This is a genomic window from Thermosporothrix hazakensis, from assembly GCF_003253565.1.
GTDB classification, from domain to species: Bacteria; Chloroflexota; Ktedonobacteria; order Ktedonobacterales; family Ktedonobacteraceae; genus Thermosporothrix; species Thermosporothrix hazakensis.
Genome location: NZ_QKUF01000001.1, coordinates 115,343 through 173,013 on the forward strand (window position 1 = coordinate 115,343; position 57,671 = coordinate 173,013).

Annotated in this window: 45 protein-coding genes and 1 tRNA gene (2 of these 46 running past the window's edge); 27 read left to right on the forward strand and 19 right to left on the reverse strand. The window is 54.8% G+C overall.

Going from position 1 to position 57,671, the window contains the following annotated elements:
* Positions 1-495 carry the 5' portion of a phosphatase PAP2 family protein gene (locus EI42_RS00460; protein ID WP_111317565.1) on the reverse strand. 336 nt of this gene lie to the left of the window's left edge, so 495 of the gene's 831 nt are visible here — the first part of the coding sequence; it begins with the start codon at positions 493-495; the stop codon falls past the left edge of the window.
* A 258-nt stretch (positions 496-753) separates the two neighbouring features.
* On the opposite strand from EI42_RS00460, the gene EI42_RS00465 reads away from it, so the two are divergent.
* Entirely contained in the window at positions 754-3,567 is a 2,814-nt protein-coding gene (locus EI42_RS00465; protein WP_137686082.1) for an ABC transporter transmembrane domain-containing protein, read from the forward strand.
* Between the two features lie 18 nt (positions 3,568-3,585).
* Here EI42_RS00465 and tmk read toward each other — a convergent pair whose 3' ends face one another.
* Genes tmk through EI42_RS00480 form a run of 3 tightly spaced genes read right to left on the reverse strand, consistent with a single transcriptional unit; the run spans position 3,586 to position 6,936 of the window.
* On the reverse strand, positions 3,586-4,230 hold the full coding sequence (tmk, locus tag EI42_RS00470; RefSeq protein WP_111317569.1) for a dTMP kinase: 645 nt from the start codon (positions 4,228-4,230) through the stop codon (positions 3,586-3,588).
* Positions 4,231-4,232: 2 nt separating this feature from the next.
* Positions 4,233-4,835 carry a dCTP deaminase gene (gene dcd, locus EI42_RS00475; protein WP_111317571.1) on the reverse strand — a complete coding sequence of 201 codons (603 nt, stop codon included), beginning with the start codon at positions 4,833-4,835 and terminating at the stop codon, positions 4,233-4,235.
* A 55-nt stretch (positions 4,836-4,890) separates the two neighbouring features.
* Positions 4,891-6,936: an exonuclease domain-containing protein gene (locus EI42_RS00480; RefSeq protein ID WP_111317573.1), complete on the reverse strand. Its 2,046-nt coding sequence runs from the start codon at positions 6,934-6,936 to the stop codon at positions 4,891-4,893.
* 214 nt (positions 6,937-7,150) lie between these two features.
* On the opposite strand from EI42_RS00480, the gene rnhC reads away from it, so the two are divergent.
* From rnhC to prfB, 7 genes are all read left to right on the forward strand, one after another.
* Entirely contained in the window at positions 7,151-8,104 is a 954-nt protein-coding gene (gene rnhC / locus EI42_RS00485; protein ID WP_111317575.1) for a ribonuclease HIII, read from the forward strand.
* A 310-nt stretch (positions 8,105-8,414) separates the two neighbouring features.
* Positions 8,415-9,167: a hypothetical protein gene (locus tag EI42_RS00490; RefSeq protein ID WP_211325979.1), complete on the forward strand. Its 753-nt coding sequence runs from the start codon at positions 8,415-8,417 to the stop codon at positions 9,165-9,167.
* Between the two features lie 272 nt (positions 9,168-9,439).
* A complete protein-coding gene (locus tag EI42_RS00500; protein WP_111317581.1) occupies positions 9,440-10,312 on the forward strand; it encodes an SDR family NAD(P)-dependent oxidoreductase in 873 nt (290 codons plus the stop codon).
* 14 nt (positions 10,313-10,326) lie between these two features.
* A complete protein-coding gene (locus tag EI42_RS00505) occupies positions 10,327-10,845 on the forward strand; it encodes a GNAT family N-acetyltransferase (protein WP_111317583.1) in 519 nt (172 codons plus the stop codon).
* Positions 10,846-11,054: 209 nt separating this feature from the next.
* The gene (locus EI42_RS32235; RefSeq protein ID WP_170142252.1) at positions 11,055-11,642 is read left to right on the forward strand and encodes a zinc ribbon domain-containing protein; all 588 of its coding nucleotides are present in this window, start codon (positions 11,055-11,057) and stop codon (positions 11,640-11,642) included.
* 109 nt (positions 11,643-11,751) lie between these two features.
* Positions 11,752-12,591 carry an HNH endonuclease gene (locus EI42_RS00510; RefSeq protein WP_170142253.1) on the forward strand — a complete coding sequence of 280 codons (840 nt, stop codon included), beginning with the start codon at positions 11,752-11,754 and terminating at the stop codon, positions 12,589-12,591.
* A 217-nt stretch (positions 12,592-12,808) separates the two neighbouring features.
* Positions 12,809-13,925, forward strand: a protein-coding gene (prfB, locus tag EI42_RS00515; RefSeq protein WP_111317587.1) for a peptide chain release factor 2 whose coding sequence is annotated in 2 segments (ribosomal slippage) — positions 12,809-12,874 and positions 12,876-13,925 — 1,116 coding nt in all. Because the reading frame shifts where the segments join, the coding sequence is not laid out codon by codon here.
* Between the two features lie 103 nt (positions 13,926-14,028).
* Here prfB and EI42_RS00520 read toward each other — a convergent pair.
* Positions 14,029-15,033 carry a sigma-70 family RNA polymerase sigma factor gene (locus tag EI42_RS00520; RefSeq protein WP_111317589.1) on the reverse strand — a complete coding sequence of 335 codons (1,005 nt, stop codon included), beginning with the start codon at positions 15,031-15,033 and terminating at the stop codon, positions 14,029-14,031.
* Positions 15,034-15,807: 774 nt separating this feature from the next.
* On the opposite strand from EI42_RS00520, the gene EI42_RS00530 reads away from it, so the two are divergent.
* The 8 genes from EI42_RS00530 (at position 15,808) to EI42_RS00570 (ending at position 24,763) form a co-directional block, all read left to right on the forward strand.
* Positions 15,808-16,020 (forward strand): hypothetical protein, encoded by a 213-nt coding sequence (locus EI42_RS00530; protein ID WP_111317593.1) that lies wholly within the window; start codon positions 15,808-15,810, stop codon positions 16,018-16,020.
* Positions 16,021-16,385: 365 nt separating this feature from the next.
* A complete protein-coding gene (ftsY, locus tag EI42_RS00535; protein ID WP_111317595.1) occupies positions 16,386-17,381 on the forward strand; it encodes a signal recognition particle-docking protein FtsY in 996 nt (331 codons plus the stop codon).
* Positions 17,382-17,396: 15 nt separating this feature from the next.
* On the forward strand, positions 17,397-18,320 hold the full coding sequence (gene accD, locus EI42_RS00540) for an acetyl-CoA carboxylase, carboxyltransferase subunit beta (protein ID WP_111317597.1): 924 nt from the start codon (positions 17,397-17,399) through the stop codon (positions 18,318-18,320).
* Positions 18,310-19,296, forward strand: a complete 987-nt coding sequence (locus EI42_RS00545) for an acetyl-CoA carboxylase carboxyltransferase subunit alpha (RefSeq protein ID WP_111317599.1) — start codon at positions 18,310-18,312, stop codon at positions 19,294-19,296. Before accD ends, EI42_RS00545 begins: the two co-directional genes overlap by 11 nt.
* Before the next feature lie 71 nt (positions 19,297-19,367).
* Positions 19,368-19,451, forward strand: a tRNA-Leu gene (locus EI42_RS00550).
* 714 nt (positions 19,452-20,165) lie between these two features.
* Positions 20,166-23,099, forward strand: coding sequence for an ATP-binding protein (locus tag EI42_RS34190; protein ID WP_111317603.1), 2,934 nt, complete (start codon positions 20,166-20,168; stop codon positions 23,097-23,099).
* A 558-nt stretch (positions 23,100-23,657) separates the two neighbouring features.
* The gene (locus EI42_RS00565; RefSeq protein ID WP_111317608.1) at positions 23,658-23,972 is read left to right on the forward strand and encodes an antibiotic biosynthesis monooxygenase; all 315 of its coding nucleotides are present in this window, start codon (positions 23,658-23,660) and stop codon (positions 23,970-23,972) included.
* Between the two features lie 35 nt (positions 23,973-24,007).
* Positions 24,008-24,763, forward strand: coding sequence for a response regulator transcription factor (locus EI42_RS00570; RefSeq protein ID WP_111317610.1), 756 nt, complete (start codon positions 24,008-24,010; stop codon positions 24,761-24,763).
* A 69-nt stretch (positions 24,764-24,832) separates the two neighbouring features.
* Here the strand turns inward: EI42_RS00570 and EI42_RS00575 are convergent, their stop codons facing one another.
* Positions 24,833-25,867: a lipid II:glycine glycyltransferase FemX gene (locus EI42_RS00575; protein WP_170142254.1), complete on the reverse strand. Its 1,035-nt coding sequence runs from the start codon at positions 25,865-25,867 to the stop codon at positions 24,833-24,835.
* A gap of 274 nt (positions 25,868-26,141) precedes the next feature.
* On the opposite strand from EI42_RS00575, the gene EI42_RS00580 reads away from it, so the two are divergent.
* On the forward strand, positions 26,142-27,203 hold the full coding sequence (locus EI42_RS00580) for a GH39 family glycosyl hydrolase (RefSeq protein WP_111317614.1): 1,062 nt from the start codon (positions 26,142-26,144) through the stop codon (positions 27,201-27,203).
* Here the strand turns inward: EI42_RS00580 and EI42_RS00585 are convergent.
* The 5 genes from EI42_RS00585 to EI42_RS00605 are packed head-to-tail and all read right to left on the reverse strand — an operon-like array spanning position 27,198 to position 32,534.
* Positions 27,198-28,046, reverse strand: coding sequence for a PIG-L deacetylase family protein (locus tag EI42_RS00585; RefSeq protein ID WP_170142255.1), 849 nt, complete (start codon positions 28,044-28,046; stop codon positions 27,198-27,200). The genes EI42_RS00580 and EI42_RS00585 overlap by 6 nt on opposite strands.
* Positions 28,047-28,070: 24 nt before the next feature.
* Positions 28,071-28,628 carry an acyltransferase gene (locus tag EI42_RS34195; RefSeq protein WP_111317619.1) on the reverse strand — a complete coding sequence of 186 codons (558 nt, stop codon included), beginning with the start codon at positions 28,626-28,628 and terminating at the stop codon, positions 28,071-28,073.
* 9 nt (positions 28,629-28,637) lie between these two features.
* Complete coding sequence (locus EI42_RS00595; RefSeq protein ID WP_111317622.1) at positions 28,638-30,134, reverse strand: flippase; 1,497 nt, start codon at positions 30,132-30,134, stop codon at positions 28,638-28,640.
* On the reverse strand, positions 30,118-31,344 hold the full coding sequence (locus EI42_RS00600; protein ID WP_111317625.1) for a carboxylate--amine ligase: 1,227 nt from the start codon (positions 31,342-31,344) through the stop codon (positions 30,118-30,120). The genes EI42_RS00595 and EI42_RS00600 overlap by 17 nt, the downstream gene beginning before the upstream one ends.
* Before the next feature lie 26 nt (positions 31,345-31,370).
* Entirely contained in the window at positions 31,371-32,534 is a 1,164-nt protein-coding gene (locus EI42_RS00605; protein ID WP_111317627.1) for an FAD-dependent oxidoreductase, read from the reverse strand.
* Between the two features lie 447 nt (positions 32,535-32,981).
* Between EI42_RS00605 and EI42_RS00610 the strand changes: the two genes are divergently transcribed.
* From EI42_RS00610 to EI42_RS00635, 7 genes are read left to right on the forward strand one after another with little or no spacing between them, the layout of a single operon-like run.
* Positions 32,982-34,007: a hypothetical protein gene (locus EI42_RS00610; RefSeq protein ID WP_111317630.1), complete on the forward strand. Its 1,026-nt coding sequence runs from the start codon at positions 32,982-32,984 to the stop codon at positions 34,005-34,007.
* A gap of 28 nt (positions 34,008-34,035) precedes the next feature.
* Positions 34,036-34,764 (forward strand): CpsD/CapB family tyrosine-protein kinase, encoded by a 729-nt coding sequence (locus EI42_RS00615; protein ID WP_111317633.1) that lies wholly within the window; start codon positions 34,036-34,038, stop codon positions 34,762-34,764.
* A 27-nt stretch (positions 34,765-34,791) separates the two neighbouring features.
* On the forward strand, positions 34,792-34,923 hold the full coding sequence (locus EI42_RS34200) for a hypothetical protein (protein WP_281278861.1): 132 nt from the start codon (positions 34,792-34,794) through the stop codon (positions 34,921-34,923).
* Positions 34,924-34,934: 11 nt separating this feature from the next.
* Positions 34,935-36,518, forward strand: coding sequence for an O-antigen ligase family protein (locus EI42_RS00620; RefSeq protein WP_111317635.1), 1,584 nt, complete (start codon positions 34,935-34,937; stop codon positions 36,516-36,518).
* The gene (locus tag EI42_RS00625) at positions 36,466-37,656 is read left to right on the forward strand and encodes a glycosyltransferase (RefSeq protein WP_111317638.1); all 1,191 of its coding nucleotides are present in this window, start codon (positions 36,466-36,468) and stop codon (positions 37,654-37,656) included. The genes EI42_RS00620 and EI42_RS00625 overlap by 53 nt, the downstream gene beginning before the upstream one ends.
* A gap of 18 nt (positions 37,657-37,674) precedes the next feature.
* Positions 37,675-38,886, forward strand: coding sequence for a glycosyltransferase family 2 protein (locus EI42_RS00630; protein WP_111317641.1), 1,212 nt, complete (start codon positions 37,675-37,677; stop codon positions 38,884-38,886).
* Between the two features lie 30 nt (positions 38,887-38,916).
* Positions 38,917-40,143 (forward strand): glycosyltransferase family 4 protein, encoded by a 1,227-nt coding sequence (locus EI42_RS00635; protein ID WP_111317643.1) that lies wholly within the window; start codon positions 38,917-38,919, stop codon positions 40,141-40,143.
* A gap of 6 nt (positions 40,144-40,149) precedes the next feature.
* Here the strand turns inward: EI42_RS00635 and EI42_RS00640 are convergent, their stop codons facing one another.
* Complete coding sequence (locus EI42_RS00640) at positions 40,150-41,505, reverse strand: polysaccharide deacetylase family protein (protein WP_170142256.1); 1,356 nt, start codon at positions 41,503-41,505, stop codon at positions 40,150-40,152.
* A gap of 322 nt (positions 41,506-41,827) precedes the next feature.
* Positions 41,828-42,043 carry a hypothetical protein gene (locus tag EI42_RS00645; RefSeq protein ID WP_111317649.1) on the reverse strand — a complete coding sequence of 72 codons (216 nt, stop codon included), beginning with the start codon at positions 42,041-42,043 and terminating at the stop codon, positions 41,828-41,830.
* Between the two features lie 652 nt (positions 42,044-42,695).
* On the opposite strand from EI42_RS00645, the gene EI42_RS00650 reads away from it, so the two are divergent.
* Positions 42,696-46,019, forward strand: a complete 3,324-nt coding sequence (locus EI42_RS00650; RefSeq protein ID WP_111317652.1) for a S41 family peptidase — start codon at positions 42,696-42,698, stop codon at positions 46,017-46,019.
* 8 nt (positions 46,020-46,027) lie between these two features.
* On the opposite strand, the gene EI42_RS00655 is transcribed toward EI42_RS00650, so the two are convergent.
* The 6 genes from EI42_RS00655 to deoC all read right to left on the reverse strand — a co-directional run bounded on the left by EI42_RS00655 (position 46,028) and on the right by deoC (position 55,838).
* Entirely contained in the window at positions 46,028-47,338 is a 1,311-nt protein-coding gene (locus tag EI42_RS00655) for a formimidoylglutamate deiminase (RefSeq protein WP_111317654.1), read from the reverse strand.
* Positions 47,339-47,382: 44 nt separating this feature from the next.
* Complete coding sequence (locus EI42_RS00660; protein WP_137686083.1) at positions 47,383-50,331, reverse strand: CHAT domain-containing protein; 2,949 nt, start codon at positions 50,329-50,331, stop codon at positions 47,383-47,385.
* A 5-nt stretch (positions 50,332-50,336) separates the two neighbouring features.
* Complete coding sequence (locus EI42_RS00665; protein WP_111317658.1) at positions 50,337-51,116, reverse strand: zf-HC2 domain-containing protein; 780 nt, start codon at positions 51,114-51,116, stop codon at positions 50,337-50,339.
* Between the two features lie 169 nt (positions 51,117-51,285).
* Entirely contained in the window at positions 51,286-52,050 is a 765-nt protein-coding gene (locus tag EI42_RS00670) for an RNA polymerase sigma factor (RefSeq protein WP_111317661.1), read from the reverse strand.
* A gap of 405 nt (positions 52,051-52,455) precedes the next feature.
* A complete protein-coding gene (locus EI42_RS00675) occupies positions 52,456-54,840 on the reverse strand; it encodes an aldehyde dehydrogenase family protein (protein WP_111317664.1) in 2,385 nt (794 codons plus the stop codon).
* Between the two features lie 14 nt (positions 54,841-54,854).
* On the reverse strand, positions 54,855-55,838 hold the full coding sequence (deoC, locus tag EI42_RS00680) for a deoxyribose-phosphate aldolase (RefSeq protein ID WP_111317667.1): 984 nt from the start codon (positions 55,836-55,838) through the stop codon (positions 54,855-54,857).
* Positions 55,839-56,027: 189 nt separating this feature from the next.
* Here deoC and EI42_RS00685 point away from each other — a divergent pair, with 189 nt between their 5' ends.
* Both EI42_RS00685 and EI42_RS00690 read left to right on the forward strand, forming a co-directional pair.
* A complete protein-coding gene (locus EI42_RS00685; RefSeq protein ID WP_111317670.1) occupies positions 56,028-56,867 on the forward strand; it encodes an LLM class flavin-dependent oxidoreductase in 840 nt (279 codons plus the stop codon).
* 136 nt (positions 56,868-57,003) lie between these two features.
* Positions 57,004-57,671, forward strand: partial view of a hypothetical protein gene (locus EI42_RS00690; RefSeq protein WP_111317672.1) — the 5' portion only. Its footprint extends 598 nt past the window's final position; the window shows 668 of its 1,266 coding nt (coding positions 1-668); it begins with the start codon at positions 57,004-57,006; its stop codon lies beyond the right edge, outside the window.

Here is a 57,671-nt window from a genome sequence, read left to right on the forward strand (position 1 = left end):
GCGGGCCCAACTGGCCTTCTCAGCGATTGGCGCGGGAATCTCGTTCCAGAAACCAAGCGCGGTCTTCACCTCGACGATCTTCGGCTGACCATACATCTGGGGACAGGCCAGCGTGGTAAGGCCGGAACGGAGGGCTGATGGCATAGTAAATTCAAAGGCCAGCTTCCCGGCAACCTCAAAACCCATAGCCACGGCCAGCAAAAAGACCAGCAGAATCACAACGCGCTTACGATACCCGAGGAGCCAGCACAGCCCGCCAAGCAGCACTGTGAACAGGAGGCTGACCGGAAAAACCCCGGCCCGCCGCCACTCCCAGAAGAGGCAGTCAATCCGCGTCGCCGGGCGAAGCAGCCATTGCTGTTCCAGCCGCAGCACCGGCGTGTGAAAGACCCCCGCAGCATACAGAGCGGTACAGAGGAGGAAAAGCAGAAAGAGGATCACTGCCGCCAGAAACCATCTATATGCAGGGACGCGTGCTTTTTGTGCTCTATTCATTCACCTGTTTACCTGTTTCAATGGAATTGTCGCTCATCTCTCGATGACGCATCCCTTCAGATTCACGTTTTCCCGAAAGGACGCATGGAACTCTCTGATATCTACGAACAAGTACAGACAGAAAGCACACAAAAGTAGCAAAAATATCCCATTTGCCGGTAGCGTCAGACAACCATTCTGGCATCTGGAATCGTACACTGTTAAAGGGAGCACTCCCTTTTATGTGGCTGTTTCACCAACTCATTGGAGATCATTGAAATGTTGGACAGTAACAGGAAGCGAAAAACGCCGGAAAGCAAACCGGGTCGCCATAGTTTTACGCATCTCCTGAGCTTTGCAAAACCGTACTGGTGGCAACTGGTCATTGTCCTGTTTGCGACCTTCCTGATCAGCGGCTTACAAATGCTCTACCCCGCCATTCTGGGTAAGGTGATTGATAGCGTGCTGGCCCGAGATTTAACCGGGCTCAAGCATCTGATCTATCTGCTGCTCGGGCTGACCGCTATTGTCACCGTGATAAGCCTCGGACAAGTCCTGCTCAGCCTGACGTTGAGCGAAAAAGTGGTCATCGATCTGCGCACCACGCTCTATGAACACCTGCTCAAGCTGCCGCTTCGCTTCTTTCATGAGCACCATAGCGGCGAGTTGATCAGCAGGTTGACCAACGATGTCAGCACGATTCGTACCGCGATTACATCCAATATAACGGGTATGCTGCGGAACCTGATTACCGTGCTTTTCGGCGTGGCATTGCTCCTGATCGGCCCTGACCTTATTCTCACCCAGGTCAGGCGCTTCAATCTGACCATCCCGACAACCGATACCAGTAACCTGCTCCCGGTTCTGGGGATGGTCGCGCTGTTCTTTGTGCCCGGGCTGCTGCTCGCACTGCTGACCGGCGGCTTTCAGCGCAGGCAGAGTAAACGTGAATATGAGCTACTCGCTACCACCATCGAGGCCGCAAAGGAAGCCATCAGCAACGCAAAGATCGTGAAGGCCTTTACCCGCGAGGAACACGAGCTGCGGCGCTATCATCGCCTGACCGAGCTCCAGTTTGCGCAGACCAAAAAGCGCATCTATTTGAGCTCGTTTGTGCAAACCCTCTCCGGGGCTCTGGTGTGGGCCGGTCTGATCGCGTTTCTCTGGTACAGTGGTATTGCCATTCTTCACGGCACGCTGACCCTGGGGGCGCTGCTGATGGTCATCTTCTATTTCATGACGCTGATCTCGCCTCTGATCGGCATTTTTACAAACTATAATCAGCTTCAGGTCGCGCTAGGCGCCAGTGAACGTGCCTTCGAGCTCCTTGAACAGCCCATCAGTATCGCCGACGCCCCCAATGCGGCCCCGCTGCCTCCAGTTCAAGGCGAGATTCGCTTCGAGAAGGTGACATTTGGCTATATCCCGGAGCAGCCGGTACTGCAAGAACTCACCTTTGAGGTCCAGCCGGGCAAGATGGTCGCCCTGGTCGGCCCCAGTGGCGCAGGCAAAACAACCATCACGAATCTGATTCCGCGCTTCTTCGATATCCAGAGCGGACGCATTACCATTGACGGGCATGATATCCGTGATGTTCAGCTCAAGACGCTGCGCGAACAGATCAGCATGGTACAGCAAGAACCGGTCCTCTTTAACACAACCATCCGGGACAATATCGCCTATGGGCGCCTCAACGCCACGCAGGAGGAGATCGAGGCCGCCGCGCAGGCCGCCAACGCCGCTGAATTTATCGAGCAATTGCCAGATGCCTACTATACGGTGGTTGGGGAAGATGGCGTGAAGCTCTCAGCCGGGCAGCGCCAGCGTATCGCGATTGCCAGGGCTATTCTGCGCAACACGCCCATCCTGATTCTGGATGAGGCCACCAGCGCCCTCGACAACGAGAGCGAGCGTCTGGTACAGGAAGCGCTGGCCCGCCTGATGAAGGAACGCACCACACTTGTTATTGCCCATCGCCTCAGCACGGTAATGCACGCTGATACCATTCTGGTGATCGACAAGGGCCAGATCGTCGAACAGGGGACCCATCAAGAACTGATTGCACGGAGCGGGTTGTACTATCGACTCTACACGACGAATCTGGAAGGTGATCTCTACAATATCCCAACAACGCCCATCCCGGAGCGCAATGAAAGTATTTTCGATCAGCCGGATAAGTATCTTCCCTTGAGCATCGAAGGCTGTACCACCTTGATACAGAACCGCTTCCCGGAGCTGGAAATTCATCATGTTACGCCGGTTCCCCTCGGGACCGACAACACCACCATCGAGATTAATGATGAACTGATCTTCCGTGTGCCCAGAAGCCCGGACACGATCGAGCAGTTGTTAATCGAGATGCGTCTGTTGCCAGCATTAGAAACGGCGCTCAGCGTGCAGGTGCCCCATTTTGAATACGTCTGGCCGGGCAATCCGCTTGCCTGCGGTGGCTATCGCAAGATTCGGGGCGTTCCGCTTTCCGAGAAAAAGATCACACCAGAGCTGCTGGCATCGCTGGTTCCCGACCTGACCACATTCTTTAACCAGTTGCACAGTTTCTCGCCAGAGCGTGCAATGGAGCTCGGGGTACTGGGCGGCGATCCGCAATGGTGGCGACAGCTCTATCAGCAGCGCTACCAGCCCATTCGCGAGTGTGTTTTTCCCTTGCTGCCGCCCGAGATTCGCCAGCGTGCCCGCCAGCTCTGGGAGCGCTTCCTGACCGATGATGAGAACTTCCTGTTCGAGCCGGTCTTGCTGCACTGTGACGTGCGGAAGGAACATATCATTTATGATGATATCAAGCAGCGCGTCGCGGGGGTCATTGATTGGGGAGATGTCATTATTGGCGATCCCGCACGCGACTTTATGGACCTTGCCACCCAGTTTGGCTACAACTTTGTGGCGGCCTTGCTGGAAGAGTACAGCGGGATCATTGACAACCGCTTCTGGCAACGCCTGCACTTCTATCAACAGTACGATCCCTATTCGGCAGCTCTCTGGGCGCTACAAGACCAGAATGAAGCGCGCCTGATGGAATGTCTGGCTCAGATCGAAGCGGCCATCTCTGATGTCACGATCGAGAGCGTCAACTAAGGGTAGCCTGCAAAACGGCTACCCCTCATTCTGTTGTAGCAGCGGCTCGATCAGCGCAATGATATGCGCATGAACCACGTCGGGAGGCAACGAGGCATCAATCACCTTGATACGCTCGGGATGCGCCTGTGCCAGCGCGAGGAAGGCAGAGCGCAACGTCCGGTGAAATGCCTCCTCCGCCTGATCGAAATGCGTGCGATGCGCCCGGTCTTTGCCCTCGGCAGTGCGACTGTGTACCTTTGCCGGATCAAGATCGAGCAGAATCGTGAGATCAGGTACACGGCCTCCCATCGCCAGCAACGAAAGCCGCCTGATCAGATCTGTTCCCAGGCCACGTGCAGCCCCCTGATAGACCATACTGGAATCAAAGCAGCGATCAGTCAGAACGAGCTTCCCGGCGTCCAGGGCAGGCACAATCACCGTGGCGAAATGCTGTGCCCGGTCGGCCTGAAAGAGAAAGGCTTCTGCAAGCGGGGTAACATGCAGATCGGCCCGTTCCAGCAGCAAACGCCGGATCTCGACCCCGAGCGGCGTTCCTCCCGGTTCCCGGGTACGCAGAAAATCAACTCCGCGCTGCTCAAGCCAGTGATGGAGAAGCTGCAACTGGGTTGTTTTGCCAGCGCCATCAAGGCCCTCAAAAGAGATGAACAGCCCTTTTCTCACCCTTATTTCCCTCTATCGGTGCGATAAATATCGTAGTCCCAGTCAAAATAGGGTTTCGGCAGCATATCTTCCGGGGTCCATTCGGCAAGCTCGCGACCGGCCTTGCCATATTTTCCCCTATACTCTTTGAGCGTCTCGCCGACATACTCAAATGTCAACTGACAGATACGAAAACCAACCGGAACATAGATTGTGGTCTGGGTGTGGTTGCTGATTTCCATCGTCCAGCGCCCGATATAGCCCACATCACCCACACCAGCACAGCGACAGACGGACAGCCCCGAGCGAGCCACGGTGCTGCGCGAGTACATTTTCGCCAGGAAACCATTGTGCCCGCCGATAATCTCCTGTGTGTGGGCCAGAATCGTCGTGCCCGGCCGAATGGCAATCTTTCCATTTTGAGCCTTGCGCGGCTCGCCCCAGTAGCGGCGAATCTCTTCGGGGTTATCGAGATGCATGACCTCCACGTTTGCATCTCCTTGAAAATACCACTCACCCAGGCGACAATCATACGAGTTTGTGCCTAGATGCCGTTCGTTAAAAGGCTCTATCACAATATTCCCGTTCTTCATTTCTTCGAGAATACGCTTATCAGATAATAACATAGTGTCTCCAAGCTTTGTATCAGTTGTCAAGGCAGCGCTCAGATGAAGCTGTATTTCACCCCTGCAACTCCTCCCATTCCGCAGCAGGAGCAGCGCGCGCTAGCTCCACCTCACGCCAGATATGGTCAAGCAACGCCTGCGCCTCCTGTTCATGAGCAAGGGCGTGATGAAAAGGAAAGAAGGCGCGATCCTCGCTGTGGCGATGAATCCAGCGGCTAATAATATTGATCTGATCCACCTCGGCCTGACCGACTTGCGCGGGCGGCTCACCCAGGGCCTCGGCCCGCCGCAACAGCTCGCGCAACGCCTCTTTCATCCTCTGCTCATCATGTTCCACACGACGCTGCTCGACAAGCCTGCCATGCCGGATGAGAAAGATCTCATTACACTGTTCTTCGGCGGAAGGATACACGATAAAGAGATTATTCGCCTCAACCGCGCCGGTAATCAGCCGCTGACCAATCAGCACCTCGTCGGCGCTCCGTATCGCGTCACGCAGCCAGGCAGCCCGCTCAAAGTTGAGCTGTTGCGCGGCCTCAAACATCTGGCGGCGCAAGCGCTCTATCAGGTCCTCACGTTCGCCACCCAGAAAGGCGCAAACCTGTTCAATTATTTTACGATACTCAGTAGGATCTACGCCACCCCGACAGGGACCCGGGCAGCGCCCCAGATGTAACCGCAAACAGGGCTCCGTTGCTTTTCCCTGTGGCGGCAGACTGCGGGTGCAGGTACGAATCGGAAAGATCTTCTGTATCAGCTCAATTGTGGCGTCCACCATGCGGCGACTCCGAAAGGGACCGAAATAACGTGCACCATCAGCGGCAATCTCACGGGTAGCGTAGACGCGGGGGAAGGTATGCTGCACATCGATCTTAATAAAGGGATAGAGCTCATAATTCCGCAACTGCACATTGTACATCGGCTGCAACTCTTTAATCAGCCGGGATTCCAGCAGTAACGCTTCCAGTTCGGAGCCAAGCACCCTGATCTCAATATCGCGAACACGCTGAAGCAGGCCGTCCAGCTTCCGCACATAGCCAAGCGGCTGACTGTAGTACGAGGCAAGACGATCCTTCAGGCTTTTGGCCTTCCCGACATAGATCACCTGTTGATGCTCGTCTTTCATCAGGTAGACGCCGGGACGTGCCGGGAAATTGCGCTTCCAGGCGGGATTCAAAAACAGGCTCCCATTCGGGCGAGTCAGCGCGACTACGCTGCTATCAGCTCGCCAGCCCTTGCCCTTCTTCGGCTTTGCACTGGTAATATCGCCGTCCCAGGCAACCGGCAATTGAAGGCGCAGGCGGAGCTGTCCAAGCGTCATGATGCCTTGCTGCCGAGCCCGCTCAAGCAGCAGGCGAAAGACCTCGGCGGTTGCTCGGGCATCGCCCATTGCCCGGTGACGCTGTCCAGCAGGAATGGCAGGAATCTGGAGATGTTGCACCACCATATCCAGCTTAAAGCGCTTGAGATCGGGCACCAGCCGCCGAGCGAGCGGAATAGTATCAAAGCCATCTGGCTCAAAGGTCTGGCCGAGCCGCATGGCCTCCTGAGAGAGGAAATTGAGGTCAAAACTCAGGTTGTGCCCGACCAGCACCGCCCCCTCGGCAAACCGCATAAATTCGGGCATGACCGTTTCAGCTCCGGGCGCATCGGCCAGCATATCGGGCGTGATACCAGTAAACTTCACAATAAAGGGCGGGATGCTTCGCCGGGGATGGACGAGCGAGTGAAACGATTCAAGCATCTGCCCGGCCCTCATGCGGACAGCCGCCAGCTCAATAATCCGATCAGAGGCAGGGCGTAACCCGGTCGTTTCGGTATCTACCACCACAAATTCGACCTCTTCCAGCGGGAGCGACTCTTTGCGCCATGCAGTCAGGCACCAGCGCACTCCCTCATCAGTGTCGTCAAGCCGCTCAAATAGCGTGGACTCGCTTAACGTTTGTTGCAACACCGAGGCCCAGACTCTGGCAACACCGTTCTCAGTACTGAAAAGCTGCTGAATCAGCTCCTCTTCCGCGACCGGCTCACCAGCGTTTTCAAGCAATGCATGCGCACGCCGCAACAGGCCCCCATGTAATGGAGCCTCCTCCTGACTCACGGAGCGCCTCCTTTCCCACCTGTACGAGGTATTTTTCTAGATCATGTGTACGAGAAGCATAACATGACCCGTTCCTTTTGGCAAGGAGCTGCCAAACGCCCTCAGCACGCTTTTTCAGCATGAAACAGAGCGCTAAATAGGCCATTATGAGGGACTTAACGGTCTATAGCTGCTATAATGGGAGAGAAAAAGAGACAGGGAGAAGCTCAGCCCCATGCCGGAGATCACGCAACTGAAGAAAAGGCTCAGCCAGCTCATTCAAGCGAAGGGCTGGCTGATTGAGAGCGAACGACCGCTTCAGAACGGCTATCAATATCTCATCAACGATGGAACCACTTCTGTTGCTGTCACGCTCTACCCCAACGGGAACATGCTGATCCAGGGGAAAGAGAGCCCGTTAAAAGATGCGCTCATGGCATGGAAAACGGCACGCCCTGCAACGCGAACACATAAAACGGCACCTCAAGCAACGCTCTTTCCGGTTGAGGCTACTCCTGTACCGGCTCCGAGAACAGGAGTGGCGCGGATCGGTAGCGACGAATCGGGCAAAGGTGACTATTATGGCCCGCTTGTGGTCGCGGCTGTGGCGGTTGACCCGAAGCGCGAAGAGCAACTGCTAGCGCTCGGAGTCCGTGATAGCAAGCGGCTGACAGATGAGACGATTCTACCAATGGCAACCAGGATCAGCGAGATCTGCGCGGGTCAGGTATGTGTGGAACGCTACATGCCAGCAACCTATAACGAGCTCTATAGCAGGGTAGGAAACCTGAACACGCTGCTTGCGGACGTGCATGTGCTGCTGATCTCTCGCTTGCAGGTCGCAACCAACTATCAGCTTGCCGTTATCGATCAATTCGCAGATCGGAGCGTGCTCAAGCGAGCGTTCGTCAAAACACACTGTGACATCTCGTTTGACCTGCGCCCACGGGCCGAAGATGATGTCGCCGTTGCGGCAGCCTCTATTCTTGCCCGCGCCGGGTTCGTGCAGGGCCTGCGCCGTCTCGCCGCACAATATGGGCTCACCTTTCCCAAAGGAAGCTCAGATCCACGAATCGTGACTGTAGGCCGTGCCCTGGTACAACGCGAGGGGCCCGAAGTGCTGAAGCTGGTCGCCAAGTACCACTTCAAAAATACCGAGGAGATCTTGCGTGGCTCAACGAACCCGTGAGGAGAATCGTTTGACAAGAAAGCCCCTTGTGAACAAAGCAAGACAGGCCGGCAGATTGTAGAATGACGATCATCGTATTTTTCTCTTCACCAAATGCAGTACAATAAGAAAATCTTCAACTCATCGCCTTTATTGATAGAATGGAACATCCGGTTGCCGCAGGAGGAAAGGAGCAACAACAGATCTTATGTCTTTTTGTGGTCAATGTGGACTCTTACTCCCTCCACACGTCGATAAATGCCCACGCTGTGGGGAACCAGTCCCCGCTAACGTCCAAACAGAAACCTATGCTTCCGACGATGCGACCATAGTGCATGCACCACCTGTTCAGGTTCCGCCACAGGAACATAATGCCGCAACCTATGTCTCATCTCCCGGGCAGGGTTATCCCTCGACAACACATCAGCCCATCGATGGCTATCCCGGTACGCCACAGTATCCAGCGCAACCGCCTTATCCAAGCCTGGAAACGGTGGCCCCATCTACCTATACAACGCAGGCACCGCCGCCACGCAAGAGCAATACAGGCGCAATTATTCTCGTTCTTCTGGTCGTGGTTGTCACCCTTGTTGGAACCACGCTCTTCTTTATCGCGAATGCGGGCGGCTTCAAGCAGGCCCCACCACCAGTGCCGACAACCGCGCAAACCGAACCGACCCAGGCTCCAACCGAAGAGGCAACCCGGGCCCCATCGCCCACACCCAGCCCGACACCGGGCACCAATGAGGCCATTACCCAGGGGAGCCATATCGTTGAACAGTATTTTGCGTATATCAATATGAAGGATTACCGCTCAGCATACAATTTGTGGTATAACCCGCGCGACAAGTATGAGGACTTCGCAAAAGGGTTCAAGCATACCGTGCGGGATGATGTAACGATCGTCTCCGTTGAGCCCCAATCGCCAGAGGTGGCAAAGGTCAACATCACGCTTGTAGCCCATCAGGATAAGGGAAAACCTCACTCCTACGATGGTTTTTACCTCGTTCAGAAAATAGCCGACAGTGATTGGCGCATTGTAAACGCACAGCTCAATCAGACGGACGGCGACGAGGAAGACTGACAGGCAGGCCGCCCGAAGGGATCGGGCGGCTTGACTTTTTCCTCGCTCACCGCTTATACTCTACTCACTATTCCTCATATTCTTAAAAAGGAGCACAGGCCAGAGTGGGAGACACGACAAGCCGCTAATCGTTCGATACGCCGAAACGATGCAGGAGCGCTTGCCTTTCTTATTCGTACTCCCATGCCTTTTTTGCTCACCCTGAAACAAAACATCCTCCCTCCGCTTCGGCGTGTCCACTCTCATTTCTCTTGTTAAAGGAGTTTCTTTTCATGCTACAGACAGGATTACAGGGGAAAGTCGCCCTCATTACGGGCGGCAATCATGGGATCGGAGCTGCCACGGCCCGGGCACTGGCCGCTGAAGGGTGCCATGTCCTGATAAACTACCTGCGGTTGCCGTTGCAAGGCATAACCGAGAACGACTACCTGGCGCAGATACAAACCGAAACGCCGGGAATTGCCCTCTATAATCGCAAACGCCGGGCCGATGCCGCCAATGTAGTTCAGGAAATTCGGACACAGGGAGGCAAGGCAGACGCCATTGAAGCCGACCTGGCTGATCCCGCCACCATTCCCATGCTCTTTGAGGAGGCCGAAAAGCGCTTCGGTACGGTTGATATTCTCGTCAATAACGCCGATCACTGTGAGCAGGATACGTTTCTTGCACAGCCCGGACTGGCAGCCGACGGTTTCCCGAACGCCACCATCACGGCAGCGCTGCATGACAGCCATTTCGCCGTGAATAGCCGCGCCGTCGCCCTGCTGATGGCCGAATTCGCCAGCCGTCATATCGCTGCCCGCAAACAATGGGGCCGCATTATCAACATCAGCACTGATGGAGCACCGGGCTTTGCCGGAGAGGTCTCCTATGGCGCGAGCAAGGCAGCCCTTGAATCGTACAGCCGAGCCGCCGCGCAAGAGCTTGGACCCTATGGCATCACGGTCAATATCGTCTCGCCCGGGCCCATTCAAACTGGCTGGATCAGCCCCCAGCAGGTCGCGGAGATCTCCCGCGTGACGCCGCTCAGGCGTGTGGGACAGCCCGATGATATCGCAGACGTGATCGTCTTTCTGGCCTCCGAGCAGGCACGCTGGCTTACCGGCCAACTGCTCTCGGTTAGTGGTGGGCTTCGGATGCCCTGAAGGAGAACACAACGATGGCTATTCAGATACGTATGATTCGCCCGGAGGACGCCGCGTCCTTTCTTCAGCTCTGTCACCAGCTCGACCAGGAAACCCGCTTTATGCTGCTAGAGCCCGGAGAGCGCACCCAGACCGTCGAGCAACAACGCCGCCAGCTCGAAGAGCTACAGGCCAATCAGGCTATTTTTGTTGCAGTAGATGGAGACCGCTTGATAGGGTATGTCAGCGCGACCGGAGCCCATTTCCGCCGGATACGCCACAAAGCCTACCTTGTCGCAGGTATCCTGCAAGCCTATACCGGGCAGGGTATCGGCACCCGGCTGTTTCAAGCAGTGGAAGCATGGGCCCGTCAGCGGGGGCTCCATCGACTGGAACTCACCGTCATGACACACAATGCCGCAGGAATCGCACTCTATACCAAACAGGGCTTCGTCATCGAGGGAACAGCCCGCCATTCCTGCATTGTCGACGGCCACTATGTCGATGAATATTACATGGCGAAGCTGCTCGATGAGGCAAACGAGCGCACCTAAAGGTCTGGACGCGCTGCGCATTTGTTGTCTCGGGTATGCCAGTGGGCTATAATGGAGGATATCGGAACAAGTAAATACGTTTTACCGTTTTGGTAGAAAAGAGACAGAACAGCGCCTCTCAGGGGCAACCAAGACAGAAACCCGGCCTCAAGTGCAAAAGACGAAGCGCCCTGTGAACGCTTGAGGCCAGCGGGCAGAAAGGAGATACTATGATTTATTGCGGTCAATGCGGGTTACAATTGGCCCCGGGAGAAACCCGTTGCCCACGGTGTGGCGCAGCCGTTGATGCGGGCGCAGCTACCAGCACCTACGCCTCCAACGAGGAAACCATTCAGGCGCAATCGTTCATCGCGCAGCATCCTCCCTATCAGCAACAGGCAACACCACAAAAGCTGATTCTGGGCAACCAGACATATGCTGATGCTGGCGATGCCACCCGCATGATGGATGAAGTGAACCCCGGGAACTATCCACCTCCCGGCTATTCGCAGCAGCCCGGCTACAGCGGAGGAAATTATTCCTCGATGCCGCTCGGTCAGCAAGGAGGCTATGTGCAACCCAGAAATACGCCGCCCTTCCCATCACAGGCCTATCAGGGCTACCCATCGGGCGGACAGTATCCGCAACATACCTCCTATCCAGCACATCAGATGCAGCAACCACAGGTGGAAGGAGGACAGCAGAACGCAAATGCCCGTGGCCGTACCGCCGCTCTGGCAACCATTTTTGTTGGTATCCTGTTTATTCTGGCAGCAATGCTTTTATTCTTCCTTCAGCATAACGGTATTATCAGCTAAATCATCCTTGTGCACGCCCGGAAGGCCGCTTCTTCCGGGCATTTTTATGCAACTTGCAAGAAAGCGCTGTTCCAGGTACAATAGCTGGAAAATCCCGGAGCAAGCGTACATGAGCAACAGAGCGTCTTCCCGATTGACCGAGGGCGAAATCTATAGCCGGAAGGAGCTTCAGAAGCTCTTTCAGACAAACGATGCAACTATCAAAAATGGGGTCTTCCCCTTGAAAGGCTATGACTCAATCCTGCTCTTTGTGACCGAGAACAAGCCAAAGGATCGCACCCAGTATGTAGATCTGCTGGATGACGGAATTCTCTACTGGGACGGGCAGAAGGCCGGGAAGACCGACCGCAAGATCATCGAGCACGAGGCGAACGGCATCGAGCTGCTTGTCTTCTATCGCAAAAGCAAACAAGAGCATCCCGACTCTGGCTTTCGCTATGAGGGCCGCTTTCGCTATATCTCGCATCGCGGCGCACACCCCGCGCATTTCGTCCTGCAACATATCCCTGGTGCTACGCAGCGAGCCCCACGACAGGTACGAGAAGAGCCAGAAAGCTACTCACCCCGCCCGGCAGATCCCACACAGGAGACGCCATATTACAGAGAGGGCAGGTTGATTCAGGGCCTCACCACCCGCCATGAACGGAACCGTGCCCTGCGCAAAGCCGCGATTCACATTCACGGCACCCGCTGTCAGGTCTGTGATCTCGCGCTTGCTGAGCTCTATGGGCCGCTCGCCGGGGACTATATTGAAGTCCATCACAAGAACCCGGTTGCGGGCTACACCGGTGAAGTGGTCGTCAACCCTGCGACAGATATGGCCGTGCTCTGCCCGAACTGCCACCGCATGCTTCACCACAACCGCAAAGAGCCGATCTCGGTTGAAGAGCTGCGGGCAATTGTGCAGGCAAACCGAAAAAGCAGCACAAACCAGCGCCGACTTATGTGAGAGCTTCCGCCGCATGACACCGCATCGCGGCAGGCCGAAGCGTTTGACGAGGGCATCTCGTCGGGTCCCGGTTGCCCGTCTCTCCATCTGAAGGAACCTGACACAGGTGGGCTCCACAGGCAAGCGATGTTCGCGTTCTCCGGGCAGAGGGCGCAGATGCCCCATTCATCACCCGTCTCCCCTTTCGTAAAGGAACAACGTATGATACAATGGCCCTATGAGTGAGTTAACCCATCAAATCGAACGCTTGCAGAGACGCGTCGAGAAAACTATGGTGCGTCTTTGACCTGGCCGAAAAGGCGCAACAGGTACAAAAACTAGAAGAAGAAAGTCTGGCCTCCGACTTCTGGTCCGATAACCGCAAGGCGCAAACCCATATGCAGCGCCTCAATGCCCTGCGTGAAGAAGTGAACACGTGGGAGGGGATCGCGACCCAACTTCAGGACCTTCAGGGGCTGGCTGAGTTGCTGGAAGAAGAGCCAGACGACGAGGTTCGCACAGAGGTCGAGCAGTCACTGAACGCGCTTGAGCAGCAGATAGAACAACTGGAATTCGCGCTGATGCTCAGCGGAGAGCACGACGAGAAAAACGCCATCCTCAGTATTCACGCGGGTTCTGGCGGCGTCGATGCACAGGACTGGGCCGAGATGCTCCTGCGCATGTACTTGCGGTGGGCAGAGAAACATCACTTCCGCACGCAGGTCTACGACTACAGCGAAGGTGAAGAGGCGGGCGTGAAGAGCGTCACCGTCGAGATCGAGGGGCGCTATGCCTATGGCTATCTGCGTTCCGAGGCGGGCACACATCGTTTGATCCGACTCTCGCCCTTTGACGCGGCCCACCGTCGTCATACCTCTTTCGCGAAGGTCGAGGTCATGCCCGATATCGAAGATGCCATCGAGATCGTGATTCGACCGGAGGATCTTGAGGTAGACACCTTCCGCTCAACTGGTGCCGGCGGTCAACACGTCAATAAAACGGACTCAGCGGTACGCATGCGCCACATTCCGACAGGGATCGTCGTCACCTGTCAGAACGAACGCTCGCAGATTCAAAACCGCGAAGTGGCGCTGAAACTGCTCCGAGCACGTCTCTATGAGTTGGAGCTGAAAAAGCGTGAGGAAGAGACCGCACGCCTGAAAGGAGCGCATGTCGAGGCAGATTTCGGCACGCAGATTCGCTCGGTGATCGTCCACCCATACAATATTGTCAAAGACCATCGCACCGGCTACGAGACGAGCGATACCAGCGGCTACCTTGCGGGAGACATCGATCCCTTTATTCATGCCTACCTGCAAGAAAAGGCATCTGGCCTTGAAAGCTCGCCTGCCTGAGCGCATGTGAGCTCATAGTCAGCTTTTCAACCTTTCCAGAACAAAAAAAGGAGCCTGATGAGGAATGTCGTCATTCCTTCCAGGCTCTCTTTTTGTTCTCTACTCAGGCCCGAGCCAGATCGCGCATTCCATCGTAGCGTTCGGGATAGCGTAACTTGCGCAGCGCCTTCACCTCAATCTGGCGAATACGCTCGCGTGTAAGATGGAACAGCACGCTGACCTCATCAAGCGAGAGAGAATGACCGTCTTTGAGTCCGTAGCGCATTTCAATGATCGTGCGTTCACGTGGGTTCAGGATAGCCATCGCCTGTTCGATGTTGTCTCGCTGTGCTTGTAAGGCAGCCTGATCGCCAACAGGCATCATACTGGTATCCTCAAGCATATCAGCGAGGTGATATTCCTCATCATCGGCCATCGGAGCATCAAGAGAAATAGGCTGCTCCGAGACGTTTAAGAGCTCAACCACCCGTTCGCGCGGCAGACCAAGCTCATCGGCAATCTGCTCGGGGAGCGGCTCAATGCCCTGCTCCTGATACAGACGACGAGCGACGCGCTTAATCTTGTAAATAAGCTCGACGACGTGAACGGGAATATGAATACTGCGTGAATGTTCAGCGATTGCGCGGCTGATAGCCTGCCGAATCCACCAGGTTGCGTAGGTACTGAAGCGGAAGCCGCGCTTATAATCGAACTTCTGTGTAGCACGCATCAGGCCGATATTGCCTTCCTGGATGAGGTCTAAAAGAGGTAAGCCTTGATTAGAATAGCGCTTGGCAATGCTCACAACAAGGCGCAGATTGGCTTCGATTAACTTCTGACGCGCCTGCTGATCGCCGCGCGCGACACGTTCGGCGAGGCGAAGTTCTTGCTCAGCCGTGAGGAGGGGATACATCCCGATTTCCTTCAGGTATTGCTTGACTGAATCATCAACGGCACTGCGCTGATCCTCGTCACCCTCAAGATCCTCGTCACCCTCACAGATGAATTCTTTTTCATTATCCAGAATACTCATCTCATCCATGAGGTCCTTAGACGTCCGTTTCCGCCCGAATGAAACCACCGCATCGGTATCCACAGTACGGGTTGCTTTCTGTCCTCTTGCTCCCACGACGGATACTCCTTCTACTTGACTAGAATCATAGGACCAACACACACGATGAAAGAAGTACAGAGAAGGCCGTTTCTGGACCAATCTCGTATAACTGCTCTCCCACAAACTCTTATTGCAAGAACCGTGCCAAAACCGTATTACCGTTTCAGCATACTGGAGCCCGCACGTTCAAGGGCATAGGTAACACTATAGTAATCGACCGTGCACCCGGGCCTCTGAAGGGGAAAAGAATGAAAATTTCTGAAAAGGAAAAAAATTCGTGGACGGCAGAGCTTAAAACATTGTTCTCCAATGTATGAAGAGTTTTCCATGTGTGGGGAAATTTCCACAGACCGTTCTTCATTTTTGAGGGAGTGGAGATTCAAAAGATATGAATGCTTGACTAGAGTTGTAAGTCCTGTTATTCTGAAAGTAAGTGCAATAGGACGACAGCGCACGCTTGACCGGGCTGCAACGGAGAGGAAAGCAGCGCGGGTCGGGGTGCTCGAGCTGCCGTTTCTACATTTCTCACGCCTCTTCAATGCAGAGGGGGAGAAGGAGAAGTCATTCTTTTTGCGGCAAAAAAAGATGAATTTTTCTTCATATACCTGCTGACAGAGAAGAGGAGTTGTGGTAATATGAAAGAGGCATGGATTAGACTTGCTGTGGGGATGCGGATGCAGCGGCGGAGGCTCCCCCCTCGGCTTACTTACTCGCTAAGCCTCGCTTGATGCCTGACCTGGACAACAGGTAAGCGATTAATCCTCCAGAAAGAAGGAAGGAGGCGATTTCGTGGAAAACGCATTTCCTCGGTGTCGCAAATGTAGTGAAGGTGATCTGGTTCCGCTTTCGGATTTCGGTAGCCAGGGAGCTTCCATCGAGTACAAGGCGTGGGTTTGTACGAACCCGTCCTGCCTGTACAACATCAAAATCCGTAACGGTGACATCATCATTAACGAACCGATCAGTGACGGATCGCTCCACTCCTATCGCAGTCGTCAGTAAGAGTGGAGAGCAGATCTGTCAAAAGCACGTCCTTGAGTGGCCGCAACCACTCAAAGGCGTGGTATTTCAGGAGGAGGGCGAGGGTCACGCAGTGACTTTTTTGCCCCTTATGCCTGACTTGCATAGAGGGACGATCACTGCATTGTACATTGTGCGTAGGAAATTCCGGTATTTCGCTATTCCAGTATTCTGGTATCCCGGTATTTCGGTATTTCGTATAATGTGTATGGTGTATGATGGAGTGGTTCAGTGCCCTCTTCTTCGAGTTTGCAAAGAGAAATGCAACCAAGACGGAGACAATTGTCCGATGAGTGTGTTGGAGGCAACGCACAGATACATCTATACATAAAGGAGTCTATACAGTCGTGCTCAATCGCTTCTTTGGGCAGAAACCACAGGACGACGGAAAAAAGAATCAGGGTGCTGCTCAGGAACAGGCCGGGACAAAGCCCGCTTCAGAGCAACGCTTTTCTTTTTTAAGTCGTACCAAGCAGTGGTTTAGCCGCCTGGGTGCAACGATTCAGGAATCCGACCAGATTACAGACGAGATGTGGGAAGAGTTGGAAGATCTGATGTTGGCGGCGGACATCGGCCCCAATACCACAAGCTGGCTGCTCAAGCGCCTGCATCAGAGAGTTGAAGAGGAACACATGCAGACCGGTTCCCAGGTGCAGCAGGCGTTGCGCGAGGAGCTGACCGCACTACTTGGAAAACCAACCCCTCTCCATTTTTCCCAGACATCCCCTCTGACCGTTATTCTCGTCATCGGCGTCAATGGCTCCGGTAAAACGACCAGCATTGCCAAGATGGCCAATCGATTGACAAATGAAGGCCATAAAGTTATTCTGGCAGCAGGCGATACGTTCCGAGCAGCAGCCATCGATCAGTTGAAAGAGTGGGGAGAGCGGATTAACGTCCCCGTTATCAGCCAGAGCCCGAATTCCGATCCCGGAGCGGTGGTTTATGATGCCTTACAGGCCGCCCAAAACCGTGGCAGTGATGTGTTAATCGTCGATACTGCCGGGCGTCTCCATACCAAGTACAACTTGATGGAAGAGCTGAGAAAGATCAATAAAATCATTCAGAAATTTGTCCCCGATGGTCCGCATGAGTTGCTGATGGTGATTGATGCCACAACCGGGCAGAACGCCCTGCTTCAGGCCCGCAAGTTCGCGGAGCACATCGGCCTGACCGGCGTCGTCATCACCAAGATGGATAGTACCGCAAAAGGTGGGTTTGCATTCGCTGTCGCAGATGATCTAGGGGTACCGATTAAATTCATCGGCACAGGCGAAAAGGTCGGAGACCTGATTCCCTTTGATCCAAAGAGCTTTGTGTCAGCGCTCTTTGCAGAAGAATAACGAGGAGGATCACACATGGCAAAAGAAGCGGCTACCCCTACTACTCGGCAAAACTTCTCTGCCGATCAAGCCTCTTCTCTCTCAACAGTTGGCAATATTGCCGTCAAATGTCCCAAATGTAAAGAAATTCACTATAACCGGGACTGGGAAAAGAATCTGAAGGTCTGTCCTCGCTGCAACCACCACGGGCGTATCTCGGCCAGAGAGCGTATCAATCTGCTTGTTGATCCCGGTAGCTTCGTTGAAATTGACGCGGACATGCTCCCGGCTGATCCACTGCACTTTGTCGCTTCACCTCCGGGAGATGCCAAAAAGCCCCCCTATGCCGCCAAACTTGAGGAAGAACGTCAGAAGAAGGGCCAGAATGAGGCGGTCATCAGTGGATATGCCACAATCGATGCACAGCCGCTTGCCCTCGCAATTATGGACTTCCAGTTTATGGCGGGCTCTATGGGCTCCGTGGTTGGCGAGAAGATCACCCGCACCATTGAACTGGCGCTTGAACGCTCCATTCCTGTCCTCATTTCGTCGACCTCCGGCGGCGCACGAATGCAGGAAGGTATCTTCTCTTTGATGCAGATGGCAAAAACTTCGGCTGCTCTCGCAAAACTTGGTGAGGCAGGCCTACCCTACATCAGTCTGCTGACAGACCCGACAACCGGTGGCGTCTCCGCTAGCTTTGCCTTCCTCGGCGATATCATCCTTGCCGAGCCCGGCGCGCTTGTCTGCTTCACAGGCCCCCGCGTCATTGAAGGCTTCATGCATATTAAGGTACCAGAGGGTACAATTAACTCGGAATTTGCCCTGCAACATGGTATGATTGATGCTGTCGTCCACAGACGAGACTTGCGGCAGACACTTTCCCGTCTGCTTCAGATGTACTCCGGTTCGACGAAAAAAGAGGAAACGGCTTATAGGAAAAGACAATATGGCTTATGACCTGGAATTCGAAAAACCGCTGGCAGAGCTCGAAAAGAAGATCCATTCTCTCCAGCGCAAGGGTGACCGGCTAAAGCCAGAAGAATTTACACAGTTACAGCTTCTGGAGAGCGAGCTGCTCAAGCGCACTGAAGAGATTTACAGCAATCTCAACGCATGGCAGACCGTGCAGGTCGCTCGTCACAAAAACCGCCCTTATACTCTGGACTATATCAAGCTTATTTGCGACGATTTCTTTGAGCTTCACGGCGATCGGACCTTCGGCGACGATCATGCTATTGTTGGCGGACTGGCAACAATCGACGGACAAACCCTGATGCTCATCGGACACCAGAAGGGGCGGGATATGAAAGAGATGCAGTACCGCAATCTCGGCATGCCTCACCCCGAAGGATATCGCAAAGCACAACGCTTGATGCGCCATGCCGCGAAGTTTCACATCCCTGTAGTGACCCTTGTTGATGCGTCCGGCGCTTCTCCGGCGCTGGTTGATGAAGAGCGTGGACAGGCTGAGGCAATCGCTTCATGTCTCTATTTGATGCCCCGCCTGCGCATTCCGACCATCTCCATTGTGATCGGTGAAGGTGGCAGTGGTGGCGCTCTGGCGATCAGTGTAGCCGATCGCATCCTGATGCTTGAGCACAGCTACTACACGATCGCCGCCCCTGAAGCCGCCGCCGACATCCTCTGGCGTGATCGCGCACAGGCTCCACTGGCCGCAGAAGGACAACGCATTCGAGCCAGAGATATGCTTGAGCTTGGGATCATCGATGGACTCATCGCCGAACCTCTCGGCGGCGCACACCGCAATCATCGCCTGGCGGCTGAGTCCCTGAAACAGGCTCTCCTGCAACACCTGGAAGAACTGAAACGTATTCCGCTGGACGAGCTCCTTGAGCAGCGCTATCAAAAATATCGAAATATCGGGCACTTTGAGAGCGCTCCTGCACAGGAAACCTCGCCCATCCAGGCATAACCTCTTGACAATTGTCCGTAGATGCGCTAATATATGCATCGCAAAGGATGCGCAAGCATCACGGACAACTTGCCGGTGTGGCGGAACGGTATACGCGTCTGTCTCAAAAACAGATCCCGCAAGGGTTGAGGGTTCGAATCTCTCCACCGGCACCACTACTTCGCAAATCAAGGACTCATGAGGCGCAATAAGCCACTTGAGTCTTTTTTTCTTCAGTGATAGCCACCCTGTACGGCTTTCTTTTATCCTCAGGATCCATCCCGAACGCATCGCTTTCTTGCTCTTCTGTAGAAGTAATTCCAGCCTGCCTCGTTTGGATACGCATCTCAAGTACCTCCGCAAGCAGTCTGAGTTTTTTGGCCTTCCCCGCACTACCTCCTCTCTGCTTTTCCGCTTTTATCGCTTGTTCCCTCCCGGCATGCTCACCACTTTTTCCCTGAAACAATTCATCATGATATGTTATACTGTAATACTTATAGATCTTTTCTTTTCTCTTTCACTTTCTGTTCTCTACTCTCCATATGTTTCAAATTGTGAAACATTGTAACGGTGATTCGAGGAGCAGGACCGATGCTAACATCTTTTTCTTTTCTTCGGAAAATGCACAGTTTCCATAAGCTGCAAACACATAAGCGTCAAAAATGTCGTCTTCCACCGTTTACAGCTTGAGATTACATGTAAACCGCGTTTTCTCTCTTGTATATGACCTGCCTGATTCTCTGCATTCATAGCATGCCAACAAAGGGGGAATAGAGACGCACCCTGTTTTGCAGAAATAGCCGCTATTTCATGCAAGCAGCGGAGCAGAGACAAGCATCTTTTTCTTTTCTCTATCGAGAAACAGCACACAAGCAGGGGGAAAACTGTCTATGGGAGATCAAACATCGGATCTGGCCATTTTTAAACACTCTATTTGCACGCCATCCACCGCCTTTGTAGGGCGACAAAAAGAGCTCACACTGCTTCAAGAGCAGTATCAGGCAGTCTTACAGGGTACCACACGTGTCGTGTTCCTGATAGGGGATCAGGGCATTGGTAAAACCCGGCTGCTCCATGAATTCGCCGCCCGGGCGCAGCAAGCAGGAGCGCTTCCCCTCCACGGTAATGCGTCCGACTCCGAAGGGATGCCGCCCTTTCTTCCCTTCCTTGAGGCACTTGGCGGCTACATTCGACAGGCACCACTTGCCATCCTGAAAGAGCAATGCACTGGTTTGACGCATTCGCTGCTCAGGATTTTCCCGGAACTGGCCCTCCGATTGGGCGAGCTTCCCACCCCGGCGTATCCCTCGCCACCGGAACAGTCACAGCTTCGCCTCTATGAAGCCGTTGGCTATTTTCTGACCGCGATCAGCCGGACACAGCCGCTTCTCTTGCTGCTGGATGACCTGCACTGGTGCGATAGCGCAAGCTTTACCTTGCTCAGCCATATTGTGCGCCACCAGCGTGACGCTCGCATCTTGATCGTTGGCGCGTTTCTCTCGGGCGGAGAAACTCAGAATCGCTCATTGGACCACACCTTAAACAACCTGATCCGGCTGCGCACCCTGACCATGCTGACACTACAGCCACTCTCATTCGAGCAGATCGCCATTCTGGGTGAAAACTATCTGGGCTCGTCCATCGAAGAGCGGACCTGCCGCTTCCTTTATGAGCAAAGCGAGGGCAACCCGTTCTTTACAGAAGAGTTGCTCCAGAACTGGCTTGAAACCAACCTGCTGGTAAAAAATGAACATCAATGGGAGATCGCCCCGGAGACGCCGCTTCCACAACAGCTCCCACCGAGCATTGTCGGCACGTTACGTCAGCGTTTTCAACGCCTTCCATCTAACACTATCGATATCCTGCGTATTGCAGCCACCATTGGCCGTTCGTTTGATCTTTCACTGCTCACGGCTATCACTGGCCTGGAAAGCGAGATCATAGAGGATCGTTTGCTTGCCGCCGAGCAGGCCCACCTGGTTACATCTGCACAACCGGAAACCTATCGCTTTACGCATGACACCATTCGAGCCACGCTCTATCTGGAAGTCAGCTCCTCACGACGGAGACGCCTGCATGAACAGATCGGACAGGCGCTCGAACAGCGCTACACCTCCCAGGAGCGAAATAGCCTGCAACGACTCGCAGAACTGACCTTTCACTTTATCCACAGCACGAACCGGGAAAAGATCATTACCTACTCGCGCTACGCAGCCGAAGCCGCCCAACAAAATGAGGCAATCGAGGAAGCGCTACATCATTACCGCCGCATCCTCGATCTTCTCGATGCACGCGATCCGCAACGCGGTCAACTTCTGCTGAAAATCGGTGAGCTTACCAGCTCGCAGCATCGAGAGGCTGAGGCGATCGCCACCTTTGAGACCGCACTTCACTGGTTCATCCATAACGAGGATCCCCTGAATGCAGCTCGTGCCGCTCATTGTCTGGGCCGCATCTACTGGGCGCAGCGCAATATCCATCTCGCACAGAGCACGCTGGAATACGCTCTATCACTCTATGCAGGACACCAGGAACCGGAGATCATTGGCCTGCAACTTGACCTGGCAACGTTGCTTACCCTCTTCCTCGGCCAAAGCAAGCAAGGGGCTCTCTATGCCCGCAAAGCCGAAGCGCTGGCTCGGATGCTTAAACAAGAGACGCTAGAAGCGCTGGCAAATCATATCTTGCGCTTTCCGGCCCTGACAGGCGAAGAACTCCATCCCTACCAGCAATCGCTAGAAGCCGTTATCGCCGAGATGCAGCACCCGAACCTGCGAGCCGAAGCCGCGCTTGGCTACTGGTATCTGACCCGTGGCGCATGTCGTGCTAGCAAGATTCGACGGGCAGGCGCAATCAGCCGAAAACGGCTGGACCTGATGCCCACTTCCGGCCATCTGCTATTTCAGCGCGATACCTATATCTGGCTGGCCTACCTGCATACCGTGCAGGGAGACTGGAAGACCGCTGACGCTCTGCTAACACAGCTTCCCGGATCACATGCATATCCGGCCCTGCTTACCCGAGGCTTCACCGCGTATCTGCGTGAAGAGTATGCCGAGGCGAAAACGCTCCTGCAACAGGCCTTACAGGCAAGCAGAAATAGCCTCAAGCAGGCTGATCCGGCGCTGATCGGGCTCCTTGCCCTGACAGAGCTGGCAACAAACAATCACAGTGCTGCATATATACATATGCAAGAACTTAAAACATGGCTCAGCGTGCTTCCAGACGCCGCGCATCAAACAGCTCCAGCGCTTGTCTTTTTCGCCCTGCTGGCCCTGGCCTACAACGATCAGGCCACTATTACCTATGCCTATACGCGCCTTAAAAGCTTTGAGGGTCTCTTCGCCTGGTTTCTGGTTGACCGCATCCTCGGCATGCTTGCCCTTCGCTGTCAGCAACAGGAGCAGGCACGCGCCTATCTTCAGCGCGCCGAACAGACAGCACGCTCTGAGGGCCTTCACCCCGAACTGATACAGGTAATCCTGGCGCAGGCAGCACTACAACCCGAAAGCAACCGGCTCCTCAAGCATGCACTTCATCTCAGCGAAGAGCTGGCCCTGCATACAACCGCAAGCCGGATTCGCCAGCAGCTTGATGAGCCCACTGATATGCCCGAATCACCACCTCTTCCGGCCAATCTGACCAGAAGAGAAAAAGAGGTACTACGGCTTGTCGCAAAGGGCAGAAGCAACAAACAGATTGCCCGCTCCCTCAACCTGAGTGAGCGTACGGTTGCCAATCACATCTCAAATATCTTGCATAAGATCAGATGCGAGAATCGGGTTGCTGCAACCACCTTTGCGATTCGCCATAAACTCGTATAACGTTCCAAAACCGGCCTGTTTGCGCTCGCCTTGAAAGGGGATGAAAGCACGCCAGCAGGCCGCATCTGGTTCTCTCTCACTATAGCATCGAATGGTTGTCAACCTGTTGTTTTCTCCGTTGTAGATACGTTGTCAATTCTTTTGTAGCGTCAAGGAATTCATATGAGACGCTTTCTAGCAATTTAGTGGCGCAGCAAGCATATCTCGTTCGCTTCCTTTAAGCTGAAGTATAGGTAAGAATACCTATATCGCGAATAGCTGATCAATGTCCTATTTGAGAAGTGTGATAGCAAGCTCCCAGTTGGAAAGGCACGTTTTTTCTCGCCTAAATAGAGAAAGGTACATCATCTTATGTAACAGAATTGAGCAGTTTATCCGATGATAATTTGCAAAAACCGATGTTATACTACAATGGTTAGATAAAGAGCGTATTTACATACATCACTTTCGTGACAGGAGTCGCCTGTTTCCGCCGCTTGCAATGCTTTTCCCTGTCACACTCAGGATAGAGCAAAGGGCATCTCACCAACGGCGGTTCACAGTGTAAAAGGAGGGAAGATGTTTGTTGTTACCATAGCGTACCGGGCCAAAAACGGAGAAGAAGACGCAGTTTTAGCCCTTCATGAGGACTGGCAACGCAGACGACCCGCCCGGATCGGGCATTCTCTCTCCTGGGAGCTCTTGCGCAGGACAGATATCCCGCGTGAATTCCTCTTTATCGGTCATTTTGAAAATCAAGAAGCGGCACAGGCAATCCTCAAGAATCTTGAGCAGGACGCATGGTACAGCCGCCTTATCAGCCTGCTTGAGAGAGAGCCAACCTACTCACAGTATTATCGTGAATTAGTCGTTCCACAGCAGCAGGGGGCATGAATCGGACCACCTAGTAGAAACAGGAAGGTATCGTCATGAAATTGCTTATTGTTGACACTGACCGGGATTGGGTTGAGATGCTTACCGGATGGCTGAAAACTCTGGGGTATGAGGTCTGCCGAGCCTATACGCTGGACCGCGCTAAACGCGAATGGGAAGAACAACAGCCTGATCTCGTCATCCTTGAGCCAACAATGGAAATAATCGGCGAAACGGATGCCCTGGCACTGTGCCGCGAGCTCCGGCGCAAGCATGATGCTCTGATTCTTGCGACCACTCGTGGCAAAAGCGAGCAGGACGAGATTTACTGCCTGGAATCGGGCGCAGATGACTATCTCTGCAAGCCCTTTTTCCCGGGTCAACTGCTTGCCCATATCCGCGCCCTGACGCGCCGCGTCCGCTCAACACTTTCGTTACAGCCCTCATCACTCATCACGGTTGGCCCGATCAGCATTGATGCCCTGCATAATCAAGTCACGGTGCGCGGGAAAACCTTCAACCTGACGCCGACCGAAGGAAAACTCCTGCATTTTCTCGCAATCAACGCGAACAACGTGTGTACAGCCAATCAGATCGTATCACACATCTGGGGCTATGGAAACGATGGGGATATCTATTTGATTAAATCGCATATTCATCATCTCCGCCAAAAAATAGAACCCGATCCGAGCAACCCGACCTATATCATCACGATTCGTGGCGTTGGCTACTCGTTAGTCCGACGGGCTGCCGAAGAAGATGCCTACATCTCTGAGGAAACCGCGCGCACGCTTCGCGTTATAACCGGCTAACATTCAGACATGTCGACCCTTGAATACACGCTCAAGGCATCGTGTCGGCAGTGCAGGTGACACGATGCCTTAGCCCAGATGTCTGTATAGATAGCCTCCCAGAGGCCCGGCAACAGCAGGCGGCAAGCGTCGCCAACAGGCAGTCAAGACGCGATACTTCGCGCTGCTTTCCGAGGTTGCAACCATCCCGGCAACCTCAGGGAAGTAGTAATAAGGCAGAGGCTCCATTGCTGCCCCCCAGCGCCGCTTAAATTCCATAAGCCCCTCGTTATCGCGTGCCGTTCGACCAAGATCAAAACGGCGATACCCGTGTGTACCTCCCCAGCTCAACGCCTCCCACAACAGCAGGTTGTTCGGCGCAAGCTGCAAGAAGCGCTCAGAAGAGGCCCCATAGGCATAACGAACTGTTGAGCCGTACGCCAGCAAAATCATCCCTGCGATCACGGTTCCCTGATATTCTGCCAGCAACAGATGCAGGTGACCGCGTGAGGCGAACGCATCCCAGAGATCAAAGAAGAAGGCTCGCGGCTGCGCAGGCATGCCATGCTTATTGCGCGTCAACAAATGCAGGCGATAGTAGAGCGCCATTTCATCCCGCTCACGTGCCGGACGCACCTGTACCCCCTGATTCCGGGCCTTCTTGATCTGGCGCTGAACCGGCTTCCGTAGCCGGTTCCAGAGCGTACCGGGATCGCTGTCCAGCTCCAGCATCCAGCGCACATAGAGATTGCTTTCCATCAGTTCGTCATGACCTTGCAGACTGGTTCCGGGCCGCAATTCCAGATACCGCACCCGAGAGCGACGCGCCAGATCCAGCGCCTGACATACCAGCTCTCGTTCGGCAGAGATATCAGCCGCAATAACGGGGCAATAATCGGAAAACGGAAACGAAACCAACCGCCTCCCGGTAAGCGGGCTGCTCACCAGGCTTACCGGCAACATACCAGTGATACGCCCTTCCCGGTCGGTCGTGGTCAGTATCTCCGTATGATATCCGTAGCGCCTGGCGACCAGCGTAAGCCATGCCTGATCGTGGAAGAACGATTCTTGCAATTGCTGCTCAACCAGAGGATGAAAGCTCGCTTCCGTCCGTGTTTCTTGCATCTTTTGCCTATCTTTCCGTTGCCAGGATCTATCAGTCACCAGTACCATAGCATCTGCACATAGAAATAGTGTCGGCTTTTCTGTTGCAAAATCGTTAGATACCGCGCTATGAGTTCCCATTTTCGCTACTTTCGCTTTCCAGCGGTCAGCAATAGCTCTGCCTGCACCTGTCTTATCAACCATTTCGCAACATATCTGTCAATCCTTTTATAACCCACAGATGCTACAGTAAGATTGGAGACCTTGAGCATCTTGAGGAGAGGAAAAACATACCATGCGTTTCACCAGAAGTCTGCGGCTGGCCTGTTGCATTCTGGTCCTTTTTCTGAGCGCCTGTAGTGCCACTGTCAGCCAGAAGCTCCCCGGGGATGCGACCGCGACAAAGTCACCCCCGACAGCAACCGCCACGCAAAAGCCGCTGCTTCCCGGCCAGCGCATCTGGAAAGACGGCGCGTCTTCCTTTCTCTTCGGCACCAACGACACACAGGAATGGAGCGAGAACAACATCCAGACCAGCCCGAGCATTCAAAAAGCCCTCAAAGAGGCACACTTTACGCTGCTCCGTACGTTCTTCTTTGATAAAAGTGAAGCCGACGACCATCACCCGATCACAGATGACGAGATCGAGCAGCGCCTGAAGACGGTCGAGAATACCGGAATGTCCTGTCTGGGCGTGCTCTTCAATGTCTTTAACGTGGAGTTTATGAAGCACGTCGTGCAACTGGCGGGTTCAAGATGTTTGCTTTACGAATTTGGCAATGAGCCCGACTTTATGAAGATTCCCATCAAAGACTATCTGAAACAATGGAATACAGTTATTCCGATGCTACGCCAGATCAACCCGCAGGCCAAATTCATCGGACCGGTCACCTATACACACGAAGATACGGAATACATTCAGGGCTTTCTTGATGGTGTGAAGGAATCCGGGGTTATGCCCGACGCAATTAGCTTCCACCTGTACCCCTGCTGGGAAGATAGCCGCGAAGGCTGTCTGGCAAAGGCAACCGACTATTATAATGCCGCGCTCTCGGTCCGCAAGATAGTTCGAGACACCCTCGGGAAAGAGCTACCAATAGGGGTCACCGAGTGGAACTATGACCCGGCAAACCCGCCGCCACCTTATGGCGATGAGCCGGAGTTTATCAAGGCATACACCAAAACGGCTCTGTACTCACTCTTCAAGGCCGGGGTCGCCTTTGCCAACCAGTTCGACGCAGCGAGTTATAGCGGCTATGGCAGGCTCGATATGTTCGATGTCGATACCAACCAGCCAAAGCCTCAATACGATGCGATGAAAGAAATGATCGCGGAATATCGCATTCCCGAATCATAGGAGAGCGAGCAGACGCTCCTGTTCCCTCCTCTCACAGGGAGCATGCCAGAAGCGTTCCAGCGCCGCCTGTCGTGCTGGATGCAAGGCCAGCGCATATTCTTCGATCGCGTGATACATGGTTTCGGCTGAGCCAAAATTAAGCGCAACCTGAGAAGCATAGCGCTCGGAAGCCTCCTGACGCAGATGAAGCACATCACTGACATCGTGCTGTGTCGTCTTCAACACGCTCCCTGTTTCATTGGCAAGGGCCCGCAAACGCTTCTGAAGCACTCCGGGAGTCATACTGTAGGGGAAATCCTCATAAAAGTAGACCTCGGCCCCGAGCCAGCGTATATAGTTTGCTGCTGCAAACACAAGCTGATGATCGACATGACCACCAAGCGCGAGCGGCGCATACCAGACCATGCGCGGAAAACGCCGCTTGACCGCCTCAAGCTCCCCGATCAACTGCTGCATAATCCAGAGATCCTTGATATGGACGCGCCCCGCAATGGCCCGCTTCCAACGATAGAGGGGAGGCGTCCCCCGATAGATCGCATCTGGATAGTTCAGCCAGAGGTAGTCGGCCTGTAAGAGCGCAAGAGCTTGTGCATCTTCGTCCTTGCGTGTCTGCACTAACGCTGCTCCCTGCCCCATCACTCGATGAAGCTTGCGCGCGAACGGGCTCAACTTGAAACAGGGGGCTATCTCACGCGCAAAGACTGTAATCACCAGGGGACGGCACTCGGAACGCCCTTGTAGCGCAATGGTGCCACCACAGGAGTAGACAGCATCGTCAAAATGAGGTGAAAGAAAAACACAGCGATGCTCTTCGGTGATCTCCGCCAGGCTATGAACCTGCACGAATATTCCTCCTCTCTCGTCTGGCTACGCCATAAATGGCCGGTAATCCAGCTCATACGAAGGATCTTTCAACTGTCGTTCACCTATCACCCGCGCTGGCACACCTCCAACAACCGCAAAAGGAGGGACATCTTTTGTCACCACAGCCCCGGCCATCACGACCGCGCCACGCCCGATAGTAAGCCCGCACAGGATCGTGGCCCGACTACCAATCCAGGCATAATCCTCAATCACAACCGACTGATAAATACTCTTATTCTCTGGATCGTTGATATCATGCTTTCCTGAGATAATCCAGACGCCCGGCGAGATACTGACATTGTCCCCGATCCGCACGCCACCGGTTACGTGGAGCAGACACTTATAGTTAATTACCGTATGATTCCCGATGAAGACGCGCCGCGACGGCTCTCTGCGCAGCCCGGCCATCTGGGTAAACAGCCCCATCATCAGCGTTGTCTTGCGCCCAATATGCCAACCAAGCACCCGCCGATACCAGGCATACCGTATTGTGTAGAACGGGATATAGGCAATCACATAGTTTGTCAGGAATTTAATAATATCACGCAGGAATCCAGGCATACAACCTCCTCAAGACAGCTTCACCGGTTCCTCCTGTCCCCCATTGAGGGAAACTGAGGCATTCTTGCGCTGTGCTTTATAGCGAACAGCCTGATAGAGCGCCAGCAAATCCTCGCGGGGAATACTCCCAAGCAGGAAGGCGAAAGCCAGATACACTACCATAGCAGCAGGCAGAATGACAAAGATATGGAAGCGTTGCAGCAGGAACGCCACAGCAGCAAGAGCCACGCACGCCACCAGTGTCTTGAGCAGCACCATCGCACTCCGACGCGGCAACAGGTGGCGCGGAACCGAGAAGAAGAAATAGAGTCCGCAGAGTAGCATTTCAGTGCATGAGGTAATCGCGGCAGAGCCTACATGCTGGAAAAGCTGAATACAGACCACGTTTCCCAGACAGTTAAAGACCAGCGCAATAGCTGCCTGCACCATAATCTTCTTTTCCTGCTTCAGGCTGACCACAATCGCGCTGAAAATGGAGTTCAGATACAGAAACACCAGTCCCGGAGCCAGCGCTTGCAGGACCGGGATTGTATGGTCAAATTCGGTTCGATGATAGAGAAAACCAAGAATATTCGGCGCTGATAGAATCATCAGCGTCGCAATGGGCAGCCCGCAGAACAACAGAAAGTTCATCGTCTTCTCAATGGCCGTCTTGAGAGCCCCTTCATCCTGCATCGACAGTTTTGAGAAGACAGGATACATGATAGCCGAGATAATCAGATTGGGCAGGAATGTCAGCGTATCAAACAGGCGATAGCCCGCGCCATACCAGCCCACAACGGCATCATTGGTCATTAGTGAAAGCATTACCGTATCAAGGCGATAATACAACACACCAACCATTCCATACACAATGAAAGGGATGCTTGTGCGTAACAGGGCCCGCAAGACGGCCCGATCCAGCGCGAAACCGAAGCCAACTGCCTTGAAGCACCAGAACGCCTGCCAGAGCATACTGACCAACGAGCCGCCAAGTAGCACGAACGCCATCGTCTGCACTGTCGCCCCGTTCCTCAACAGCAGAATACCCACCAGCGCCGTCAGCCCCTTCTCCAGAATAGTGCCGATGACCGGATGCAAGACACGCTCAAACGCGTAATGCACCGAGCCAAACGTGGTCGCGATCGAGGTGCTGAGGAGCGAAACGCCACAGATCATCACCAGACGGTAGACCTCTTCGCTGTAGCCAAGCAGCCGGCAGAGAAACAGCAACAGCGCAAATAACACGACCCAGAGCACGGTTTTGATCAGGACCGTGTTCGAGAGGTAGCGCAACGCCTGATCCGGCCTCTGCGCCACTTCCCGTGTCACTTGCTGATCGAAACCACGCTCGATGGGAATCCCGATCAGTAGCACAAAGCTGGTAGCAAAATAGAGCTCACCGAACTTCACATCACCCAGAAAACGCCCATAGGCCGCCATTAACAGGAACGTCGAGGCCCAGGTGACAAGCTGCCCTGCCAGTGAAATGACGGTGTTGTTCACCACTCTACGGAGCCTGCTCATTTAACACTCCCTTCACAGGAAAGCCACCAGAAAACGACCGGGGGAACACCCGCCTCATCAGCGCTATCGCGAAATCGGCGGGCAGCGGAACGGGATCGTTCAGGTCAAACACGGAGAAGACGGTCCGCCCGAAGAGAGAGCGCAGATAGGTGAACGGCGTACTGAGCCCCTGCCGCACCTCCTGAATGCCTGCCGGGATATCGGTCAAGAGGCGCACCCAATGGTAGCCATACTGAGGTGTCACCGGCTCAATTGGCATGTCTAATGCCGCGCAGTACTGCATATAGGAAAAATCCAGACCACAGGCAGGACAGAGCGCATGCCAGCCCCAGGGACGCACGTTCACATCCAGCAGCTTATATGTGCGCACGCGAGCATCGTACTTGAACTCGATCTCGACCATGCCCGAAACTCCCATATGGCGCACCAGTTTCTCAGCCAGGGCCACGAGTTCGGGATTCTCAAGTGCCTCAACGAAGCTGCTTCCCAGGCCGTAATCAATGGGATATTGGCGGGTTCTTCTGACTGTCATACAGGCCACAATGCGCCCCTCGTGACAGAAAGCCCCGACCGAATATTGCTCTCGACCCGGTCCGGGAATCAGTTCCTGCACCATAATCTCATCAGCTCGAATTACCGCTGCCGCCCGCTGATACTGTGCACGTAGTTCATCAAGCGTCATCGCGGAAAGCGCCTTCCGCCGCAGCGTATATTGCAAATGAACTGAGATCGCTGGCTTGATAATCACGGGAAAGGGAATATCCAGCATACCTAGATCGCGCTCGTTGCGGGGATACCACGTTTGCGGATAGGGTACACCCACTTCGCGGGCGAGCTGATCAGTCAGTCGCTTATCACTTGACCAGCGGATTACATCCCAATCCTGCGTCACCAGTCGGTATAACCGGGAGAGCGGACCTGAGTGTCTGGCAATCAACTCAACACCCTCATCCTGTACGGGGATCAGGACGGCCCGCTCAAAACCTGGCCTCTTCGCCAGAGACAACAAAAAGTGCAGAAACCGTTCATCACCCATGTACCCGCCCCATCTGATACGCATTCTGGTATAGCGCGAAAACCAGGCAGAACGAGGTATATTGTCAACCACAGCGCACGGTATACCTCTTCGCCCAAGACTACGCACAACACCTAGCGCTTTAAAATCGCTCCCAAGCACAACGGCTAATGGCATCTCATGCTGCTGTGACATACATTTCCCTTTATCTTCTCAACTTGTTATCCTTCTGCCCTCGCATATCGCGCAATCTGTTGAGCTGGAACTTTCGCGCCCGCTACAAAGCGGCAGATGGGGCCGAAGGTGTGATTTGCCAGGGCACCCGCGACATGCAATCCGGGAACCGAGGTCTCGAACCACTGGTTCAAGATTGGATAGCCGTTTCGTGTCTGGATTTGCGCTCGCAGTTCGGGTGAGAGGTAGTCCACCTTGCGAATATCCGGGCGGTAGCCTGTCCCGAGGAAGAGAAAATCAATCTCTCGTTCCGTCCTGTCACTCAGGTACAGCCGCAGCGTCTCACCTCGCACCTCAGCTCGCACCACCTGTGTTCGCTCGGTCACACGCACACAGTTCTCAATGCGCGGACGCAGCCACTGCGCTCCCGCGGGACGAACAGCGCGGCGATCCATCACCTGACGGGCCGTATCTGGAAACTTGCGGAAGAGAAGCGGGAATGAAACCAACCAGTTCAGTCCCGGAGGCCCCACATCACTGGGCGGATAGAAGATGTGCTTCAGCGGCCCCGTCGAGTCATAGAGTTTGCGGTTAATCCAGATCACGGGACCACGCGCAATCAATTCAACCTGCGCCCCGGTCTCGTTCAGCAGCGCCGACGTCTCCAGGGCACTCTGACCGCTTCCCACAACGACAACACGCTTGCCTTGAAACGGGGTATAATCCGTCTCAACATGGGTATGGGCAACCAGTGATGCGGGAAGATCGCGGGCAAAGTCAGGCACATGGTAGAAAGGAGCGATCCCTGTTGCCAGCACCACAGAATGAGTTTTCAGGCTGCGCCCATCGGCCAACTCCAGCCGAAAACCATTGCCGTCTCGTTCTAACAGACGCACATACGTCTCATCCACGTCTGGCACGGCCTGTTGCTGAAACCATTGCCCGTACTCCACAAAGAATGACAAGGGGATCGGCTCCCGGCGCCCGATCCCTCGCACCTGGCAGTAACGATCCAGACTATAGTGACCCTCGGGATCAAACAGCGTTGAGGCACTCCACACGGACTTCAGATACATCCTTGCAGGCATTTTTTCCCAGAACTCCATAGGCTTTCCAAAGACCTGTGTTGGAATTCCCTGAGCCAGTAAATGGGCCGCGATTGAAAGGCCATAAGGACCTGCACCAATAACGATCCGGGTGTTCTTTTCCACCGCTTTTCCTCTGTCTGCTTCTCAGTCTCTTTGTTTCGCTTCACATGAAGCTACAACATACAAATCCTCCGTCTGCAACAGAAGATACCACCCGTCCGTTCTGAAAAGATCGTCTCTCAGGTAGAGAGTTTGTCGCAATTGGTAGAGTTTAGCCCGATCTTGGTATCAAATTGGTAGCAAGATGCACACAGAAAAAGGTATTGATATCGCAACCATCTGCTATCATTCCCGCCGCTTCGTTCAGGCTCAAGCAGCGACTGACCCGATATCTGCCCGCTACCGGGAATCAGGTACCAGAATATACACAGAGCCTTCCTCTTCCTAACACTTTCTCGACATTCATAACAACCAATTCACGATAGAAGTAGTGTATCCTCAAGGGTGTACTTATCGATGTACTATCCTGAAAAGCGACCAATCCGTTTTTAGTGGTCAGAGGAGTCCGCTATGCGTCGTACGCTAGAGGAGATTTTTCGGCACAAGCTGGCACTTCTCCTTATTCTACTGATCCCTCCGCTTATCAGCGCTGTCGTTGTCTATTTCCTTCCCTATACCTATCGCACGACCGCCTCACTCTGGGCCCTGCGCCGTTATGAGGTTATCGGCAGCACCGGAGTTGAAAGCAATCTCGAAGCCACACCAGCCACAACCCAGGTAACCGCGCTCAACGAGCTACTTCACACGCGCGCCGTTGCCCTGAATATCGCCAGGAACACCAATGTAGCCGCCACGCTCAACCTGCCTCAGGATGTCCTTTCGACCCCATCACGGCTGGATGATGCCCTCTATGAGGAGATCACACAGAACGTTGAGGTCAAAGCTCAGGGGTATAACATGTTTACCGTCTCGTATGCAAATCGCGACCCTCAAATAGCTCAAAAAGTAGTTCAAGCCGTTCTTCAGAACTTTAGTTCTCAAAGTCAGGTATTGATTATTGCTGAAGCGCAAAAGTTACTGGAAAATTATAAAAAGTTGCTCCAGGATGCACAAAATGAATTAAAGACAGCGGCGGATGCAGAAGCAAAATTCCTTGCCGACCATCCAGATCTCACGCAGGATGTTTTGCGCACCAATCCCGATTATGCCTCGCTCTCCAACCCGCAATATGCCCTGCTGCACTCCCAAACCAAGCAGGCACAAGCCAAAGTAGAGAATATCCAGAACAGTATTGCGGATCTGCAACGCCAGCTAAGCAGCCAGGGAAAGGACACAGACACCATTTTCAGCGTGATCGATCCTCCGAAAGTCCCACAATATCATGAGTCGCGAACCCGCCTGTATCTCATCGCAGCCGGTGTAGCTCTGGGCCTCGCACTCGTAAGCTGCGTCATCTATATCGTTATCCTGTATCGTCGCAATCGCGCCATTTACACCGCTCAGGACCTGCATAAAATGAGCAATCTACCCGTGTTGATGCAGGTTCCGCAGCTGGCAGCAAAGGCTATTCCTGTTGCCCTTGAACAGACGCGCTAGGCATCCGAAACAGAAGGAATGAAGTAGCATGCAAACACAGGATCAACAGCAAACATCTCTGACACCCGTCAAGCAGCAGGCCAAAACGCCACAGAGCTCACCCCTTCCTCCGGCCATCGCGAAACAGGACAAGGCCAATATCTCCATGCTTCAAGAGCGGTGCAGGCAACTCTGTCTATCCACCTTTTTCCCTGACACCGACCCGGCTCGCAGTCTCGGCATTACCAGCTCGATTGCAGGAGAGGGGAAAACCTTTCTTGCGGCTATTATGGCAAAAACCCTCGCGAACGACACAACCAACCCGGTAACGCTGCTTGAATGCAACTGGGAACACCCGGATATACACACGTATTTTGAGATTCCAGCGACCCCCGGCCTGGCGGAATGGCTTCGCGGCGAGTGCCAGCTTGAAGATATCCGTTACATTGTCGGGCCAAATCTGACGGTAATTCCCGCCGGAAATGGCAGGTCGAGCGCGGTGAAGCAGCTTCAGCAGATGCGTCAACATGGTCTGCGGAAACTCTTCAACACCCCTGATGACTTCTTTATTGTTGATCTTCCGCCGGTGGTCTCATCGGCATATGGGAAACTGGCCGCTACGCTGGTGGAATCGCTGGTGATTGTAGTGCGCTCTGGCGAAACGACTGATCTGATGATCGCCGAAACAACCGAGCAATTGAAGAATCTGCCAGTGCAGGGCGTGATTCTGAACCAGATGGTCAGCAAGATTCCACGCTGGTTGCAGCGCCTGCTCTAATACCCTGAAAAGAAAGAACGAGGATATATGAAAACCATTGCCGCCTTGCTCAGCGCTTTTCTGCTGATCGGGCTATGCTCACGCTCGTTTACCCGGCGCACGCGCTGGCTCTTGTTCTCTCTTGTTGCTGCAATGGTTCTCTTTGTCTCATTAACCTGAAAAGCGTGATTATGGCAATGCATCAACTCTTTCATCCCGAGGGAAAACTGGCAGACGTCCAGACATTACAGGCAACTCGAAAGCGTTCCGAAACGCGGCTTTTCGCCTTGCTCTTTGCCATAACCATCGGAATCACGCCGCTCATGACACTGGTCGGCGTACAGATTGGCTTCTTGCTGCTGGCCAGCCTCGGTGTGGTGATTCTCTGCCTGCTTTTCATCCTCCGTTGGCCCTCTATCGGTCTGTTTCTGGCAGTAGGGTGCGTGGTCCTGATCGAACAGAACGCCCGCCCGATACCTATCGGCACAGATCGGCTCTATCTCTTCTACTGGCCGCCTCAATTGGAGGGACTGGTTGAGCGCCCGATAGGCTTCTTCTTCCTTTTCACGCTCCTGATCCTTGTCGGTCATAGGCTCTCGAAACGACAGCGCCCGCTTCTGGGCGGTCCCCTTTTCTGGCCCTACTGCTGCTTTCTGCTCTGTGTGGCATGGGGAGTGCTCCACGGCCTGACCAGCGGAGGCAGTCTTAAATCTACGGTGCTGGAAGTCCGGCCCCTCTGGTACCTCTTTCTCTCCTATATGCTGGCATACAACCTGCTTGAGCGTAAAGAGCAAGTACAGGTGTTTTTCTGGCTTGTCATTCTGGGAGCGACCTTCAAAGGCTGGCAGGGCGTTTATATCTTCATTGTACAGTACGGCGGGCAGATGCACGGGCACAACGAGATCATGTCGCATGAAGAGTCTTTCTTCTTTGTGGCGCTCTTGTTGCTGGTCATGCTCTTCTGTCTGCATCATCGGCGGCGGGGACAATTTCTCGTGGCGTTACTGGCGCTGCCTCCGGTGATCTTCTCGACTATCGCCAATGATCGCCGCGCCGATTATGTTGCGTTGCTGGCAGGAATGGGCGTCGCGTGGTGCCTGATCTTCGTCCTCAAGAAGCGACTACGCCCCCTGTTGATCGCGCTGATGCTCTTCTGTGCGCTACTCGGCGGTGCCTACACACTTGCCTTCAGTCACGCGAGCGGATTAGCGGGAGCGCCAGCCCGGGCCGTGCTCTCGGTCTTTAACGCGCAACCAACCATCGATAAAGACGAGTATTCATCCAATATCTATCGAGACATCGAAAACTTTGATCTGAAGTATACGGCCAAACAGAATCCGCTGCTTGGCTATGGCTTTGGCAAAGAGTTCCTGCAACCGGTGCCACTCCCGGACATCTCAGAACAGGATCCATACTATACGCTGGTGCCACACAATACCATCTACTGGATCTGGATGCGACTTGGTCCGGCTGGCTATCTGGCACTCTGGTATCTCTTCGGCGCGCTGATCGTGCGAGGCTGCATTATCGCCCGCACGCTACGGGACCCCTATTTGCAGCTTGTCGCGATTTATGTAGTCGCTGTTGCAGTGATGGAGATTATTGTTGCCTACGCCGATTATCAATTGTTCTTCTATCGCAATGTGATCTATCTTGGCCTGCTCGCGGGCATCCTGTTCAAGCTGCCCACACTTGACGCCGCTCAACAGGGAGGAGAGAGGAATGAGACTACTCGTCATATCCCCTTATCTGCCGTCGCCCACGTGGGGCGCTAAAGCGAGAAGTTTCTTTCTGCTTAAAGCGCTGGCACAGCAACATCCTGTCTCGCTCCTGGCAGCCGCTCAACCGGATGAAATCCATATAGAGGAGGATATCACCCGCCTGAGCAGCTTTGTCAACACGATTCATGTGCTTACACGTCCGGGCACAGGGCAACAGAAGCGCGTTCGTCAATTGCTGAATTTGGCCCGGGGAAAATCCAATACGCTTCTGCGCTACACGCATCCGGTCATGCAACAGGCCATTGACGAGCACTTTCGCCTGACTCACTATGATGCCGTGATCTTTGACTGTGCCCTGAGCGCGGGGATGCGCCTTCCGCCGGGAACCAGAACGATTCTGCTACAACATAATCTTGAGTTCGAGCTACTGTGCCGAAGCTATCAGCATGACAGTAACGCCCTCCGCAAGCTCTATAACTGGCTTGAGTATCGTCTTGTCAGGCCATACGAGCTGGCACAATGTAGCAAAGCTGATCTGATCCTTGTGACCAGCGAGCGCGAGCAGCATATCCTGCACAAGCTTGTGCCTGACCGCCCTATAGAGGTTGTACCTAACGGCGTCAATCTCACCTCCTTCACCCCCATCACTGAAGGTGAAGTGGAGCCACCACAACTGCTGTTCACTGGCTCGATTGACTACTATCCGAATACAAGCGGAGTCCTCTTTTTCGCCCGTGAGTGCTGGCCGACCCTTCGACAGCATGTCCCTGCGCTGCAATGGTGCATTGTCGGGAAGAATCCACCACCTGACATTCTGCGACTCGCCAACCAGCCCGGAATCACGGTAACGGGGAGCGTCCCCGACACACGCCCCTACTTTCAACGCACCTCTATCGCCATTGTGCCGCTGCTGATCGGCAGTGGCACGCGGATCAAGATTCTTGAGGCGCTCGCTATGCAAAAGGCCGTCGTCTCGACCAGTATCGGCGCAGAAGGGCTGGCGGTCGAACATGAGAAACATCTTTTGCTGGCAGACACACCGGAGGCGTTCACTGCTGCCATCCTCCGGCTCTTGCGCGAGCCTGAACTACGCCAGAGGCTCGGGCAGGCAGGACGCGCGCTGGTCGAGACACACTATAGCTGGCAACGATGCGGGGACCGCCTCCTCCACATCCTGGAACAGCTCGCTTGAACAGGGGGTATCGCTCTTATGCCTGTATTTTCGATGATGCTGGAAGCGCTTCGCTGGCTGCTTCTGCTGATGACGCTCTGTCTGGCCCTGCCCTTGCTCTATCTCTGCCTGCTTTCCTGCCTGGCAATCATCGTCTCGCGGAAACGGAGAACGCTGAATATTGCGCATGCCGACGACGTCACATTCGCGCTTCTGATCCCTGCCCATAATGAGGAAAGCGTGATCAAGAAGCTGCTTGAGAGCCTCGCGGCGCTTGATTACCCGAAAGATCGCTATACAATCCATGTGGTCGCAGATAATTGCACCGACCATACTGCTGAAATTGCGCGACCTTATGCCCGGGTTCATGAGCGTACCGATACCACCAGACGTGGCAAAGGATACGCGCTCAACTGGCTACTCAAGCGGATTGAAGGAGAGATCTATGATGCCTATGTCATCCTGGATGCCGATTCAGTGGTGACACCGTCCTTTTTACGTGCATTCGCCTATGAGCTCCGTAACGGTGCACTCGCCTTGCAAGGACAGAACACCGTCCTGAATCCTACAGACTCACCGAGCACGGCCCTGCGCCTGATCGCGCTCACCTTGATGAATCATGTACGACCACTCGGGCGCAACGGTCTGGGAGCCTCCTCGACTCTCACAGGAAATGGCATGTGTCTTGCCCGAGCCACACTGCAACGGCACCCCTGGCAGGCGTTCTCACTGGCCGAGGACTACCAATATTATCTGACGCTTATTACCAATGGCATTCGTGTGCGCTATGTGCCCGAAGCACTGGTCCGCTCCGAGATGCCAACCACGTTTCAGCAGATGCGCACACAGGATATTCGATGGGAAGCCGCAGAAGAGCAGCGAAGTACCTGGCAAACTGTATGCAGCCTGCTCAAGGCCGGGATACAACACCACGATCTGGCACGACTGGAGGCAATCGCAGAGCTTCTCACCCCACCACTCTCTGTCATTGTCAGTGGTTGCCTGCTCACGCTACTCGCATCTCTGGTTCTTTTTTCGCCCGTATCGCTTGCAATCAACGCTCTCCTTCTCCTGGCGCTCTGTTTCTATGCGGGCACTGCGCTGTATCTGCTCCGCCCTCCTCGGGCTGTCTATCTGGCGTTGCTGCACGCACCCCGTTTCATCCTCTGGAAACTGTGGGTCATTCTGGCACTGCGCAGGAACAAGAAGCATACCGGCGAATGGGTCCGCACAAGTCGCATATCATCGTAACTAGTTTGCTCAAAGAGGATAGGAAAAACAATGACACCGATTCGAGTTGCAACCATTACCTTCGACTGGTACCCGTTTGATGTACTCGTCCGCCGCGTCGCTGAAGCCGCAATAGACGGTGGCGCAGAGGTCGATGTCATTTGCTTGCGTCAGCCGCACGAGCAGAGCTTTGAGATCATCAACGGCGTGCGTGCCTTTCGCCTTCCGATGGACCGGGGCTTCGGGCGTTCTCTGCCACGCACGCTGCTCGATTGGAGCGTCTTCCTTCTACAAGCCGGAGTGAAAGTCGCACAGCTTCATCGACAGTGCCCCTATGATATTGTTCATGTGCACAATATGCCAGACTATCTTGTGTTTGCGGCGCTGCTCCCGAAGCTGGCCGGAGCGAAAGTCATTCTTGAGGTTCAGGATACCTGCCCGGAACTGATGGCAGCGAAAGCAAAATCAAACGTAAAACCGGTTGTTACCTGGCTTGCTCGGCTTCAGGAGCGGCTTTCGACCGCGTTCGCCGATCACGTCATCACGGTCGGACCTCCCTTTGAGCGCCTGCTGCTACAACGCGGCGTTCCACCAGAGAAAATGACGATCATTCTGAACAGCGCCGATCCGAAGATCTTCCCGGAAGCGCTACAGCAGCACCCGCGTCCGCGTGCCTCAGACGATGAGCCATTTATTTTGATGTATCACGGCACGATTTCCGAACGGAATGGCCTGGATATCGCGATCCGTGCGGTTGCCATTGCACGCCATGCCGTGCCGACACTGCGACTGGATATTCAGGGGCGCGGTGAACATCTACCCTATTTGCAGGAACTTGCCCGGAAGCTGGATGTTGCCGACCGAGTTGTCTTTACCGATAGTAGCCCTTCCGAAGAGCTAGTCCATTTTGTGGTGCATGGCGACATCGGCATTATTCCGTATCGCAGTGACGGTTTTATGGATCTGGTGCTCCCGACAAAGGCGTATGAATTCGCCTGGATGCGCCGTCCCATCATCGCCTCTGACACACCCGCGATTCGCTCGATGTTCCGTCCGGAGTCAATTAAGTTCTGTCGTCCCGAGCACCCGCAGGAGTTCGCCGATGCGATCATCTCCCTCTATGAGCACCCGGAGGAGCGAGCACGCATGGTTGCTAACGCGGCCGAGGATTACCTACCCTATCAATGGGAGAAGATGGCACAGCGCTATCAACACCTGTTGAGCGCTCTGGCTGAAAACCCCTTGCCGGAGAAGCGACCGCTCTCGATTGCCAGGTAGGCCTTTCTAGACGGCACTCTGCTCGTGAACCCTCTTCTGTTGATGCACTTCAAGGATGCGCAAGAAGAAATCCTGTATCGTGATTGAATCGATATCGCCGCTGATCGCCAGGGCAGCCCGGCAGTTGTTCGGCCAGGCGCCAAAATAGAGCAGCGGCGCATCGGATTGCTCGATACGCTGGATCAGTTCGCAACCAATCGAACGGAGTTCATGGCGCGAGGCTCCCATCCCTTCAGGCATGTCCAGGTAGAGCGCATACTGTTCGGCCTGTTCCTGCGCGCAATAGTGCGTGGGGTAACCCTCTTCCTGCAAAAAGTGGGAAACGGAACGCGGCGTTCGCAGCGAGAGGCCGATACAGGGGCACTTACTGGATTGCACGATACAGCGCGGCTTACAGGTAAGCTCTCGGCCCACGGTCGGAAGCTGGTAATCTACTGAGATGTTGCGAGCACGCAACGTTGCTCGTGGGGTACAGGTCGCCTCAATCTGCCAGAAATGAGATCCCCGGGGCGTGATCTGAATACTGAAGCGGCTGCGCTCGCGCCACCATTGGGCCACTTCATCCAGACGCGCCAGCCAGACCCCTCCGGGCAACTCGGCAGCGTAGCGCAACAGCATATCCAGCGGACGCCGACAGAGGACGCCCCGCTCCGGATGCAAGTTCAAGGCGTAGATCCCGCCATAGTCATAGACATTCTGCATCACGCGGCACCAGATCTCGCCCAACTCGTGCGCATTGGTGACGCGCAGGCGATCAAAGAGCATTTCATCATCGGGGATACTTGTCGGAATACGGAGCAGGTTTCCCTCAAAGTGCGGTCGCAGGGCATAGGTTCCAGGAGGAATAGCCTGAAAGAGTGCCAGTGACTTCTCAAGCCCATCCAGTAGCGTCGGCGTAAAGCGGCTGCGGTCTATGACATCGTGGATGACGGCCTCATTGCTATCATAGGTCAAGTCCAGCTCAGTAAACACGTCCAGCGTTTCTTCGGTCCACCCGAGATACGGATTACGGAATCCCTGAAAGACAAGTGGCACGCTCTCGAATACCTCTATCGCCCTACGCACATGGTGGTATTGCTCGTCCCGGTTCAGGGCCCGATAGTCGTTATGAATATATCCATGTATCCCTATCTCGGCTCCATTCTCGGCAAGCTCAGCAATAAGCCGGGGATGCCTCTGCAACACAATTGCGGGAATAAAAAAGGTAGGCGATCCCTTATAAGAAGAGAGCGCATCCATAATTGAGTAGAGAGAGCGACGTGTCCTCCCCTCAGTGAACCCAAAACGCGCAAAAACGGTCCAGAGCCGCCGGATAAAGTTGTGCATCCCTTTGGTTTTGATCGAGAATGAGACCAGATTCATCTGTTCGCTCCTGTATAGAATCGCCATGTTCTCTCCCTTCTACCCGATAAGGCCCCATATTTTTAATAATACGCCTTTCTATACAGAAGTTCGTTGTCTTTATCGTCTAGAAAAGGTCGCAACAGCCCCTATTTGGTATACATTTCTCATCTTTTGTGCCGACAAAAAAGAGCAAGGACAGGATACGACCTGTTGCTTGCTCTCGATAGCAGTTTCACGCTTCAGCAGCCGAACTGCTGCATCTGTTGCTTGCATGGGGAAACGAGCAGGGGCATTCCCGCTCCCTGTCCCAACAAGCGTCTGTTTCTGGCTTTCGTTCTATTTAGAGGTAATGCTGCTGCATTTCTTTCTGATTTACGGCCTGATAGATGGCTTCCCGATGTCTTGAGAGGAATTCTAGAAGCCCAAGTGTTTCTTCGGGGTCCATTGAACCATAGAAGCCGTTGGGGTCACCAACCTGATGGTAATACAGCTTGAGTTGTCCATTCTCAACACATGAATGATATCGTCCAATACGTTTGCACTCTTGCTCGTTCATAGTTCCTACTCCTCTTTGACTCGGTGCTATACACAGGGCCATCATTGGCCTGCCAGAATACGAGCATTCTTTCATTGATCTGTACTCACTATTATAAACGACTTTCGCCGAAATTTCGATGCTTTTTTTCCAACAAAAAAAGCTTCACAAGCGAGCTCATACATATTTCAACCGGAGCACAACCATTTCGCAACGTTTCAATGTGCATCTATAAGCGCTTCTAAAAATCATGCAGGCAACGTTTCGGCAGAAATTCGTTATTTTTGTTTCTTCTGAAGATCGCTCATTCTGAAAAAGTGGAATGAGCGAGTATATACAGATAATACAGATAGGCAAACGGTGCCGAGCTTTCCCCCTCGCACTGGCCTGAGGAGCCGCTTAATGTGTCGCGATATCTACACTTCCAGTCGCATTTTCAGCACTCATGCAGTGACTATTTTCCCATACAGCTCTACTATTCTAGACAGTACCTGACAGTAGTGATATAATCTATTTAACTCAGGTAATATCAATTTATCTCCTGATAAATACTGCATTCTACACACGTCTATCATACTGACGGATATTCTATAGATTCATCCCTTTGCATCAGAACATCAGTAAGCACACTATGAACATTTCAACATCTGGCTACTCGCCAAAAGGAGTTAGAATGCCTTCGCTCGGTTATGTTCGCTTCCCTACCATTTATCATGATCTTATCGTTTTTGTTTCGGAAGACGATCTCTGGCAGGTTTCGAGCAAGGGAGGACGCGCAGAGCGCCTGACAGCAGGAACGGGCCGAGTAAGCCACCCCCGTTTTTCTCCAGATGGGCAATGGATCGCCTACGTGGGCCGCGAAGAAGGCCCGGAAGAAGTCTACGTGATGCCCGCTCAGGGAGGCCCGGCCCGCCGCCTGACCTTCGATGGCGTCTCCTGTCGTGTCGTTGGCTGGACCCCTGATGGTTCCTCCATTCTCTACACAAGCAACGCAGGTCAATTTCACCATGACTACAACGTCATCTATGCTGTGAGCCCGGAAGGGGGCGTACCGCACCTGCTACCGTACGGAATGGCAAGCGCGGTCTCCTTTGGTCCGGGAAAAGGGGTCGTGATCGGGCGCAACACCGAAGAGCCCGCCTACTGGAAACGCTATCGTGGCGGTAACGTCGGTCATCTCTGGTGCGATCCAACCGGAGAAGGAACTTTTACCCGACTTCTCAACCTCAACGGCAATATCACCGACCCATGCTGGATTGGCGCCCGAATCTACTTCCTGTCCGACCATGAAGGAACGGGAAACATCTATTCCTGTACACCCGCTGGGGAGGACCTTCAGCGCCATACGGACTTTCACGACTTCTACGCCCGCCATCTCTCGACGGACGGAGAGCAGCTTGTCTTTCAGATGGCGGCGGACCTCTACCTGTTCGATCCACGTACCGGGCATGTACAGCAGGTTCCGCTCACCATGCCAGGCCCACGTACACAACTCAACCGTAAGTTCGTCGCGGCTGATCACTACCTTGATACGTTCGCGCTGCATCCACGGGGGCACGCCGTCGCACTGACCACTCGTGGCAAGGCCTTCACTATGAGCAACTGGGAAGGCGCGGTTGTGCAGCATGGCGAGCAGGATGGCGTACGCTATCGCTTCCTCGAATGGCTCAACGACGGGCATCGGCTGGTTGCGATCTGTGACGCTCCGGGCTATGAGACACTCGTCATCTTCAATCCGGATAGCGATGAAGAGCCACAAATGCTCACTGAGCTCGATCTAGGTCGTGTGCTTGAGTTTGAAGTATCGCCTACCGCCGATATTGTCGCGATTACCAACCACCGCCAGGAATTGATACTTGTCGATCTGGCAACCAGCATGTCGATGATTCTCGATGCAAGCGAGCATGCACGCATCTATGATCTGGCCTGGTCTCCTGATGGGCAATGGATCGCCTATAGTTTCCCACTTTCAGGACAAAAGCGCGCGATCAAAATCGGCAATATCAATACCGGGGAAACGCATGTTGTCACCGATCCAGTGCGCTCCGACGTCTCGCCAAGCTTTGACCCGGACGGCAGGTTCCTCTACTTCCTGAGCTACCGTGTCTTTAATCCGGTCTCCGATAACATGCAGTTTGAATGGAGCTTCCCGCGCGGTGTGATCCCGTATGCGCTCCCATTGCGCAACGATATCCGTTCGCCATTCGAGGTTGAATCGCGGCTGTTGAAGGATCGTCAGCCCGACACGTGGAAGACAACATCTGCCTCTGTTGAAGAGACTATCCCCGGAGGCGAGAGCGCCGCACAGGAAGAAAAGGTGCTTCCCGCAACACCACTTCATGAGGTGAACAGCGGCCCACGACGCACCGTGCGCATTCAATTTGAAGGCATCACCAGCCGCGCCGTACCCTTCCCGACCGGCGAAGCACGCTACGATGGCATCCTTGCGCTGCGCGGTAAAGTGCTCTTCCTTGTCAGCGGCCTGAACGGTGAGCTATCAGGACCCGCGAAAGGCTGGGTTGAGTGCTATGACTTTGAAACACAGAACCTGGAACGGATTGCAGATTCGGTCAATGAGCTAACCCTGTCGCGTGACGGCTCCACGCTGCTGTATCGCTCGCGGACTCGCCTGCGCGTGCTGCGCAACTGTGAGAAGCCACGCTCCGAGAGCAATACCCCCTCGAAAGAAAGTGGCTGGCTCGATCTGGACCGGGTGAAAGTCTCGGTGCAACCGGCCAGCGAGTGGAAGCAGATGTTCGCCGAGGCCTGGCGTTTACAGAGAGAACATTTCTGGACCGAAGATATGTCCGGCATTGACTGGGATTCGATGTACGCCCGCTATGCGCCGCTGCTGGAGCGTGTCAGCTCGCGCTCGGAGCTCTCCGACCTGATTCACGAGTTGCAGGGTGAACTTGGCACCTCGCACACGTATGAATATGGTGGCGCGTATCGACAGGGTGTCTATTATCGTCAGGGCTCGCTCGGCGTCGACTGGCACTATGATGAGGCCACCGGACGCTATCGGATCGCCCGCATTATCAAGGGCGACCCGCTGGACCGCGAGGCCACTTCACCGCTCACCGCTCCCGGCCTGAATATCGAGGTTGGTGATGCGGTGCTGGCGATCAACGGGCAACGCGTCAGCGCACAGCGCAGCCCACAAGCCTTGCTGGTTAATCAGGCGGAGTATGAGGTTCAACTGACAATTGAGTCGGCAAAAACGGGCGAAACTCGCATCGTCACAGTGCACGCGATCTCGCTGGCAATGGAGCGTGAGGCCCGCTACCGCGATTGGGTTGAGACGAACCGCCGTTATGTCCATGAGCGCTCGCAGGGGCGCGTGGGCTATATCCACATCCCGAATATGGGGCCAAAGGGCTATGCTGAGTTCCATCGCGGCTTTCTGGCTGAATATGATCGTCCCGGCCTGATTGTTGATGTGCGCTGGAATGGTGGTGGTAATGTCTCCGGCCTGCTGCTGGAGAAACTGGCCCGCAAGCGCCTCGGCTGCAAGATCTCGCGCTGGGGACAACCCGCGCCATATCCGAAAGAGGCTCCGCGTGGACCGATGGTCGCGTTGACCAACGAGCATGCAGGCTCAGATGGCGATATCTTCAGCCATGCCTTCAAGCTCATGAACCTCGGTCCGCTCATTGGAACGCGCACCTGGGGCGGAGTGATCGGTTATACACTCAATCATCATCTGGTCGATGGCACCACCACCACGCAGCCAGAATACGCGAACTGGTTCATTGATGTGGGTTGGAATATCGAGAACTATGGCACCGACCCTGATATTGAGGTCGATATTGCGCCACAGGATTTCGTCCAGGGCAGCGATCCGCAGCTTGATCGCGCGATCGAGGAAGCGCTGCGCCTTGCCAGCGAGCAAACAGTGCTCGAACCAAAACCGAGACGCCAGCCCCAACAGCGACGCCTCGGTATATGGACCCAGAGCGCGAAAACCGCGTCTACGCCAGACGAGATAGGGGCCTGATCGGGTCTCTATCTCCGCTCGTAGACCTTCTGCCCCTGCACCCATGTCTGGACGATTGCCTCGGAAGAGGAGCCGAAAAAGAGCGTGTCAAGGAAATCCTGTTGCGTCCAGCCCACAAGCGACGGGTGTTCGAGGTCGACAACCACAAAATCGGCCAGCAGGTCAGGGGCAATGCTACCCGTTGCCAGCTTGAGCGCCACCGCGCCGCGTCGTGTGCCATAGTCCAGCAACAGGGGCCCTGGCGCTTCCAGTTCTCCCGCGACCAGTACCCGCCGTCGCTGATAGCGCATGCGCGCCGTATATTCTGCCCAACGCAGTTCCTCAATCGGATCAAGGCGCGTATTGCTATCCGAGCCAATGGACAGCGGGATATCGGCGGCCCGTAGCTCGGCATAGGGTGCGATACCATCCCCAAGATCTCCCTCGGTTGTCGGACAGACGCACACAGTGCAGCCATGAAGCGCCAGCAGCTCTATCTCTCTGGCGTTGGCATGGGTCGCATGCACAATCGTGGTTAGCGGGAACAACGCTCCGTAGCGCTCTAGCAACTCAATCGGGGAACATCCATGTGCAAGTCTGCACTGTTCGATCTCGGCTACCTGCTCGTCAGCATGAACGTGCAATGGAAGCTGATAGGTACGACAATAACGCGCGATCTCATGAAACCAGTTTCCCGGCACCGCGCGTACCGAATGAGGAGCCAGACCGATCAAAACGCCCTCCGAGCGCAACGCCTCCACACGGGCAAGATAGGCATCCACCGAGCGATCACAGAAGCGTCTCTGCCCCTCTTCCACTGGCTGGTTAAAGCCGCCGCGAGCGTAGGCCGTCATCAGCAGCACCACGCGCAAACCGGCCTCTTTCCCGGCTCGAAGCACTGCCTCAGCCATCGCGTTTGGCTGCTCATAGGGCGTCCCATCGGGCTGATGGTGAACATAATGGAACTCGCCCACACTGGTATAGCCATTTGCCAGCATTTCCCGATACGTCCGCAGCGCCAGCTCATAGAGCTGTTCGGGAGTCATGTGTTGCGCCTCTTCATACATGGCACGCCGCCACGTCCAGAAGGTATCCTGCTGCGAAAGCGGGCGATGCGTATGACCACGCAGGTTCCGCTGAAATACATGGCTGTGGACGTTCACAAAGCCGGGGAGCAGCGCCTTGCCGGGCAGACGAACCGCCGAGGGGGCCTGTAGCTCTTCATCGGTCAGGGTATTCTCGACTACCGCCGCAATATATCCCTCATCGTTGACCGCGACCACCCTGTTCGCTTGAAGCCCTTCAGTTGTATACACATAGTCGGGAACAAGATACTTCATCGTATTTCCTCACCTCATGATATGGTTCCTCGTCATTGTACCACTCATGCAAGCAGAGGACCGGGATCACCAATCAGTTGAAACGCGCCCCAGAAATAGGGGTGCAGACGATAGGGATGCAGTGAAGCCCGCGCCCGCAACAAAAACGCTCGCTGCGCCTGTGCCAGCGCTCCCGCCTTCGTCGCCCCTTGCAACAGCTGGCGATAGAACATCTCCATCAACTCGGCGCTACTGGCATCGTCTACCTTCCAGAGTGTCGGCAAGAGCGAAGCCGCTCCTGCATACAGGAAGCCGCGCCCCAGGCCAATCACCTCATCAATGCCACCAATACTCGCCCGTCCGGTCTCACACGCGCTTAACGTCAGGAGCGAACAGAGCGACAGGTCCAGGTTAAAGGCCTCGAACGTGTTCAATTGGCGATCCGCCAGACTGATAAAGGAGAAATCGGGCGCGTCAAGCCGAAAGAGCCCATGCGCCGCGATATGAACCACCGGGCTATAGCTGCTTCGAGCCTGAAGCAGGCTAACCGTGGCCTCCTGATCGAGTACACAGGGAGCGTTCAGGCATCGGGCCACGACGCTTGCTTCCTCCCGCACAAAGGGCAACTGATCCGAGACCCCAAGCACCAGCGAATGCTGGATATTCTGTGGCGTAGCAGCGCTGCGGGCCCCACGCTGCAAGCAGATATCCAGCAACGTGAGCGAGGGAAGATAGGAGATCTGCACGCGCTCGACCAGAAAGCGTGTGCCGTCAAACAGACAATGAAAGGGGAGATAGTGCAGCATTCCATAGGGCACAACAATCAAATGGTCAACGCGCTGCATATCCACCACGACCGGACGAATGAGCAGCGCGTGCAGACGTTTCAGCAGGCCGAGCCCGTTTTCCTGCAATGAGGCGAACTCGCGCTCACGCTCCGGTAAGGTCGCAGCCTGGGCAGCAAGGTCAAGATTGGCCCGCCAGAGGGTCAGCAGACGCTCGAGCTGGGGACGCGCTCCCGAAACGCGCTCAACCTCGATACCGTTACATGTCAGTTGAAAGATGAGAAGATCCTGCTCGGTCAGATAATATTCCAGAAGCAGCGTCCCTGAGGGCAGACAGGCCCAGTTCTCAAAGACAACCAGATCGTTTGTCAGCGCGGGCGTCTGCAGCAACTTGTGAGCGGATGAAAGCCGAATCTGCTCAAGGAGCCGCTCTATTTGCCGCTCTCGTTCGCGCATCTCCTCGCGTGCACGGACAGGACCAATCGTCCGAATGCGCATCAGTGCCGTATCGCTCAGATTCGCTTCGTTAACGGTCTCATACACAATGGAGCTATACCATGCCTGTTCCTCACGCAGGCGGGCAAGCTCTTCCAGCAGCTCATCACTGACCTGTTCATCGGCGCGTAAACGGATGTCGATATTGTTGCGCACATAATCACCCAGAACGCTGGACTTGGCCTTCTCCACATAGATAAAAGCCTGTTCCAGATAGCCGCGCTGCAAGGCCAGCTCGACCGCCTGCTGATAGATTGCGCCCTTGTCTTCGAGAAAGCTGGAACGCTCATCGAGAATGAGGCGGCTCTGAATCTCGTCGATGCCTTTGATTGCCAGATCGTAGAAGATTCCCGCCTCCTCGTCCTTCCCGGCACTGGCCGCAAGCTTGCCAAGCAGCGCATGGCAGCGATACCGGACCTCGAAAAGTTCCTGTTTCTCAGCCAGATCCAGCGCATGCAGGCAGAGTACACGCGCCGCCTCCGCTTCGCCCCGCACGTCTGCAATATGGGCCTCAAGGAGCATCGCCTGCGCCAGAAGCGGCACATCCTCCTGTTCAGCGAAGGCATCAGCGGCATAGCGCACCTCGCGCTTGCTCTCCTCAAACTCCCCGATTGAGAAAGCCAGTTCAGCGCGATAGAAACGAGCCTGCGCTGCAAGTCGGGTCAGGCCACGATTCAAGAGCAACGTGCTTGCCTCCTGAAGCTGAAGTGCCGCCTCCTCAAAAAGATGCTCATGAATGGCCGCCCGCGCCTGATACATCAGCGCCCGCGCAAGGCTATCATCCTGTCCCTCCTGCGTCCGAAGCATCGCAACCGCATCAGAGGCCATTTCATACGCCTCTTCGGTGCGGTTCAGTCGCAGCAGGCAGAGGCACATCTGCAACAACACTTCCGCCTCCGCGAACGTCATCTGATGCTCACGGAAGAGCGGTAAACAGCGATTATAGAGCATCAATGCCTGACTGTAGCGCCCCTGAGCGGTATAAATATCAGCGATGTTCAGGTATTGCCGCGCCAGAGAGATCTCTTCTCGAGTGCCATATTGCTTAAAGGTCTCACAGGCCTCTTGATGCAACTCGACCGCCTTATGAAAGCGCCCAAGCGCCGCGAGCGCCATCGCTTTATTTGCCAGCGCCCGAGCAATCAGGCGGTCAACATTCACCCCATGCAGCATATACGCTTCAATCGCGCGATCGTAGTACCGCAGTGCCTGCTCATACTGGCCGAGCTCAAAGTGAATAATGGCGGTATTCACATCAAGCTGACCGACGCGGATCAGATTGTTTGTCTGAAGAAAGATCTCACGCGCCGCCGCTGCGTCTCGGAGCGCCTCCGACATGCGATTGAGCCGCATACATGAACTGATCCGCCCGAGCCGGGAACGCGCCCAGCCGACCAGATCATGCAACGCGAGAAACTCTTCGCCAGCGGCATCAAAGAAAGGCAGCGCCTCTTCATGCCGCTCCATGCCACGCAGGGCATCGCCTCGCGTCATCAGCCCGAGCGCGTAAAAGGAGCCATTGCCACTCAGTTCACCGATCAACAGCACATAGCCAGAGAGCACAAAAGAGAGACTGACATTTTCCAGCCAGTAGCGGTCAGCGGCCATCTTGAGCGCGTTTACCAGTTGTTCCAGCGCATCCAGACTCATACGCGGCACAAGCTGCTGTAACAGGTGTCGTCCCTGATCCTCCCTGCATTTCAGCAGCAAGGCCGCAATTTCCCGTGGCGTCAATGACACTACCCGTTGAGAGGAATCTGCTCGACGACAATGGTGCCATCCGGAAAATGCACTTCCAGCGTATAAAGCGCGGGAGGCAATTCAGGGAAGATCACATTGCCCAGATCGTCAATTCGTTGCGTGTAGAGCGCCTCTGTTTCGTCGGAGAGCAGGGCAACAGGAATACCCTGCAAGGCTCCTAACGCCGCATCCTTGCGGGTAATCAGTCCGACCAACGTCTGACGCCCTCCCGTTTCGCGTTCAAGCTGAAGCGAGATCTGAATAGCCCCTGCCTGATAGCGCCGCGGCCACTCGCTCGTCTGTACCGAAGCCTGACGAAGCGCATAGCCGCCATTGGCAGGCTGTGGCAGCAGGGTCGCAAGAATACGGCGCGTCCCTTCTTGCAGATCATGCAGGATATGGGAGAGCTGCACCCCGACCTTTTGCGCTTCGGGCAGGGGCTGATGAACCGCGAACAAGGGATCATTCGCGATCAGCGCCGTAAGCGCAGCGGCCTCTTGTGTACAGCGGGCACAGATGCGCAGATGCTCACGCAAGGCTGCTTCCTGCGTGCTATCCAGCAAGCCCATTTGATACTCGCCCAGAAGCAGACTCGGCGGACAATTCCAGCGGTAGAGCTTCTGCTGTAGCTTGGCATCCAGAAATTGGTATCCATTCACCAGGGCCGCACATGCCGAACAACGGGCAAGATGGCGCACCACGGCAGGACGAACCTGCTCACCGGAGAGGTAGGCTATCAACTCCTCGTCACGAATAGCACCAGGTTCCTGACACTCCATGCACATGTTCTCGAAATGCGTATTCCTTTCCACAGATTTTCAAGTCGGCAAGCTCGATCGTACTGGAACAGAAGCTCATACCAGTTCAAAATACAAGAACGTTCTTTTCTCCGATCACCTTAATAAACGAGTTCCTTCGCCTCTTTTGTGTTTCAGGCGAGCGTAAAAATCAGAAATGCTGGCTACGCAATAAAGCGAGTAGACGGCGATTTCGACGCAGGCGCTCAAGCACATTGCGCTTCACGCGATACACATCATCAACGGTCGGGAACAGGTGTCGATGCTGCGCGCTGATCTCACCCGGCTTCAGCCCCTGCACATAGACCAGATGGAGTAACAGTTGTTCCTCTTCACCATTGACCTCCGCCTGCACAATCTGCCAGAGATTGTGGGCCGAAAGTTGCGAAATCACATCCTCAGCCGGATCGCTGGCTGCCGGCTCCTGCTCGATTGATTCAAGGGTCTCTTCCAGTTGCCGCGCCTGACGCAGTCTCAGTTCGTCGGCCACCACGCTATGCACACACAATTTCAGATATTTCAATAGAGCAGCCAGGGAAGCAAACTTCTGCATTTTCTCCGCGGTAAGCGCCTGAGCGAATTTCGCAAAAGCCGCGTTCACAAGTGCAGCGTTCCCTTCCGAACCAAACAGCGCCGCGACGCTCTGATGCTGTGACACCCACGTCAGAACCAGAGGTGCATACTGCTGATAAATACTGCTCCATGCCGCCTCATCTCGTTGCACAATGGCACGCCGGAACAGCTCTAAACAAAAGCGGTCATTTGAATCCCTTTGCCGTAAAAACTTGTTGGTCTCTTCCGCGCAACAGTGGGCCAAATCCTTAACCGATAATTGCTGCGGATTTCGGGCATCGTTACCCCGATCTCTCATACCAGACTGCGCATCTGAGGAATGAGAGAGGTTCAGAGACTCCATGCGCACAAGCTCCTGCTTCCAGAACTAGATAGCTCAACAGTTTGTTTCGCAGCAACCACTCAAGACTGCTGCAAGCCTTCCTCCCCTGCCTGGTTTGGAGGTGAGATACGATTGCAGGCTTCATTTCTGGTATGGATCGTTAAAGCCCACACCGGGTACAAACAGACACTACGAACGGCGTTCAAAGAGAGTTCATTGTTGGCAGTTTGTGTTTATTATCGCATGTTTCAACTCTCCACCGCTAGTCTGCTCACCCTGAAAAACAACACCGCTTCTTTCCTGTCTGTTCGCTTCTCTGCGCCTCTACCGCTGTTTTACCCGGTTCCCTGACACAAGAAAATCCGCAGAATCGGGGATACTCAAAAAGAGGAGGGGCCAGAGGATCGCTCTGGCCCACAAAGAGGATTATTCGCCGTAGGGTATCCAGATATTTTTCACCTGAACGGCCTCACGCAGGAACTCCTGCCCTTCACCCTGATCGGGGAGCAGCCAGTTGCGAGAGCGCCCGTAATTGACCCAGGTACGTTTCATATTACCCGCCGATGCGGCCTCAACCATGCGCGATCCTTCGGCAGTCCCGAAATACCACATGGAGTCCACGCTGTCATGCTCGGCAAGCACCTTCGCCAGCGCCTCGCGGTCGCCTGTCACAATATTGATGACGCCGCCCGGCACATCAGAGGTATCGAAGACCTGATAGCAGTCAGTCGCGCTCAACGGGGCCTGTGGCGAAGGAAGCGCGATCACCGTATTGCCCATCGCAATCGCAGGCGCGACCAGCGAGATAAAGCCAAGCAGCGGATACTCATCGGGACAGGCAAGCCCGATCACGCCCACCGGCTCGTGCATTGCCAGCGCCACACCACGCAGCGGCGGGCGATGGATCGAGCCCTCGAACTTATCGGCCCATGCAGCATAGCTGAACAAGCGCGCGATCGACGCCTGCACCTCGTTAGCAGCTTCCCCGACACCAGAACCGGTCTGCTGCACGATCCGTGAAACGAACTCCTGCTCACGGCTGGCGAGGTTCTCGGCAATATAGTAAAGAATCTGCGCGCGATTATGCGCCGTATTGCTCCCCCACGAAGCCGCTGCACGGGCTGCCTCAACCGCGTTTCGGATATCTTTACGGTTGCCCTCGCCAACCTCGCCCAGCAAGCGCCCCGAAGGCCCATAGACCGGACGGCTGTAGCCCGAATCCGGGCGAGCCTGTTTGCCGCCAATATAGAGCTTGGGAGTGCGATCAATGGCAGGAAGCGAGCTCTCGACGGTCTCGGGCGTTTCCTCCTGTGCTACCTTGCGTGCCGGCTTTGGCGCTGCCCCCTCGTGCTTCGGCCTGACATACTCGTAGAGCCCCTCTTTACCGCCCTCGCGTCCATAACCACTTTCGCGATAGCCACCGAAGCCACTCGATGCATCAAAGACATTGGTTGTGTTCACCCAGATGGTGCCCGCCTTGATCTTCGACGCCACATCAAGCGCAAGGTTGATATTATCGCTCCAGATGCTTGCGGCCAGCCCGTAGCGCGTATTATTCGCCAGCGCTACCGCCTCAGATGGATGGCGGAAGGTCATCGCAACCAATACCGGGCCAAAGATCTCCACCTGAGCGATGGTCGAGGCCGGAGAGACATTGGTGAAGAGCGTTGGCGGGAAGAAATAGCCGTCGGTCGGGCAGGACCATGACGGCTGCCATATCTCGGCACCCTCCGCAACACCCTGATCGACCAGTTTTTGAATATCACGCAACTGCGACTGCGACACGATCGCGCCAATATCGATAGCCTTATCAAGCGGGTTGCCGACGCGCAGGTGCTCCATGCGAATGCGCAGCTTCTCAAGCAAGCGATCGGCGATGTTCTCCTGTACCAGCAGGCGCGAACCGGCACAACAGACCTGCCCCTGATTGAACCAGATCGCGTCTACAACTCCCTCGACAACGCTATCAAGGTCGGCATCATCGAACACGATAAAGGGCGACTTGCCCCCCAGTTCCAGAGAGAGCTTTTTCCCGGAACCGGCTGTTGCCCGTCGAATCGAGCGACCCACTTCCGTTGAGCCTGTAAAGGCGATCTTATCCACGTCGGGATGGTTGACCAGCGCCTCGCCAACCTGTCCGGCCTCACCGGTGACAATGTTCACCACACCAGGTGGTAGGCCAATTTCCTGCACAATCTCGGCAAATTTGAGCGCGGTCAGTGAGGTATAACGCGCGGGCTTCAGTACGACGGTGTTGCCCATTGCCAACGCCGGAGCAATCTTCCAGGCAAGCATCAAGAGCGGAAAGTTCCAGGGAATGATCTGACCAATCACGCCCACCGGCTCGTAACCCGGCAGTTCCGAGGCCATCAGTTGCGCCCATCCGGCATGGTAATAGAAGTGACGCGCCACCAGCGGGATATCAATATCTCGGGTCTCGCGAATGGGCTTCCCATTATCCAGCGTTTCCAGCACGGAAAAGAAGCGAGCATGCTTCTGAATCTGACGAGCAATCGCATAGAGATAACGCGCCCGCACATGTCCCGCCAGCTTGCTCCAAGATTTGAACGCCTTGCGAGCCGCCGCGACAGCCTTATCGACATCAGCGGATGTGGCCGCCGCAACCTGTGCCAGAGGCTTCCCGGTCGCGGGATCAAGGCTTTCAAGATAGCGCTCCTCGCCTGGCTTGACCCATTGATTATTGATAAATAGGTCAAACTGAGCGTGCTTTTCAAGCCAGTTCCGCACAATCGAGGCATCTTCTGGAGCCGGGCCATATTCCATCGTCTCAAAAATCTCCATAATGTTCATCTGCACTTCTCTCCCTACGCCAGCGGATTATGGTACTCTGCTGCATAACGGCCTGTCACAAAGTGGGAAAGCTGACGCTCGATATCGGCGAGCAGGCCACTTGCACCGAACCGGAACAGTGTATTGTTCAGCCAGTCGTTCCCCAGTTCTTCTTTTATCAAAATCAACCAATCAAGCGATTGCTTGGCAGTGCGAATACCACCGGCGGGCTTAAAACCAACCCTGTAGCCGGTCCGATCAAAATACTCGCGAATCATGCGCGTCATCACCAGCCCGACCGGAAGTGTTGCGTTCACCGGCTCTTTTCCAGTCGAAGTCTTGATAAAGTCGGCTCCGGCCATCATACAGACAAGGCTTGCCATCGCCACATTGCGCAGCGTCGCCAGCTCATGCGTTGCCAGAATCGTCTTTAAGTGCGCCTCTCCACACGTCTCGCGGTACGCCTTCACCTCGTCATAGAGTGCCTGCCAGTTACCGGTGAGGACATGCGGGCGCGAGATCACAATATCGATTTCCTTCGCCCCGGCCTGCACCGACGCCTCAATTTCGCGCAATTTGAGCTCAAAGGGGGTCTGTCCGGCAGGAAACCCGGTTGAGACTGCCGCTACCGGAATATCTGTTCCCTGCAATGCCTCGACGGCCACAGGCACAAGGTTGTGATAAACACAGACCGCGCCCACGTGCAGTTCATTGAAGCCGAGCGCGTCCAGTATTTCCTGACGCACCGGCTGCCGGGCTTTGGCACATAGGCGACGCACGTTGCCAGGCGTGTCATCACCCATAAGCGTGGTCAAGTCGATACAGGTGATGGCTCGCAGCAGCCACGCCGCCTGCCACTCCTTCTTGACCGTGCGCCTGGTTGGCAAGGTCGCCGCCCGACGCTCCACGGCGCTCCGATTGACATGGACACGATGTATCCAATCCAGATCAAGCGGCATCCCCGGATTTCGAGCCGGAACAACGGATGCCTGTTGTGCATGTTGTTGCGTAGTCGTCATAAAAACAAAATCCTTCCCCGCCAGTCGATAACAGGTTTCATTGATTTGTCTTTATTATATCGCTTGCTGTCCTCCCCTTCCCGCCTCCATGCCTGCCTCTTGCAAGCAGGCGAGCCTTGACAGCGCGAAAAATGATCCGATACTATAAGAATGACATGTCAATAGCATAGAAAAGAGGATCGATGCCGCATGCATTTTGCGATTAATCTTCCTAATTTTGCTCAATTCAGCGACACGCGAGCGCTGGCCGAGCTGGCCCGTGAAGCTGAGGCCGCCGGCTGGGACGGCTTCTTTCTCTGGGATCATATCCTGTATTTCCCGGCCGGGTTGGAGCCTCCGGTACCGATGGCGGATCCCTGGATTGCGCTGACCGCTGTTGCCCTGAACACCAGCCGCATCAAATTCGGGCCGATGGTTACACCGTTGCCCCGTCGTCGACCGTGGAAAGTGGCTCGCGAGGCGCTCACGCTCGATCATCTCTCGCAGGGTCGCCTGATTCTAGGGGTAGGTCTGGGCAGCGATCGCAACCGGGAATTCGAGGGCTTTGGTGAGGAGGCCGACCCGAAGACACAGGGCGCGATGCTGGATGAGGGCCTTGCCATTCTGAACGGGCTATGGAGCGGCGAACCGTTCAGCTTTGAGGGTACACACTACCATATTCGCGATATCCAATTTGCGCCGCGTCCACTGCAACAGCCACGCATCCCGATCTGGCTTGCTGGCTTCTGGCCACATCCCAGGCCCTTTCGTCGGGCCGCCGCCTGGGATGGCGTCACCCCCCTCTCACGCGAGCGCACGCTAACCCCCGAGGATATTCATGAGATTATCACATTCATGCAGCGGCATCGTCAGCATACAGCCCCCTTCGATGTGATGGCCTCGCTCTACATCGGGCGCGATGAGCGCACCCCCGAAATTATTGCAGCCTACGAAGCCGCAGGCACAACCTGGCTGCAAAGCTGCTTTACCTGGAACCATTCGCTTGAAGAGGTTCGAGCGCATATCCGCCGGGGCCCTTGCTCCGCCTGAGCAGCGCTTTCCGGGTAAGTCTCCGCGCTTACCCGGGCCTTCACTTCCATAGATAGAAATAGCTACTCTATAGAAATAGACAATTTGGTACATCCTGGCACATTTTCGTATACTGTGAAGCAGGAGCTTATTGGATGTGGAGGTTGTGGTTGTGGCGGATTCCTCACTTTTATGTCTCGTGTCGTTGCATGGAGTCGGTTTTGAGCAGACACCCGGTGAACAAATTCCCGGCTATGCGGATTACCTGCATCGACATCTCAGTAAATTTCTCGACTCCTCCGTTTTGAGTAATGATCCATTTCGGCTACGTAGCGAACATGGCGAAAATGGCCCCATCTATGTTCATAGTTGCTGGCCCGCCTATAGCAAGCAGCGCGAATTAGGCCTGGCGCGACTTGGAAGCTGGCGCGACATCGATGGACGACGCAAGATCGATATTTCAGGCGCGCCCCTCACTCAGGGACGAGAACGAATCTCGCATGTTGCTCTGATCTATGCCGACCAGGAAGAGCAGAAAACGACGCTGAGCATGATGTTCCTGATGATGCTGCTCTCGCAGTGCAGGGTGCACCGGTATAGCTCTATTTTCGGCCTCTTCGGGTTGCTCCGCCAGTTTATCGGTGGGGTACTCGACCAGCCCATTGGCGAGGTTCGGCACCCCGCCGCAAGCCTTTCCGTGCGCAAAGATAGTGCCAGAATTCAGGAGTGGTGGCAGTGGCTTCCCGGACATCTCTACCGGCGCCGCGGCACTTTTGCCATCGCGATGCAGCTCCTCAGCGATATGGCAGGCTACCTGCTGCATAA

Excerpts from the sequence above, each read along its gene's own strand:
- EI42_RS00675 (WP_111317664.1), bottom strand. The coding sequence starts at position 54,840 with ATGAACATTATGGAGATTTTTGAGACGATGGAATATGGCCCGGCTCCA.
- EI42_RS00545 (WP_111317599.1), top strand. The coding sequence starts at position 18,310 with ATGGCTTATGACCTGGAATTCGAAAAACCGCTGGCAGAGCTCGAAAAG.
- EI42_RS00505 (WP_111317583.1), top strand. The coding sequence starts at position 10,327 with ATGGCTATTCAGATACGTATGATTCGCCCGGAGGACGCCGCGTCCTTT.
- EI42_RS00565 (WP_111317608.1), top strand. The coding sequence starts at position 23,658 with ATGTTTGTTGTTACCATAGCGTACCGGGCCAAAAACGGAGAAGAAGAC.
- EI42_RS00500 (WP_111317581.1), top strand. The coding sequence starts at position 9,440 with ATGCTACAGACAGGATTACAGGGGAAAGTCGCCCTCATTACGGGCGGC.
- EI42_RS00630 (WP_111317641.1), top strand. The coding sequence starts at position 37,675 with ATGCCTGTATTTTCGATGATGCTGGAAGCGCTTCGCTGGCTGCTTCTG.
- EI42_RS00650 (WP_111317652.1), top strand. The coding sequence starts at position 42,696 with ATGCCTTCGCTCGGTTATGTTCGCTTCCCTACCATTTATCATGATCTT.
- deoC (WP_111317667.1), bottom strand. The coding sequence starts at position 55,838 with ATGACGACTACGCAACAACATGCACAACAGGCATCCGTTGTTCCGGCT.
- EI42_RS32235 (WP_170142252.1), top strand. The coding sequence starts at position 11,055 with ATGATTTATTGCGGTCAATGCGGGTTACAATTGGCCCCGGGAGAAACC.
- EI42_RS00595 (WP_111317622.1), bottom strand. The coding sequence starts at position 30,134 with ATGAGCAGGCTCCGTAGAGTGGTGAACAACACCGTCATTTCACTGGCA.
- EI42_RS00670 (WP_111317661.1), bottom strand. The coding sequence starts at position 52,050 with ATGGAGTCTCTGAACCTCTCTCATTCCTCAGATGCGCAGTCTGGTATG.
- EI42_RS00580 (WP_111317614.1), top strand. The coding sequence starts at position 26,142 with ATGCGTTTCACCAGAAGTCTGCGGCTGGCCTGTTGCATTCTGGTCCTT.
- EI42_RS34200 (WP_281278861.1), top strand. The coding sequence starts at position 34,792 with ATGAAAACCATTGCCGCCTTGCTCAGCGCTTTTCTGCTGATCGGGCTA.
- EI42_RS00655 (WP_111317654.1), bottom strand. The coding sequence starts at position 47,338 with ATGAAGTATCTTGTTCCCGACTATGTGTATACAACTGAAGGGCTTCAA.
- EI42_RS00665 (WP_111317658.1), bottom strand. The coding sequence starts at position 51,116 with ATGGAGTGTCAGGAACCTGGTGCTATTCGTGACGAGGAGTTGATAGCC.
- EI42_RS00610 (WP_111317630.1), top strand. The coding sequence starts at position 32,982 with ATGCGTCGTACGCTAGAGGAGATTTTTCGGCACAAGCTGGCACTTCTC.
- EI42_RS00635 (WP_111317643.1), top strand. The coding sequence starts at position 38,917 with ATGACACCGATTCGAGTTGCAACCATTACCTTCGACTGGTACCCGTTT.
- EI42_RS00620 (WP_111317635.1), top strand. The coding sequence starts at position 34,935 with ATGGCAATGCATCAACTCTTTCATCCCGAGGGAAAACTGGCAGACGTC.
- EI42_RS00465 (WP_137686082.1), top strand. The coding sequence starts at position 754 with ATGTTGGACAGTAACAGGAAGCGAAAAACGCCGGAAAGCAAACCGGGT.
- EI42_RS00570 (WP_111317610.1), top strand. The coding sequence starts at position 24,008 with ATGAAATTGCTTATTGTTGACACTGACCGGGATTGGGTTGAGATGCTT.
- rnhC (WP_111317575.1), top strand. The coding sequence starts at position 7,151 with ATGCCGGAGATCACGCAACTGAAGAAAAGGCTCAGCCAGCTCATTCAA.
- EI42_RS00685 (WP_111317670.1), top strand. The coding sequence starts at position 56,028 with ATGCATTTTGCGATTAATCTTCCTAATTTTGCTCAATTCAGCGACACG.
- EI42_RS00600 (WP_111317625.1), bottom strand. The coding sequence starts at position 31,344 with ATGTCACAGCAGCATGAGATGCCATTAGCCGTTGTGCTTGGGAGCGAT.
- EI42_RS00625 (WP_111317638.1), top strand. The coding sequence starts at position 36,466 with ATGAGACTACTCGTCATATCCCCTTATCTGCCGTCGCCCACGTGGGGC.
- EI42_RS00645 (WP_111317649.1), bottom strand. The coding sequence starts at position 42,043 with ATGAACGAGCAAGAGTGCAAACGTATTGGACGATATCATTCATGTGTT.
- EI42_RS00510 (WP_170142253.1), top strand. The coding sequence starts at position 11,752 with ATGAGCAACAGAGCGTCTTCCCGATTGACCGAGGGCGAAATCTATAGC.
- EI42_RS00640 (WP_170142256.1), bottom strand. The coding sequence starts at position 41,505 with ATGAATCTGGTCTCATTCTCGATCAAAACCAAAGGGATGCACAACTTT.
- accD (WP_111317597.1), top strand. The coding sequence starts at position 17,397 with ATGGCAAAAGAAGCGGCTACCCCTACTACTCGGCAAAACTTCTCTGCC.
- dcd (WP_111317571.1), bottom strand. The coding sequence starts at position 4,835 with ATGTTATTATCTGATAAGCGTATTCTCGAAGAAATGAAGAACGGGAAT.
- EI42_RS34195 (WP_111317619.1), bottom strand. The coding sequence starts at position 28,628 with ATGCCTGGATTCCTGCGTGATATTATTAAATTCCTGACAAACTATGTG.
- EI42_RS00615 (WP_111317633.1), top strand. The coding sequence starts at position 34,036 with ATGCAAACACAGGATCAACAGCAAACATCTCTGACACCCGTCAAGCAG.
- EI42_RS00575 (WP_170142254.1), bottom strand. The coding sequence starts at position 25,867 with ATGCAAGAAACACGGACGGAAGCGAGCTTTCATCCTCTGGTTGAGCAG.
- EI42_RS34190 (WP_111317603.1), top strand. The coding sequence starts at position 20,166 with ATGGGAGATCAAACATCGGATCTGGCCATTTTTAAACACTCTATTTGC.